Here is a 46,966-nt window from a genome sequence, read left to right as displayed (position 1 = left end):
GCTCTTCCGGTTTCCCTGCTTCGATACGTTTTGCGATAGCTTTCAAAGCACGTTCGCGCCACTCGGTAAACTCTTCCGACCGTTTCTGGTAAGACTCGTTCGCCTTTTCATTCCTGCGGTGATTGAAGTTTGCAGCACCCGTAACAAATGTGCTTGCACACCGGGAACTGGCGGCAAGCATGGCGGAGTAATGCTGTTTGAAGTTCTGAATATATTGCTCGCGTTCACCTTCCGGCATCTTCATCAGATCATAATGAAGTGTCTTTTCGTATGCGACAATGGAGTCTTCGCCGAGTATGTCCGGGTCTTGTGAGGTGTTGCGATACGCATCCTGCGCCTGTTGCCAGTAACATCCCAGATAATCGGGGTAATGGAACCTTACGACTTCCCATTGCGGATAGTTATCTTTAGACACCGGAGTGGCGGCATCATCTTCTCCTATGGTATGCAGGTGGTTGCGGAAGCCTAATCGCTGTCCTCTGTAATTGAACCGGGAAGGCTCGCTTTGCGGGTTATCCACAGGGCGAACGGTTTTAACGCGGTGTGCGTTTTGGGCGGTTAATAAGATAGGTTGATTCATTGTTATGCTTTTTGATTATTTTACGTTATTTTTACTTTGAGCCTTTAATGCTTGTTTTGCTTCCCATGCTTTTTGCATTCTTTGCATTCTCTTTTTTTTGGGCATTTTTTTACATGTCTGACAATAGGCGATAAAGCCCTGTGAGTCATATTCTTCTCTTGTGATAGGTTCACCACAACATTCGCACACATAAGTTACACTCATATTCTTAATAATTATATAGTTAATATTTTCTTTACCACACCATACTATGTTGATTGAGAGCGTATGTATTCCCTTGAAATTCAGATGTTTTTTTTCGGCATCCAAGAACAATGTGATTACCGGCGGGGGCATGGCTTTATCGGCTTGATTTGATGCCTCCAGCTTGATGGAGGTGCCCTGGCATTCGCAGTGGGCACCTCCTGAATATATGGAGGCAGCAACTAAATTTCCCGGTCCCTCACATTATGCCTGCCAGGCATAAGAAAGGATGTGACTGACAATCGGGGTATGTCTTTACTGATTAGATGCATGGTCTTCTGCTGAATCAGGAGACAACAAGCCTGTAGGCTTTGTATCCTGATTTATTAAAGAAGACGATCTGAAATATATTGGCCCGTCACATCGTGCTTACCAAGCAATGAAGATATTTATTATTTCTTCTTACGCCACTCGGCCATCTTCTTCTTGATGTCGATGTTGTTGTCAGCCAGCATCTTCTTCAGGACTGCCAGCAAACGCCATCCTTCACCGTTCGCATACATCATTGCCTTAATCCGGAGGAAATCCAGAGACTGAGTTTTATCCAGACGGTTTTCTCCATCATCGTAAGCTACACACCCATGGAAACGGATAAGGTTTTGCATAGTGAAGTATGCTCCCGAACCCTTGTAGGCGTCTATCCATGCTTTACTTTGCGGAGTATCGAACGCCATCTTGATGCGAAGGTTATTAAAGATTCTGGCGGCATTATAAAGCTGGGCGGCATTCTTCGCTTGTCTGATGCGTGCCATTACCATATCGAGCGGGTAATACAGTTTGATTGCCAAATCCGACACGAAAATATTGCGGCTGCATATACGTTTGTAAGGAATGCCTTTACAATTCCTGACTTTCAAAGCATCCACACGCTCTTTAAGCTGTATTGTATAATCTCTTGCCATCGCCTCCACTACATTGGTATTGAACCACCGGTTACGCTCGATGAAGCTCTCCGGGTCCTTGCTTTCCATCTTCATCTGTGCGTACAACTCGTTCATCAGCATCTTCCACTGGTACTCATAGCCCAGGCGATGTATCATCTCAGTCACACCCAGCGGTTCTTTGGAACGATATGCTGTCTCGGACATCATGTGGAACATCTTGGACATTACCCAACGGCGGAACAGGTGACCGTTCGGAACCGTCCCCTGGGAGATGATTATGTCGAAAAGCGGGTCGTTGTCATTCAGCACGACAAGCTTGCCGCCTTTGTTGGATGCGATACACTCGCCGCCATTCGCTCCCCGCATGGCGAACAGGCAGCTTACATCCACACCTGCATTGCGTAGCGCCTCGATGCGTTCGTCCGCTTTTTCGGGTAGCTTGGCAGGTGCAGTCTTTTTTTCGACGACTGCGGGAAAGATAACTCCCAGGCCCGAGTCTTCACCGATCACTGTTGCCACGGTCGTAAATTCGTTCTTCGCAATAGCGAACTCCGTGCCGCACCCGGGGCACAATACCTTAGTCCCTCTGGTCGCTTTGGTTACTTTCGTTCCTCTGGTCGCTTTCGTTCCTCTTGTTTCTTTTTTCTTACTGTTCATTTGTTAAATTATTGATTGGTTAATTGTTATTGGATTCTATCTTTTCTATCCAGTTTCTTAGTATCACAAGGTCTTTATCCTTACTGCTCTGCCAGAACCATTTGCCCATCGTTTCCGGATTCCATTTGATTCCACCCAATATCTGGCAGAGGACATATAATTCAAGTTCGACTTGAGCCTTGTCACGGCGTTCACCGAAAAGCATGGCGTCGTCGTTCAGGCTCTTTTCGGGCAATGCCATGAAGTACCGCCGTGATTTGCTTTCGCTCCGTTCTGAAGGGACTGAGTGCTTGTAGATGCGGTAGAGTTCTTCCACATTGGCAAGAAACTCGTCCTCGCTGCAACATGGCACGCCCAGTTCACCCTCGTACTTGCCATCTTGTATGATAGGTTTGCCGTTTAGTTTCAGGCTTCGGGAACGGAAATCAATCTTGAAGCTTGTGCCACCTTCGACGGCTTGGATGGCTTTCTGATAGATACACTGACATTGATTGTTGCTGTTATTGTCCATATTTTCTCGGTTGTCAATTTTATTAATTATTACACTCAAGGTCACGGCGCATTACTTTATAATTCTGATGAATACAGGATGTACTGTATCCTGGAACCTCGGTTATAACCAGGTGCCAGGATACAAATGAAATACTGTATGCTGAATCTGATCCCTTGTGCAATACTTGGTTGCGCTACCATACCTCTTCTTTTTTCTGTCTCATTAGGTTGGCACATTACTTTACTGATTTGATATGTCCAGCGTGTATCTGCTGGCCTAAAGGTCATCTCCTGCAATAGCCGGAGATGACGTGGTGGCCGCAATTAAAGGCTGGACTATTAAATGTCCTAATCCTGACTGGCTGCTTTGTGCTAAGTCTTATGTTTCTTAAAATCATTATCATTCAGTCTCATTCAGGACGACACATAACTTTACTGATTCGATATGTCCAGCGTGTAAATACTGGCGGACCACGACAATCGGGAGTCGGTCCCCAGTAGTTTTCAGGCTGGACTATTAAAGCCCTGATCTTGACTGGTTGCTTTGTGCTAAGCTTACTTTTATTTGCGGTTCTCAAAATACCGGCACATTTCTTTATACATCTGATGTTTGCCGTGGCTGGGAAGCCGTAACGGCGCCGGCGGAGTGCTCAGTAGAGAGTTCCGCCGGCGCCAAGGAGGCTTATTGTACACGGCATACTAAATATTATTCCTTGAACCATACTTCTTTTCTTATTTTTTTTCTTCTTTTGTGCTAAGAAGAGAAAGCTCTCATAACAGCGACACATTGCTATACGCTCTTGATATGTCCCGCGTATTCCAGCTCCATAAAGAGTCTGAAGGCGGTGGATTAACGGCCTTCAAGACTCTGCATGAGCTGGATTCCGCACGCGGGATATTAATTGTTGTTCCTTGAGCTTCATTGATGTGTTTCAGTATTATTATTTATTATGATGTCAAGCAAGCGACACAATTCTTTAAATTCTTGATATTTACAGGAATGAACCAGAATTTAACTGAGATCGACCGGGAGCTAAACCGGTTGATCTCGTATGAATTCTGGTATACTAAGCCTGTAACATTAAATGCCTTGCGCCTTCATCATCCACCGTGTGTTCGGTAAGTTCCTATAATGTTCCTATAATGATGCGACCAAAGTATTGTACACGGCCCGTCTTGTCAATATGGCGTTCTGCATACAGCCAAGGGTCAGATAGCCCGGGATGTCCCCCACAGTCTTGCCCCGGTTGGCTTTCACGTTACGCCCCAGCCCCCGGACTATACAACCGTCACTCTTTGTTTTGACGTACCCTAAGCCGCCCACCTTGCGCTTTCCCGTCTGTACCGCTCTCAGGCAGTCCATCACGAACTTGTTTAATTCGTCGAGGTCTTTCCTCACGTTGCATACCGGAAGTATCTGCGTAGCCCAGCTAAACTCCCCGTTACCTTTGTAGAGGTAGCGGTTTACTGCGTTGATGGCTTTTGCCAGCGTTATTCCCGGCTTGCGGATGGTGCGTTTCTCAATCTCTTTTTGAAACGTCTTGATACGGCTGGAGGATAAGGAGATCATGCTACCTTTGATACTGAACCCAAGAAACTTGAACCACTTATCCATAGTCAAATATTCAACCTTCTTCGGGTTTAGCTTCATCGTCTTCTCTTCCAACCGGCTCTGGAGCACGCTCATGGCTTTCCCGTATTCTTTCCCGACAAACAACATGTCGTCCGAATAACGTGTGTAGAAACCATCCATTTGAGACAGTTCTTCGTCAAGGTCATACAGCAATACATCAGCAAGCCAGCTTGCCACAGCGCACCCTTGCTTGAGGGACTGGTATTGACGCAGGAGATTGTTATCCTCATCGAAGTATAAATCACAGTGGTAGTATTTCCGCAGCACGTCAATCAAAGCGGAATGACCATGCTGCGCTTCCACCTTGTCGAACGCTTCGTCTATGTATTGAACAGGCACACTATCGAAATACTTGCTGAGATCAGATTTCCATCCTAAATATCCATCCTTTTCGATAGTCACCATTTTATTACTTACTTCGGTCACGACCTTACCGCATCCGGTCCCTATTTGGTAGGATTTACAGGAGACATGAACCATCTCGGGCATCAGATCGAAAAGCAAGTCATTGGCGATGCTTAATATCACCCGGTCAATAGGTTCATTCACGTAAACCGTGCGGAACTCACCGTTTTCTTTTGGTATCTGGGCGGTGTGGGGAGGTGAAATTTCATACTTACCCTTCCTCATGGCATCAGCAATCGCTATCCGGGTGTTTTCATCGGTCAGCAATATGAGCTGGTCTTTTCGGATGTCCTTACCTACACCTTTCTCTATGGCTTTCGTCCACCGGCCAATATCGAAGAACATCTGTAAAATCTTATCAACCTTATCTATCTTGTCTGGCATAATCCGTAGTGTTGGTTTCTTTTGTAATATCACTCTTGTCTAAGACTATTCTCACTCCATTGACCATCCCCAAATGCCTTAAATACACTTCATCGGGATAAACATGTCTTTCATCGCCGCCGTATATTTTCATGGTATGGGAGCCGTCTATTTGAATATCGGTACGGCCATAACCTGACGGAAACTTTTCACCAACGAACACAAGCCTCTCAATGTGGGTATGCGCATCCGACACACATACAATATGGCATCCGTCTGTTCGGAGAAGGTGCTTATATTCCGGCTTCATCCGTTTCTCTTTGCACTCTTCAAGTTCTGCGGCAATATCAACATTACGACCAAAGTTTCTACCTTTATAAATCGGAAGAGATAATTCATAATATCTTTGGGTATTATTGGTTGATACCAATTTTGCTGTAATTTCTTTCATTTTTATTCTTATTTCAGTTCCACAATCTGATTGGCATTGCCACAAAGAGCACTGCGTAACCATTTTTTATGATTCCAATATCCGCTCAAAACTATTTATCTCTGTCACGATGAAATCCTCACACCCAAAAGCTGCCAGCGATTTGAGCCCGTTCAAAGATTGGCAGTAGAAAAACATGTCGTCATCCTCGCCGGTATCTCCCGAGAGCTGGATTTTTACCTCTTGGCTACCGTCCGTGTCCTTCCACACAATTTCGCAGTTCGCATAATGTGGCTCCTTGCCGTTATTCTTGACGAACTCATCAAACTTCTTCTGCATTTCCACCTGTATCTCGTCCGTGTCGGATATGATGACTCCCGTTTTGCAGTTCTCGCACCAACCGTACAGGAATGATTCGTCGGTGTAATCTTTGAACTCTTTAGTGTTTGGATTTATTGTTGCTTCGCAGGAAACATCCGTGCCGCCGCATCTTGTGCATATTACATTCATACTCTTTTTCTTTGTATTATTTGTTTACAAGTTAATTACCATTGCTATCATCGCTGCCATCAATCCCTTTCAGGTATGATTTAGGCAGAATCCTCACTATACCGATAAGATATTCGATATTTCTATTCCCGTAGTAACCGCTCATGTCAAAGCGGTAGACCGGTGTTTTAGAACGTCCGTTTTTACCATCCAGACGAAAACAGGAAGGCAGCTTCTTTTTATCCTTGAATAAAATACCACAAGCCTCTTGTGCGTCGTAGTTGTAATTTCTCATCAGATAACCAATGTCAGACAATACCTGCAAAACCTCTTTGTTTTCTTTCAGGAAGAGCATTACTTTTTGTGTGCTGTTCCCGTTCTGCCACTCTTTAAGTTTGCAGGGCGTTCCCCTTTGGATAGAAGCGGCACGTTTCAACAGTTCTTCCTTAAAGTCTCCCTCAAAATGATACGTACATTTATACCCGTGTTCATTTACCCTTTCAGCAACATATATATCATGATTGGCCGTATACCGGGTACGTCCAACCTTCCCGCTTCCGGAAATTATGGCAGTGTCTAATATGTTTGCCAGTTGCTTCTTTAAAGACATTTTACTTCTCATGGTCTATTCCTTTCTGCGTTTATCAACAAATTCTTATATCATAGTCCTTGAAATAGTATTCCAGTTCTTTTAACCCTTCCAAGCTATGTAGAACATTCTTTCCGGTCACTGAGATATCTACAGATACACAGTATTCTTTTTGTATTTCAACTTCTGAACTATCGAAAACTTTTTTTACGCAATTGACAATATCAGAGGCGCTTAGTTTGTTTTTTACGATATTAAGTACCATTTGTTTATTTTTTTAAGTTCTGATTTATTCGTTGTCACCCAGCACTCCTTTGCGGACAGACCCATATTTCATGTCATACTGAGGCAGGCGTAACGCAGCCCGGCGGGAGAATAAGGTTTCACCAATCCCGTAACCTCTTTCAGATTTCCTTTCGGCGGCACATTCTCAAAGGGTTTGCATCGAAAACTAAGCCCTGCGCAATATTATCTTCGTGACTGTTTTCAAGATAGAATTAAATTTGAAGAACTTCCAAATAACTGTTATTTGGTTATTTGTTTGCAATCTTACGCAAGCTGCCATATAAGGGATGAGCACCCCGTTTCTTACGACCGGATGCCATCTCCTTCATGACCGCCTTGTAAATATTGTCAAAGTCTTCTTTCTTCAAGCGTGGGAAGAACTCTGCATAGATAGTCTCGAATACACTAAGTTTACCGTCCGGGTTCATAGAGAAGAAACTTATCATTCTCTGTTTAACCTCTGTGCGTTGGTTCCGGGTGCAAGCTTCGGCAGCTTCCTTGATTGCCTTGGAGGGTTTGTTTTGCTTCCGTGTGTTTGGCTCGGCATACCGCTTTTCCGAACGAGGGAGAAAAGCATCGGAGAAAAAATCGGATCTGTAATCCCGACGCTGGGGACGCACTTCCTTATGAGTGTATACTTCACGGCAGTTCTCAACGATATGCTCCACAAGTGTGAGGCATTTCTTCAGATCGGCTATGTTTGTCATTTCGTGGGGAGTGTGCGGGTAATAATAACCGCATGAGATGTTAGCGCATGATATTTCCAGCCCTCTTTGGCGTAACGTCTGGACATCGGTTTGCATCCCGCGTTCTTCCTTATATCCATGCTCCCCGAGGGAAGCATCTTTTATAAACTGGGATGAGCAAAGAGGATTGCCGTAGATGTTGCTGATAAAGTCACTGTTCCCTTTCCGGTCGCATTGGAGCACGAACCGGCAGTCATCGAAGAACTTCATGTCCGCCTGATGACTGCCGATACATCCTTGTTCTTCACCAACAAAGAATACACATTTCAGGTTATCGAATTTCTCTAAGCATTTCAGACATACCCAGATGCCGTTCTTGTCATCAGCCCCGATACCGTTGAACTCACGTTTCCCGCTGTTGAAGCCGATAATGAACTCATCCCTGACAACCAGGACTTCGTAACCTTTTTCCCTCGCCTCATGCACTTCGTCCAGATGGGCGGCAATGCACGGGTAAGTATCAGCGTTGCCTTTGGTGGCATAGATATTACCAGTTTCGTCTACGGTAAAGGTTACGCCGAGGTCTGATAATCTTTGGGAAACGAACGCGATCATGTCTTTTTCCTGATGCGTGCGGGCTGAGATGCCATATAGTTCTTTCAATAATTCCATGATGTATGTATTTTTATTTATTTTTGTTGGTGAGGATTCTTATTTAACTGAACTGTGGGAGACTAAGCCGTAATGAACAATTTGGCAATTTGGAGGTTAAGTTCCAGATGTGCGGACGGTCTGCCTTTCTCGAAGAAACTGGCGGGGTATTTCACGTCGTTGTAGCTCTTGACTTTATCCATCAGCATGTCGCCGAATATGGTTTTTGTGATAAGTCTTTTTCTGCATGTATCACACAAGTATTCACTATCGGTATGCACATCACCGCAGTTTGGGCAGATATACCTGCATTGAGTGGCGACACCGGAAGTATTCTGGCACGTAACTACACATCTTTCTGTAGATTGATTGGATAATTGTACTTTGCCGTCTTCAGTAATATTCACATAACAGAAGGTATCCAGGTAGGGCGTTCCTTTCTTATGCCATTTGGTGGCAGGTACGCAAATATTCAGGTTTTGGTCTATTTTATCGCCAACTTTCATATCTACTCCCTCTATGGGATTTAGCACAGTAAACTGTATTTTGTGGGAGTAATCGTTATGTGTCTTTCTCAGGTTGATGCCGTTTTTCCGGGCATATTGGTATATCAGCTTCATCACAAAAGAGTGAGAATAGTACACCCGGTCTAATACGGACACTTCTTTTTCTTCACCATCAAACTTTCCGACTGCCTTCTTCCAGACAATAGCACGTCCCAGCACATTATTTTCCGAATCTCTGGCAACAAGGATGCTTGCCCCGGCAAAGTTGGAGTAAAAATCTCCCAGTCTGTATACAAGGCTGGGATATCTCATGCAGGAATTATGTAACGTACTGTTGTCACCATATTGGGCGAATGGAACATAGTTGTCGGCAATATAGGCATCAATGAAATCGTTCATCTTGTCGTACATTTTAATTTCCACCTTGCTGCTGACACAGATAGCGTTAGCGAAATATTCTATGTCCTCACCGGAGTATTCAGGCAAGTCCTTGAAATAACAGATGAAAGTGGACGGCTCCAAGTTTGTTCTGTTTTCCTCAAACCACGGAGCACGGGGATTCTGCCTGTCCGGGAAGTTCTCATTGCCCAGGTCTTTGGTACAAGCCGAAAATACGATTTTCATTTTAGTATATTCACCGGCATTGTTTTTAACCCGTTTGGAGTTGAAGTAGTTAGCTGTACCACGGATAACTTCAGTCACATCCTTGTTTTGTCTGAGTACTTCCAGAATGTCTGTTGCAATTACACTACCGTTGATTGATGCGAAATTAAGACGTGCTTTCAGCTCGTCATTTACGATTGTCTTCATACTTGTTTGATTTTAATTATTAATTGGTGATTAGTTATGATTCTTGTTATTTCCTCGCTGTTTATCAGGTGTAGGAATACCCCGCCACCGTTTAGGTGACACAGCATACGATGTTTAGTATTCATTAACATATAACACCGTTTTGAAGCGTTGTGAGAGGTTGTGAGGAATTGCGGGTGGTTAGAATGGTATGTCGTGGTAACCCACCCAATTGCCGTTCTTGTCGTAGTTGAGCGGGAACAGCTTCTTTTGGCACTCAGGGCACATACCCGATATGATTGTCTCACGCTCGGGCATATTCAGATACGGGAAGCAGTTCTGTGCTGGACTACGCCCCCTTACTCGTTTGCTGTAATCTTCTTCACGCACATAGATTACAGTGACCTTGCCACACTGGTGACAAAACCGCTCTACCGGATAATTTCTTTCCATTGCTATATCGTATTAAGTTTTTAATTCGTTGTTGCCACCGTACCCCCGCCAAACGGGAGGATAACACCGGGGCATAGCTCACACCCATTGTGTTAAGTGTGAGCTATGCCAGCCGTGTTATGAAGTGGATGCGGCATCCTCACGACGCCAAGAAGTATATTGAAGTAAATTAGAAGCTAATCACATTGTAAATATATTTCACAAAAACAAGACACAAGAATAACGTCATCGTGTCCTCATGTGGTATATTTCGCTCTTCACCGTGCAGCCGTGTTTGTCCTGGGTGAAGCGGTTTACTTGCAGGAACTTTATCGGTACAAGCTTCACCACGGTACGTCCATCCAGTTCACCGCACGTGGCTGTTACGTCACCGATGCGGTTAAGGGCGTCACACTTTTGGCGTACCGATTCTATGTCTTCCCAGCACAATATTCCGACGTAATCCGCCTGAACATCGACGTGGAACACGTCATAGAACAGGACATTATTCACCCTATACTTCACCGTGTTTACGCCCAGATATTTCTGGCGCGAGTGTATGTTGAATGTATTAGGCTTTGCTTTACACGAACGTTTGACACGTCCAAGCTGGGAGATGTAGTCTCCCACGCAATATGTTTTGTAATCCATGATAGCTTATTATTGTTGTTTGCACACACCGGAGGAATCGAACCTCCGGGCTATGCCGCACCACCGGATAAGAGGTATCCGGTATGTTCACCGTGTGTGGGTAGGTTACATTATGCCACTTCCGCAAGTACCTGAACTTGTTCCGTTTCCGTCTTAGCTTCCACCGTGGTTTTCGCCGTAGGTTTCGCCTTAGTTTTGGTGGTTTTCTTGACTTCCTTAACTTCGGCTACCTTAGCTTCCTTGTTCTCTTTATCAGCATCCACCAAAGCTTTAGAAATCAGCGTATCAATATTTAACAATTTCCATGCGCTTTCAGCCACTTTATAGCAATGCGCTTTCAGTTCCTTGTTTGTTGTGAAATCTTCACGCACCTTTGACTTTGGGGTAAGTCCGACTTTCCCCTCAACCAAGTCCAGATTGTATTCGGCTGTATCAAAGACCTTTTTTCCTGCAAGGTACATAGCGACGTCGAAGCGGTCTAAGTTTCTGAACAAGTTACCGCTTTTCAAGCTCTCATGCGAACATTTCTCAATCTCAAACTTCATTTTCCACGTGTTGAAATACATGGATTTCCAAGCGTTAAGAAGCTCGTCCTTTGTGGGGACAGCTTTTGCCGCAAACAATTCTACTCGTTTGAGCACAATAAACCTGTCGGATTTCTTGTCACGTAAAACTACGTTGGATAACGGCATAGCTTCGATTAATCCCAGGAATTGTACTGTGGTTAATACACTTACATTCTGAGAATCTACGTTGTTATTAACCGTTGAAGTTGGAGCGATTACTGAAAAATTAGACGCTGCTGTTGTTGATGTTGTTGCTTTCATAATAGTACAGTTTTTACTTTGGCGACATTACCAAAGCATATTTGTTCATAAGGAAAGAGTCGAACTTTCCTCATGAATCGTCGTACTATGTACGTTGTATCAGGATAGCGTAAAAATTTGCTTGTTACTCTGCATTTGAAAACTGAAATATATTTTACGTCCGTTTACAGAGTAACGGAAAAACAGACGTATAAAAATACATTCAGCCAAACGAAACGGATTATTCAATAAGCGAACGTTTCGTTTTATGTGAGTGAAATTTAATTCAGCTTACTACGGTTTCAGCCTCACAATGCAAAGTACTTATCTTTGCGGGTGACTTTCTACAAAGTTCTTTATTTGTTCCGTTTCGTTTCCGTTTGCGGATAAAGAACCTTTTCAAGTCGATAGTAAAAATTAGAAAGAACGATTTTTTGCTTTTGCTTTTGTCCTCTCTCGTTTCCGTTTGAGAACACAACAACAAAACGAAATATTTATAGAACAACCAAATAAAAAGAGAAATATTTTCTATCAATATCGAAGGTAAACCCCTTAAAATCAATTCTGTACACCTACGCGCGTAGGCAAAAGGATAAATAACTGTAAATCAATCAGTTATAACAAATGAAAATTTCTTCGATTTTTTTTGTTTTTGCCAATTAGTAGTTTTTGAACGAAAATAAGCTTATAACAAATTGATACATAAAGATATAAATTGATACAATTAATTGTTAATCAGCGATTTAACACTGGTTAATATGAATGATAGTAGTTTCTAAAACAGTGATTTTAAGGTTGTTTTTTAGTTTCTTCTTTCAATCTGATAGTAGTTAATCAATTCAATCCTTACTTTGTGTAAAAGTAAGGATTATAACTACATGATTATCAATGATATAATAAATTTAAAAAGAACGAGGTGGGTGTTTGGGCGACTGCGGATGCCAAACGCGCCCCATGGGGAATTACCCAAGTCCAACTTTAGTAATAATTTTAAGAAGATAGACGGAAAATGAAGTGTTAAACCGTATCAATACTGAAGGGGTGAACAGTAGGTGCCGGAAAATGATACAATCGTTATAGAAAGGCATTTATAGTTTGACAAGAAATAAACTGTCTATCCCAGTACTATCTATTTGAAAGCTAATAATCCGGCTTTTAATTATTGATAGAACTGAAAGTGGGAGTTGAGATACTAAAATACTCTGCCAAAGCGGTGTTGAGTAAGGCGTAAGAGAAGGGAAGCCTTTACAGAAAGAGAAAGTTGTGCTTCTATATATATAAATAGGTGTAAAGCTATCAATTCAATACTACCTGTTACATTGCAAGGAAATGGCTGCGAAGTATTGATAGGCGCGTGAATGTCCCTTTCTCGTAGTGTTTAACCATTTATTAATATTAAGTGGTGTAACTGTTAAACCGAACCTGATTTTTCAAAGAGGGCTGGAAGAGGGAGCTATATTTTTCTTTATTCCTTATTTTCTGTTGTTCAATATATTGCCACTTGTCTATCTATCAATACTCCGCAAATCCGGAGCGCTCTCTTCTATAAGGTTCATTAACATTTGTGACGCAAGAAGCTTGTGTGCGTGTTATCCGGGACATTAATATTGCAAAACTTCCAGATAGCACCTATATAGTTATGGGGGATAAAAAAAAGGAAGACTTACCGCAATGGCAGCCTTCCTTCCGGTTGGTTTTATCAAGCGGTTAATTACGCTTGAATAATTTTGACTTTCTTGCAGCCTTTTTTCTTTCGATGAAGGCTTCGATCATCCCTCTTCTTCTTAGGAAATACTTGATTCCTTTTGGAGTCACATAAACGGTCGGGCCGAACTCTGTGGTTGAACTGGGATAGCGAGTCTCAAGTATCCGCATTTGAGTTGATCTTCTCGTCGGGAAGTTGCGGTCGCTTTCTCCTTTCTTGTGCACGTAGCCGTTTTCACGGAAAAATTCATAGAGCTGGTTTCTGCCGATGTTGCATCCGTTGCTTACCAGAAAATCTGAAAACATGGTAACCGGGATGCTGTCTGAATTGTGGCGAACGGATTTTCCAAACTCAGCGTCCGGGACGAGCTCTTCCACTTTATTTTCCAATTCCTTGATTTTTTTGCTGAACAGCGTTTTTTCTTGTTCGTTTAAGGACACAGTACCTTTCAAAAGAAGTTCCTCAATCTTTTTATTGCACCAGTAAGCAAATTCAGCGGACAGCCATCTTGCAAATTCCATCGCATAGTCGCGATGCATCCAAGTTCCTTGAATACCATTACCTCCATTCATAACTATCAGTAAATCACCCGTAGTGCATTTTTGTACTTGTGTTAAAAACTGCAAATAGTTTTTTGCTTGCTGAGTTCTAAGCCAAAGTGCAGGCTTTTTGTTCTCTCCAAAAGGTTTTGCCATCTCCGTGGCATTGACCATTACATTTTTACCTTCCGTGAGAAATGTAACGTTCGTGTTTTCATACTTGAAAATCACTTCATTTGTAATCATAATGCAATTGGTTTTGATATTATACAAAAGCATCTGCGCTATGGGCGATAATACGCCCACAACTATCAATCAATTAATTTAGCTTTCTGAGCCGGTCGTTTCTACTCTCTTGCCGATGCTGGCGTTCACATAGAAAAACAGTTTCTTGCCGTCGATGTAAGGGGTGTAAACCTCGAACCCGATTTGCTTTGCATACTTGCCAACTCCTGATTTGGTTGCCAGTTTCCCGGTTTCAGACTCGAAATACTCTGCCATTTCCTCATACGTCATTCTTTTTTTCAGTTCCATTTTCTTCTTCTTTATTTAAGTTACTAATAAGGGTTTCTTAGGTATAGGAGTGCGGATTATGGGAAAGTTGATTTTAGGTTGAACTTTATTGGAAATAAACACTAATGCTTTTATTTGCCCGTTACACCTTCTACTATCTCTGAATCCACACCTATTATTATATAGTGCTACCACTTTAGCTTCTTGTTGCAAGTCATCCCTTACATCAGGTTGCTACTAAGTGTTTATCAGGTATAGGAAAACGGGCTGCGGGAAAGTTGATTTATGGGTGAGATTTTATAGTTAATAAATGCTAATGGCAAATTTAACTGTGAGCTCGGGAAAGTCAGAGAAGTTTGCAGTCTTTCTTTTGGGGATGCTATTCTGAATTATTATTTCATCGAAACTTCCAAATAGCACCTATATGGAAGTATCTTATAGAATGGTGAGCCTTTATTTGTGTTGTGTATTCTTCTCTTTTGAGGCACACCGCAAACTTGTGAATGGTGCCAATTTAGAATTATTTATACATTTCCCCTGTTCTTGCTGTCAATACTGCAACAGGCAATTCCATATCAATATCCTATCATTCCAGCTTATCGTCTTAATCTGGATTCCTCTCGTCGCTTTCCCTCGTCGAAGATCAGAGCGAATGATTGGTTGCGGTTGGATGCGTTCAGGCTTCCCCGGTCGATTCCCTGCGTTTTTAGGGGGCGGCGTTTTAAAGGGTGAAACTGATGCTTAGTTGCTCTGGGAATCCTCCTGAATCTTGCTTTTCGGGAGTATTTCTTTCGGGTATTGATAATGAAATCTCATTTAATTCTCTGAAAATAAGCCTTGTATTCTTGCTTTTGCGGATTCTTTTCAATATCTTTGCTTCCACTTCGAGGACATAAGCCTTTATGCCCTTAAATTGTTACATTCTTTATTTAACTATTTTAAAGCTCATATTTCAATTTTATACTCCGGGTGGATAACTTTATCGTTTCATGGATTAAAATTCAACCACAGGCTTTAAAAGCGGAAAATCCGGCATATTAATCTCTATTTATACTTCCTATGCTTTCTACTTACCCTTAAATTCCCTTTTTAGCTTCATATCGGGACTTTCTCCTGTTATACCTGGTGAACGGATGGTTTGGTGTCTTATGGCGCCCCTAACGGTTATCTTCGGGGTACTAGCCGGGATTTTATGCTTCAATACCCTTTGTTGCAGGTATGTGTCATGGCTTCAATCATAAACGTAATCCTTTCAGAACAGGTTGGCATAACCCCAGTAATATGCCAATACTCTAAGAAACCCTTAGTACCCCTTAAAAATCAAACGAAAATGCGCGAAGCGTATTTTCCAAAGAGCGGATTGGGTATTTAAACGAGCTTTAGCGAGTTTAATTACCCAAGTAGCAAAGAGAGACAACACAAAGCCTTTATTTATATTATTATATTTATCACTCCTATCTTCCCTTAATTTCAAACGGGTCAAAAAAGTACCTGAATCGTGAGAGTTAAGAACCTAATTTCCCAGTTAATCTCTTTCTTTTTTTTTCCTCCAATAGAGCATAACAAAGAGTAAAAGGGTTTGGAAGGTAAGGACGATAATAGCAGTTCCTTCCAGTTTAATTCTTGTTTTTTCAACCTTCAGTAATTGAGATTAAGTTCTGGTATTCCAAGTATGCCTGAAAGTACAAGCAAGTAGCCTTGAAGCAACATCATTACCCCTTTAAGAACATCAAAGTACCGATAGGACTCCCTTTTCTCCCCAGCTAAAACTACCAATTCGTCTTTTTGCAAAAAAAGGCGAGAAAGTATCGTCGCACTCCCTGCCTCTCTTATGCACTCATAGTCCGAAAAGCAAAAGGGCGTCCTGCAAGCTTCAACTTAACAGGATGCCCCTTAAAACGAGTCATAATCCCAATAATCACGGTTATGGTTTATGTCCAGGTTTATTTAACCGGCAGATCAGGAAAGGGAAATTTCATCCCGCTATAATGGTTCCCATATTCTTTCAACGCTTCAAGATATTCTGGCTTTACACTTCGTAACGACCGTTTTCTTTTAACAGTAAGCCATTCAAAGAATTCCTTCAACGCATTGTAGTTGCAGGTAGCCCCACAGATCTTAACAAGATTATTATATCCAATGATATTTCGCCTATAAATCGTCCCCTCAATATCTTCCGGTGTTTTTAGTATAAGATGCAGATAGTGCAAATTATTTACATCCCTATCAAAAGCATCCGCTTCCATATTCGTCTTATCCAAGAATGCCTGTTTTGTCCGGAAACTATAAGTGTGATATTTGACCAGGTATTCAATTTCAGAGATATGCATCAACAGACAAATCTCATCAGGTGTCAGCAAGTAGGAGGAACCCGGGTAGAACTTCACGTATGGAGTCTCTAAACGATACACCTTAGAGTAGCCTCTGATTGTGGAAATCTCATAATCGCTCACATCCCGTATCAAACGTCCTTCAGCATTCAGCTTTATCAGGAAGTCCCTGATGCGTTCATAGTGGACAGTCGCAGCACAGACTTTAAGCAACCTCCTGTATGCTATCTTGTTCAGAGTATATGTCACACCTCTTCCATTTATACTTTTAGTAACCTCTAACAGTCCCAGTGCTTCCAATTCATTTATGCATCCGTCGAACTGCCGCACATCCATATTCATCCTGTTCACATACTCATTTTTGGACCAATTGGTATTGTAGTTCCCTCTGCGCAAGAACTCAATATCTGCCATGTGCATCATAAAATAAACGGCCTCGTTGCTCATCAAATAAGCAAATTTGGGATAGCCTTTTATAAAACGTATTGTTTTTTCTGTTGTCATTTTCTTATTGTCATTTAATTGGGTTTGAAATCATGTTATTCATTTTTAGTTACTTAGATTTCCTTTTCTTGCATCTGATTAAGTGCGACTGCCTGATTATTGCCCGTCTGGTAGGAATGCAGCTTCCTTCACTCAACCCCGCATGAAGTAATGTACTTTCCTTTATACCGACAATATTCTCATCCAGCGTATCATAAATAGCGGATATGCTGCCGAAATAATAATCCCGCTTCTCAAAAATCAGATGCACGTGTATGACCTTTATTATCCTCATCTTTTCTTGGTTGAGCAGCTAATTGGAAATATATTTTCGTAAAACTTCCAAATAGCAGCTATTTGGTAATTTCCCCCCTCATTATCTCCTTTACCCTGGCACCACACCATTCACCCGCTTCGGGAGAGAGCCACGCGGCATACGCCACCGCCACTTCCGAATACATCCACGTACCGTTAATGACACCGCCCCGGCGTACGATGACAAGCGATTCCATGCGTATCCTCCTTGTTCCGGAAACCTGCCTGACAAGCTCCTTCGCCTTTTGGGTAGCCAGCCAGCGGCACGGTTGCCAGGCTCTGCCGAAGGTTTTGCCTATTTCACTGACGCATACCAGCACGGTTCTTTCACCGACTACCATCGGAACCCGCGTCCCGTTGAAGTCCAATATCCTTAGTTCAGCCATGGCTCTAATCACAGGATATGGTTCCGTCACTGATAAGTTCGTTCAGCTTTTCCGCGAACCAGTTCGCCAGCTTTTCGTTTGCCCATCTCAGGTATTCCATCGCCACAAAGGCTTCGAGCCATAGTTCTACACTGCCGTCCACTTTGCGCACCTCATGAATGAGCTTGTCCGGCCTGCATCCCATCTGTTTGCAGGTAAGGTCAAGAAATTCCTTCACGCTTCTCTTGTTCATCCATACCTTTGGTTGCACATCCTTTCTTAATGATTCAGCCACCTGTGCCACGTCCAGCATCAGCTTGTTATCTTCGATATCCATTTCAAAACGGACACCGCTGTCTTCTATCAAATTCAGTTTCATATTCTTATATTATATAATGTGTTGATAATAGGATGCCCCGCAGCCCCTGAAAGACCGCAGGGGCATCCTTGTTTATTTCCCGATGATGCCGAACTCTCCGAATATCCTTAAAATCAAGGGTATATTCTTCACATTCAGCCACTCACGGGCTACGTTCCAGGCAAGCGACTTTGAAAAGTCGAAGTTCTCTTCCGTCAGGGTATGGTGGGATAACCGCCCTTCCGTCGGCTTGAGCCCCCGGTCATGCAATTCACACAACCCGTCCTGAAAGAAGACACAGCCTTCCGGAGTCTGCATCACCTGCACCATGGGCACGGGAAACGGTAACTTACCCAGTACCATCCCCACGCCCCATGCCGTCACTGCCAGCTTATCCTTATACCCGGCTTCGATCAGTGCCCAGATGTCCTGCGGCGTACCCAGGCACGGGGCACGCCTGCATTGGTTCCGGCAGGAAGCGCACCGGCAAGCCACAGGTTCACGTCCGGTTATCCGGATGATTTTCTCCGTCGTTGTTTCCGATATATCATTCATAGCCATTTATTTAAGATGTTTCCTGTTCCAAAGCTCGATGATAAACTCCCGTCCGTCCTGTGTCCAGCGGCGTACGCCACCCATCTTGTACGACTTACCCTTGGCATTCGTCCAATAGTACGGTACTTCACACTGGAGTGCGGAGTGGAACCCCGGTACCACCCATTGTCCTTTCTCCTTGCGGATAATCCCCTCATCCTCAAGGAACCGGTTGAGCATACTGGGCGTTACCTGCAACTCATCGGCAATGGTGGTTGTCTTGAACCAGTCACGGTCTTCGATGAAACGGTTGTAGAACTCCACCTTGTGCCGGCTCTCCGCCAGTTGCTTCTGCTGGTTGGCAGCCAGCAACAGGGCTTCCTCAAAGGTCTTTGGAACCGGGAAGTTCTCCGCAGGCGCATCCGATTGCTCACCACGCGGATGATGAGCGGACGGTGCTTCGTGCAGTGAAACGGCGCCATGTGTCATCAGGTCACCGATACGCTCGTTGCACCAGATGGAGAACTCCGGGGATAGCTCCCGGGCGTATTCGACGGCTAACTCTTCCTGCATCCATGTCCCGCCGGCTGTTCCCCGGTTGGTAATCACCTGTTCATCCAGGGAGACTGACTTCCCTTCATTGACAAGTGAGTGGCGGAAGCGTTTCGTGGAAGCCTTATGCAACCATTCCGCCGGCTGTACGTCGAAGCATCTTGCCATGTTGGTGGCATTTATCATCGCCTTGCCGTTCGCTGTTTTGAAGGTTACCGGGTGATCCCCGTAGTTGAACACCACCGGCACCTCTTTCAGAACAGCTTCGATATCACTGTTCAGTCTGCCTGCCCATGTCTCCAGTTCCCCGCAAAGCTTTCTCATCTGCGAGTTTTCCTTCTTCACCAGATGCACGAGCTTGCGTATGTCACGGGGGACGATAGCCCACAGCGGCTTGACGCCCGTCAGGAAGACAATCTTCGTTGCGGACGGGCACAGGTCCATCGCTTCCTTCGTCTCCATCATCACCGGGCGCTTGATAATCTTACACAGGTCATACAGGCACAGCCATACGCGCCCGTCCTCTCTCGCTATTCTGACGGGGCGGTTTCTGAACTCCACCTCGTCGTATTTCAGTTGTTTGTCATTCATTTCCTATTTCCTTTCTTTTTTGGTTTGGGGGAATTTAGTTTATCCGCGATGGCCTGATATTTTTTCGCCATCACTTTACGGCTGTGGTAAGTCCTTTTCTCACCGCACAGCTTGTCATACTCGGCCAGTCTGAGATTATCCCAGTCTTCTTCCTCCAGCTTGACGTTATTGTTTTCGCGTCTGTAATAAAAACCTCCGGCGGAGATATACTTGCCTGAACAGGCGAACGAGACTGACTGTGGTTTGACATACGTCAATTTGGACGCACCCTGCATGGAGCCGACTCTGGATATAAATCTCCCTGTCCCGTCGAAAATCAGCACCCTTTGAGCCGACTTAAACGAGTTATTACCCATTTTCTTTATCTATTAAATTATAGTTGTTCCTTCGATAATCGGTCCTTAGCCATCAGGATTAAGAAGGTATCCGATAGGACGATACCCCTGAGTAACATGTCTGACATGCGCTCCATCATATACACCCCGAAGGCGGAGTCGATGTAAGCGACGAACAGCAGGGCTAAGGCATAATCAATTAATTGGTGCCCGTTCGGGGCGGTGATGAACATATCTTTATCGGAAAGTGAATATGCGTCACGGACGGCATCAATCCAATGTGCGAACGCCATCCTGAAACCTTGTACGGAATGTACGCCGGGGTCGCCTTTGTTCTTGATGTAAAGAAACGCGTCAAAATACTCGCATCCGTCTCCCCGCACCGTAAACAACAGTTCGGGAAATTCCCGGTAGCGAATTTCATACCGGGAAAAGTCTGATTTTACGTTAGTCATAATTGTAAAAATTATTATTTAAAAAATAACATCCTACAAATATATCTCTTTACTTGCTAAAAAAATCATCTTATAAATTGTCTGATTCTGATTACAGAGGTATTTAAAGCGATATTTCCGAACTTTTAAACGTTGTTTTTACAATCAATTTACTGTAAATATAAATTTTCTCTTAAAACATTGATTTACCTGTCGTATTTACAAAATCTACCTATCAATACTCATTTTGTAAAGAAAACTTTCAAAACCATTCTTCCCCTATACCTTGTTAAATAATTCTAAATCTATGCATGTAAACACAGAAGGCTCGTTTAACCGCGAGTTATTGGAAAGCATCTTCCGCACCTCGAAGAAAACCATACAGGAATATGTGCGTGAGATCGAACGCAACAACCGATACAAATCCGTCCGGGGAAACGTGGTACAGGGCACGGTGCTGGATGACCGCAGCCGTTTGATTGACCTTTACGACGCCTGCCTGCAACAGGACGCCCATATCCGCTCGGTGCTTGAGACACTGGAATCACAAATCCTCGGCGACCGCTATATGCTGGCCCGCATGAACGAGAAAGGAAAGTATGTCAAGGACGTGGAAGAGACGCGTAAAATCCAGGGCACCCAGTTTGACAAGATCATCCGGGGCATCGTGGAAGCCAAACTCTACGGCTACACCTTGCTTGAAATCATGCCGGAGGTTGATTCCCGCACGGGAAAGCTGGCGGAGGTGAACATCGTCGAGAGGCGTAACGTGCTTCCGGAGCAACGTACGGTCGTCAAGCGCCAGGGTATCTGGCTCCCGAACTGGAACCTGGACTCCCGAACTTACCGCCGGAATTATATCCTTATCAATTCCGGTGACTTAGGGCTTTTCTCGGCAACTACGCCCCTGATTCTTGCCAAGAAGTTCACCGTGGCGAACTACGTGAATTTCAGCCATACCTACGGGCAGCCCATCATTGTGGGAAAGAGTGTGTCGGAAAGCAACACCGACCGCAAAAGGCTGGCGAATGAGATTGCCAACGCCGCCCAGAACAAGGTCGTCGTTACAGGGTTGGAAGACGAAATCGAAATCAAGGCTTTCACCATGTCCAACTCGGAGAAAATCTACACCAGCCTGATCGAGTTCGTCAATAAAGAGGTAGCCAATCTGATTCTGGGTTCCGAATCCATGGCGGGCGGGATGCAGAGCTATGTCGGTTCCACCAAGGCGCATCAGGATATTTTCCGGGAGCGTATTGAAGTATATCGCCGCTACATCGAAAACATATTTAACGAAGAGGTCTTGCCGCGCCTGGTGGCAATGGGCTATATCAGGGACGGTCTGGAGTTCAAGTACTCCAACCGCATCGAGATGAATAACGAGGACCGCATCAAGCTCTACGGGCTGATTACCGACAAGTATGAAGTGGCTCCGGACGAAATCGAGAAAGAGTTCGGTATCATTGTGGGAAAGCAACTGAACCTACTGGAAATGGATATGGGAATGGACAAGGAGAAGAAAGGCAATACCCACGACAGGCACATCATGTCCGAGGAAGAGTATTATCGCAGGTACGGTCACGGACGAAGCAGCGACGTGGCGTCTTTTCTGATGGGGAGCGACTAAGCGGGAACCCGCTCCCCGACATGGAGAACGTATCCGCCGCCCGAATCGAGTTGAAAGAAGACGGGGCGAAGGAGGAATACCCGCTTATCCTTGCCGTCTTCCGTCGCCTGATGGATTCACTGGAAGACAGCGCCGAATCATGGCATATCATGGAAGAGATCATCATGCTGCGTACCGCTTCCCTTTACTCCCGCGTACTGGAAGGTCTGAAAATGGACTTTGACAGGGCGCTGGAACTATTGAGGAACCATAACGACTTCACCACTTTACAGGGCAAGGAGAAGCGGGACATATTGGTAGCCGCCATCGACAACCTTGTGGAGTTTGCAGCGGCAGAAGAATATGCCATGATGGATGATATTCTCAAATATTCAGAAGATGAAGGCTTTGAGGATTACGAAGGCATCTGTGAAAAGTATAACCTGACGTATGCGGAAACAGAAAACGAACAGGTACTGTTTGCTGCCGGAATAGCCGGATGGTGGATAGACCAGTCTTCCGATGCATTGATTACCTATATGACACAGGGTGACGAACGGGTGCGGGAGAGCCATCAGGTCCTCGAAGGGCTTACTTTCACTAAGAGCAATTTCCCCTCAGACCTTATCCCGCCTATTGACTGGAGATGCCGGTGCTACCTGCTTTCAGACGGCAATGAAGTTTTTGTTTCCGCTTCCCTGAAGACTGACGCTGATTACCGGAAGAAGGTTAATCCGGTCTTTGCGGAAAGCCTGGCAATGAAAGGCAGAATCTTCTCGGAATCTCACCCTTATTTTACTTCCGCCTTCAGAAAGAACCGGAAGGTACAGACAATCATACGAAAACTAAAAAACAAACTCCTATGTCGGAAATAAGCCTTGCAGAATTTTGTGCGCAGTGGGTCCCGGCGCCCGGCAGACAATCCCTGACGAGCCGGCTGGCTTACAACGCCTCGGAGTTCGCCACCACAGCCGGTGCCTTCTCCCGGCGTTTCTTCCGGATGTCCTTCGCACAGGGTGGGTTCTATGCCAGTGGCAACCGTTGGCAGACACGTACCTCCAAATGGGGCAAGAAGTTTACCCACCCCGTTATGATTGACACGGGCAAGCTGAAAGAGAGCATCGAGGGCGTTTTGAAAGACAAAGACCACGGCTCCCTGATGAAGATGCATGAGTTCGGCTTCAAAAGGCAGTATGTTTATGAGATAGAAACCAATGAAGAAAGCTTCGTGGAGAAAGGAAAGAGAGGGCGCAACAGGAAAGGCAAAGGGTATGCGGCCATTCACAACACCGATGAGAAGCTCACCCCTTATACCGTGAACCAATACTCCACCCGCAAGCCCGTCCAACGGCAGTTCATCGGTTTTTCCGACAGGCTGGATGACTATATCCATGAACATTACGTACCTATCATCTTCAAGAAATTCCCATGATAAAAGACAAAGAAACCAAGAAAGACACCACAGAGGTTATTCCCGTCGGAAAAGAGGTTGTTATCCCGGAAGAGGTATCGGAAAACCCTTTTGTGAATATGTACGAAGCGGTACGCCGGACCTTGCTCACCCTGCGTGAGAACCCGGAAAACCCTGTAAGTCCCCCTTACTTCAAAACAATCCGGATGGACAACGGGCAGTTTGAACGGATTATCCGCTCCGACAATATGGAATACGAGACGGCGTTCCCGGCTGTATTCATCCATTTTACCAACGTCCGCTATCTGGTGCAACAGCAACGGCTCGGGGAAGGCAGGGCGACGATGCGTATCAGGTTCATCCTGAACAATCTGAACAACAGTGATGACGGGATGGAGTGCGAGCCTTTCCGTATCTTCCAGCGTATCAATGTGGCTATTCAGGACGCTAAAAGTTACGAGCCTGCCCTGAACGAACGCTGCAACCTTCTATATTTCGACATGCCGACCACCTCGAATATGCTGCAAGCTTACTGGGTGGATTACGAGGTATGGTTCAGGGAGTCTTCCGCCTGGAAATACCGCAAATGGGTGGAGAGGTACGTGGTCATGCCACCATTCACCAACCACGATGACGCGCCGAAGCACGATGAAGAGAACCACGGTAACCACAAGACACCTGGCTACGGCGAGGTTTCCGGCTTTACAGGTGCCGGTGAAAGGTTGGAAAACAGATAATAAACTCTTTGTGCCTAATACTCCTATACTTGGAAAAAGCCTAAACTAAACCGACCTTAACCTGAACTATGAATATCAACGACCTTCAACTTGTTACCGGAGAAGCCAGGCCCGGCGAGGCGGCATCCATCCGGTTCTTCGGCAAGGTGACCGCCCAGTCCACGGCGCGGTTCAATGAAGAGTTCGAGTACCTCGAAACGGTCATCCGCCCGTCGCTTATCAGAGTGCTGATTAACAGCGAGGGCGGCTCCGTTTTGCACGGTATGACAACTTATGCCACCATTCAGAACTCCACCATAGACACCGAGTGTGTCATCGAGGGCATGGCGGCGAGCATGGGCTCGGTACTCTGGGCAGCCGGAAAACGCTCCCTGATGCGTGACTATTCTATTCTTATGATTCACAATCCGTTCTTGCCGTCAGCGGAAGAAGGAGAAGCCTCGGAGCTTGTCAAGGCGTTCACCCGGCAGATTGAAACGATTTACCGCAAACGTTTTTCCCTTACTGCCGAACAAGTGCAAAGTATCATGGCGGGGGAAACCGGGAAGGACGGTACCTACTTTGATGCATCACTGGCAGTCAGTGCCGGTATCATACCGGAAAAGAACATCCTGCACACCAGCCCCCAGCTCTGTGAGAAAGTAAAGAACAGCATTTCGGGGCTGGAAGACGCAGGGGATATCCAGAACGTAATGAGCAAAATAACCGCAGAAGCCGGTAACCATCCTACTCCTGCACAACAGAACATTAACCTGAATACTATGAACGAAGAAAGAACCATTCCTTTTGAACTGGGTGCGGTGGCGGCAAGCCTGGGCATCAAGGACAAATTCGAGGTAACGGATGTCATGTCGCGTATCTCCGCGCTGATGAACGTGGAAGCGTCCCTTACCGAGGCCAACCGTAAACTGACGGACGCGCAGACAGTGATTGCCGGCAAGGACGCCAGCATCGGCAACCTGCAAAAGGACCTGGCCGAGACGGTAGCCAAACTGAGCGTATTTGAAAAGAAAGAAGCCGATGAAAAGAAAGCGCGTATCGACAAGCTTGTCGAAGATGCCGTCACAGCGGGCAAGATTGAAAAAGAGAACAAGGAGCAATGGGTGGAAATGGCGGGCTCCAATTACGAACTGGCCGAAAAGACACTGGCATCCATCCCCGCCCGTGAGAAGATCACCCATGAGATTGCCACCGATCCGGACAATGTGCAGGCGGCTAAGACGGCAGCCAAGACAGCGGAAGAGAAGATGGCGGAAAAAGTGAACGCCGTTGTCGGTGAGAGCTTCGAGTTCAAGAAGATGTCCTGACAACCCATTATCCCATTAACCTAAACCTTAAAACTATAAAACATGGCAGAAGCAGCTAATACGGTTTCCTTTCTCCAGAACGGCTACAACGGTGAAGTACTCGAAGACTTGCTCACCTATACCGCGCAGGGAAACGATACCTTTAAAGAGGGGCTGATACACATCAAGAGCGGTATCCAGCACAAATACACCTTGCCCAGCATCCGTCTGGGCGATATCATCCAGGACAATGTTCCCACCCCCACCAGCAGTCACGGTGCCAAGGGCGAAAACGGGGAGAATGAGTACGAATTTACAGAGCGCTACCTGATTCCGCAGGATTTCATGGTGTATCTCGAATTTAACCCTCGCGACTACGAGAAGTATTGGAAATTCGCACAACCCGAAGGTAACCTCGTCTTCCGTGAGCTCGACCCGAAGATTCAGGCCACGATGCTGCGCCTACTGATTGACAAAAAGAATGAGTACATCGGTAACGCTATCTGGACAAGTGCCAAAGGCGGTTCAGCGGCAGCGGGGATTACCTGTCCGGCAGATTCCATCATCATCGGCAGGAACAAGGAGAAGTACTTTGACGGAGTGGTCAAGCGCATCATCGACAACATCAACGCCACCGACAAGGAAACCATCGCGGGCGGTCAGTGTGTGCTTGCGGGCAATACCGAACTTCCGGACGGGGCAGCCGTGGAAAAAGCGCTCTACGGTATGTGGAAGAAATGTCCCAAGCAGATCCGCAAGAAGGCCGGACTTACATTTGTAATGAATTTCGAACAGTGGGATGCATACGACCAGTATGTCAGTGACAAGATGGTGAAGTACTCCGAAAATACGGAAATCAACCGTTACCGCTTCAAGGGAAAACGCATCCTTCCGCTGGTAGGCATCCCCGAGCATACAATTGTCCTGGGAGAGTTCACTACCGGCATGGACTCGAACTTGTGGATGGGTGTGGATTACGCGAACGACACGGAAGTGTTGAAAGTGGACCGCCTGCAAAGCAACTCGGAGCTGTTCTTCTTCCAGATGCGTATGAAAATGGACGTGAACATCGTACGTCCCGCAGAGATTGTAGTACACACCGCTTACAAGAAGACGCCTACAGCCTGACAACCTTACTCTTAACTCTATGGCAGGGGAATAGGAATGACCTGTTCCCCTTTTTTAAAACCTTAAACCTTACCCTTGACTATGGCAAAACAAATCAAACCGGAAGGAGAACTTACCACCGTACAGGAACCGGAAGTAACCAAGCCGGAAACCGTAACCAAAAACGAACCCAAAACCGAACCCAAACCGGAGGCATACGTACTTTCCGTATTGCAGGCGTTTCCGAATTATGAGCAACTGTATGTAGACAAACAGGGCGGCGTCTATGCCCCGGACACACCGGAGCACCTGCGTGAAATGGCCACCCTCTACAAGAATCCTTATTTCATCCAACCTTAACCCTTAAATCTGAACATCCATGTTAGGAAACGTATATATCAAGGACACGGACGGCAATATCCCTTACACGGGGGCAACCGGCAACGAGAAAGTTACGGGGTTGCTGTTTGACGTGTCCCTGCAACCGGAACTCTTTACTGCCGGCTACGGGAAGAATAACGAGAACAACGTCAAACTCAACGACGTGCTTTATGTCACTAGCCGTAAATCGGCCATTAAAGATTTCGGTATCATCCAGCGGGTGAAGGCTACCGAAGACGAAGAGAACAACGTGAACTTCTTCCACGGCATCCCGTACTACCATATCTCCGAGTTCTTCCGTTTGTCGGGCAACATCGACGGCAACGGCAGGCTGTATGTGATGTTCGCCGACTGTTCCGCCGGCTGGGACGCGGTGGATATCATGCAGCGTGCGGCAGGCGGTACTATCAACCAGCTCGGCATCTGGACGGAACAGCCGCAATGGAAGCTTAACGGCGCCGAGGAAAAGTATAACCTGAACCTCGTCAAAGGTATCAATGACAAGGCGGTGGCTTTGGCAGAACAGAACCAGCCGCTTTCCGTCATCCTGGCAGCCAACTGTTCCAACACGGGTGCCGATACGGCGGAAGGTCTGAAAGTGGACCTGAATAAAATCCCGACCGCTATCTGTGAATCCAGCCGTACATCGGTCGTATTCGGGCAGGCACATTCAGAACCAGTGTCCACCATGCAGAAATGCAATAAGAACCATACGCCCGTAGGAGTTCTCGGTGCGGCACTCGGCTGTTTGGCACGCGCCAACGTACATGAGTCAATTGCCTGGGTGAAGCAGTTCAACCTGTTCAGTGACGACTTCCAGGCCATTGAGCTGGGCTTCGGTGACATCAACCAGACGGCGCAGGAAGAGTTCATCAGTACGAACCTGTATGAATCACTATCCCCCACACTGCTGGATGACCTGGACGAGAAAGGATACATCTTCCCGATCAAGTATGCCGGGCTGGAGAACGGGATTTACCTCTCCAAAGACCAGACCTGCTCCACGGGTGATTACCGGACGATTGCCCGGAACCGTACCATCAACAAGTCCCGCCGTGCCGTACGCGCCGCCTTGCTGCCTTATGTGAACGCTCCCTTGATGGTGAATCCGGCAACCGGACTGCTTGCACCTTCCAAGATTACCGCCTTCAGGACATTGATTTCCGACGTGCTTGCCAAGATGCAGACGGCACAGGAGATTTCCGGTTATGCGGTGACGATTGACGCCAACCAGAACGTGCTTCTCAATGACACGCTGCGTATCGGCTATGTGCTGGTTCCTGTGGGCGTGGCTACTAAAATCTATGTGGAAGAAGGCTTGTCCCTGACAACGAAATAACCTAACCTGAAAAACAAATACTATGGCAATAATCAATAACGTAGCCTATTCCTGGAGCATGATTACGCTCGCTTCCACCGCCCTTGGAATTGACGAGGGAAGCACGACACTCGAAGGTGTTTCCGGTATCAAGTGGAATAAAAAGAGGAAAATCGAATCAAACTACGGCATGGGCGGGCGGCCCGTGTCCCGTGGTTTCGGGAACCTTACCTATACGGCATCCATAACGATGGACTATGCCACCCAGCAGATGCTGCGCTCGACTTACGGCAGCTTGATGGACATCGGGGAATTCGACCTTATCATTTCCTTTGCCAACCCGATGGCATCGGATGACTGGACGACAACCACCGTAACACTGAAAGGCTGTATCTTTTCCGAGGATGCGATGGAGAGCCAGCAGGACGATACCAACATCACACACGAATATGACCTGAACCCTTTCGATATCGTTATCGGTTCGTGAAGTGTACTCTAACAGTATAATTAACCGCATCATTCAGGTGCGGTTTTATTTTTTCATAGGGCTTACCTTATGCATTTATACTTTATATGTAATCCCCTTCAATAAATTAAGTCTTAAGAAATATCTTAGTATACCCTAAAACGGATAAAAGAAATTTATTTATTTTATCTTGGACCCATTTGATAAATGATAAAAGACCTACTCCCAATAATCCGAAGATTAAGGACATGGCATTGAGAAATTCTGCATATTTTTCCCAGAAGAAAAACATAAGTATGATAATCACAGAAAGAATTAGAATGTAAATGACCTTACTTATTGCTTTTACTCTCTTTTGAAACAATGTGATAAAATCTCTCATGTTGGCAATTTCTTTATTATCCGGAAGACCTTTGGATATGATAATAATATCCATTGCCTTCATTGATAGACAAACCAAAAAATCATTCCGAGAAGAAAATAAATTTATATTATTTGAGATTCTACTATATAGGTCATCAAAATGTTCTACAGAAATAGCGAAATTTAAGAAATCTTGAAACACTATTACGATCTCATACAGATTGTCGTTACTTTGGAAATTATCATCTAAGATATTGGAAAATGTTTTATTAATACTTAGATGTTCTGCTTTTTTTGTAGTTCTCGCGCCTATTGCTTCTTTTATCCAGGTTCTATCTATTTTGTAACGGACGATGCCTAAAGTTAGTATGAATATCAAAAAGTCATCGTTTATCCATAAACTTTCACTCGATGGTTTTTTCCTCGAAAAATCATTGTAGAGTTCTTTAAAGTTCTGCTCATTATTATTTGAAAGAGAATTGATCAAACCAATGTAGGTAGCATCTACGCCTACTATATTATCAACGCAATGCTTGCCATTAAGCAAATCGAAAAACAATCTTATTTTCGGAATCTGCTGTATCTTATTCAGATATGAAACCCTGTTTTCTACAGAAACCATTTCTTTTGTTTTAGTTTGAAGTTTAGAATATCAGGCTGCCAACCGTTAACTTTGCGTAATCGTCCAAGCAAATTGGCAATTAAATCAGAATATAACATTGTCGCTGGAAGCTCTTTAGGAAGAAAACTTCTCCAAGACAAATATGTAAATGAAAATATTTGTTGAGAGATATACTGAATGTCAGTAAAAAGCATATCATTTAGTGCTGATTTGTCGAAATTCCCCTGCGGTGTTCTTATTTTGATTAATATAGGACTGCTTGCCCCATGTCGGTCTGTTTTTATCTCATTTGCACCTAACATTTGCACCAAACAAGAAGTTGAATCGAGAATAATATTCGCACCTCTTAATGGAGTGAATTCGCCTATCTTTTTATTTCCTTTTATAACTCCAGATTGAGAGGCTTCATATAATTTATATGGATGCTTCTTGCTTATGGTAACAAAAGCAAATTGAATTTTAAATTCAGGAAAAGAGTCCATGAGCTTACATATCACTTCAAATTCTATATTTTTTATTGGCTTGAAAATATGAAATATTAGCCTTATAGTATCATTATTCTTCCATCCCTGCAATTCTTGGAGATGCGTAAATGCGTCTTTTAAAGTTTTCAACAACTCATTAAAATATTCAGAATATGGAACATCTTTAGCTTTATTAGATAACAAATATTGCCCATCGCTTGAAAAGAATGTTGTTATTCCAACAACCCTGTTTTTTTCAGACCCTTTGAAGCTGTTATTTCGAATAATACTGTTTCCGATTCCGATAATTAATTCTCTATCAATGGAACGAGTAGAAGGTAAAACCCAAGGTGTGCCACCAAGTTTAGCATATATTTGTAATCCTATTGTATTTAATAAAGCATCGTTTGAATAACGCACTTTACTTTCTACGATAAACTGGAAAGGTATCTCAAGTGTAAGTAATTTAGCTTTGAGCCTATAATATGGATTCTCCTCAATTTTCATTTTTTTGAATGATTCGGGGATTTCCATAATTACCAAATCCGGTTTTGTATTCAATTGAGAAATAATATTATTATAACCAGTAAAATCGCAATTTAAAATATCAAATACCTCATAGGTTACATTATTTAAATCATATTTTTTCTGTATCCCTTTTTTAAACCATTGGGAATTGGGATCTCCATTTATTAGTTTTGCCAAAAATTCGGTAAAACTTCCTCTGTTTCTTTTTGCACATATACCAACAATATGAGGACTTTTACAGTCAAATGTGATTGCATCCCAAGGCCCAAAATTATTTAGTCCTACATCTGCATTTCTATTTTCTACTTTTGTGGCTGCATGGTCGAATATGAAAGGTGGGTTCTTTAATGTAAAACTACTTTCGGAATTAAATGGAGTTGATTCTACAGTGTAATAAAACCCGTCTGAATTTTTATAAGTTACCGTAGTTTTATCTTTATCATTATACGAAGAAATCAGTTGCGCTATTCTATTAATCTCTATTCTTTCAGTCCTATTATTAAGTCTACTCTGTTCATTAAATTTTACCTTATTGATTATAGTTTCACTTTGAGATTCACCCAATAAATGTGTAAGATAACTTTTTATGTTATAGTTCGTTTTTCTTAAAGTCAATTCATTCAAAGGAACTAAAATATCTCCCTCATTGGTTGAAACAATGGCGTTATCATTTTGCAGTTCTTTTATTTCACCAATAAATTCTTCATTTGCGGCCAAAACATCTTTTGATTCAGGCATTTCTTCTATTTTTAACACTTCAAGCCCAAGCAACTCAAGCCCTTCCTTATGTAAATCAGCACATTTTTTTGATAATCCCCAATGATAAGACGTATTTATTATAAAACCATATTGTTGCTGTTGATTTATATCAAACATCCGTAGCTGAATACTTATCTGCTTCCTATATGACAGAATATTTTGCATTGCATCTGGTAAATATGGATATACTAAATCATCAGAATTTACCCGTGAGAAAAAATTGAATGGATAGAAACTTGTTGGTTTTATATCTGGAAATCTATCTTTAAACACCCTGAAAAATATATGCTTAATAAGGCTACTTGTCACTCTCTCTGAAGAATTAATCTTTAATGTAACGGTTTCTCCCAATTCTATATTCGCATCAGAATTATTTGATATGTATATATAATCACCGTCCCTAAAGAAGGAATGTGATTTGTTATATTTATGTCTTAACTCTTTAAGAGTTTCATCAGAGTATTTTGTTCTTGATATTTGAAATTCTTCAAAATCAATATTAATAGGGTAGAAATTCAGCTCCATATTTTACAAAAATGTTTTTTGCAAAAATAGGAAATAATTGGCTGTTAACAGCAAATTCTATGATAAAAATGTCTATACTGTTATTATATATAATAGCAGATCTCAAATAGTTAAATAGTAGGACGATACAAAATCTTTTTATCACGAAAATGGGAGAGTAACTCTCATTATCCACCTATTCTCATAGTTTCCTCCTTTCTGACAATAAGAAGGCTACATAAGCCTTGTCGTAACTGGATGAGATATCCTTTCTTTGTCCAGTGGGTAAGGTTATTCCGGTCAAAATCGGATTGCCATGCATATATCTGATAGATATTGAAGCGTGTCAAATCAAATAGTTGTTCCTTGAATTCCCCAAAATCATCTTTTTATTACTATTGTGCAGCAAATATGATGCATTTTGGAAACGAATCAGAATATTGGGATATTTTTTCTATCCATGTCCAACCGATAAAACATCTATCTGCATTTTTTCTTTCATCGAAAATTTGCCGCTCCCATATTTTGCCCAGTCGAAAATACTATCATTCTTCATTGTGTTGTAGTATTCAAAGGATTCTTGTAATCAGCTTATCAAACCTATCCTTTGCCTGATTGTCTTTAACCGAAAAGACGCGGAAGTTCTTGGGAGTTGCAGTATGGAGGGGGAGCCGGTACATCCGCAAGTCAATTCACCCGAATTCAAACCTATTCCCCTATACTTGGAAAAGAACATTAACCAATTTACAACCAACTTTTATTATGGAAGACAAATCACTCACGCTCGAACTGGAAGCGCAGATCAAGGAAACAGCCGGCAAGCTCAAAGCGGAAAAGAAACTGAGAAAAATCTACCCGCTGGTCGTGTTCGGTGATACCGCCTGCGGGGAAAAAGAGGTATACGTGGCCTATATGTCGGAACCCACCTTTCCCCAATTCTCCAAGTTTATGGTCGCCTCCCGCAAGGACGAGGTAATGGCGATGAAAACGCTTGCCAAGGACTGTTTCGTCGATGGCGACAAGGAACTGGTAGACAATGAAAGCCTGTTCCTGTTCGGCCTGATGGGGCAGCTCACGGAAATCATCTCCACCCGCCAGAGCACGCTGGTAAATTTATAACCCGCTGGGAAGTACGTGACGACCACCGTATCCGGCAACGGCTGATTTATGTACGTCACTACTTTCCCGGCGTGAACCTGGAAGCCATTGATGACGAAGAATTTGCCATGCTCTCGGAAGAAGCCCTCTGGCTTCATAACCAGATGATGATAACCAAAGCCGCCAATGCCGCACTATCCGTTTAACCGACTTTTCATTCTTTACTGACTTTTCATTCTTTCATTTCCTTTGTTTTTCCCTGCCGTCACACAAGCGGCAGGGTTTTTCTTTTTTAATCATACGCTATCCTTTTCACCTATTCTTACCCGAACCTAACCTTGCATCCGTATTATGACCCAAATCAAAGATTACCAGGTAAATTACAGCATTAACGTCACCGCTACCGAAGGCGTGCAGGAAGTCGAGAAATTCGCCAAGGCGATGAAACAGCTCAGTGACGCCCGCAGCAATTTCATGCCGGCTGTCAATAGCGTCAATGACATGATGCAGCACATCGACAAAGTGTTCCGCCCCAAGGGCAGGAAGCGGGAATATACCTATAAGTTCGACATCGACACCAGTAAGAGCGAGAAGAAGCTGGGAAGCATCAAGGCGTTACTGACGGATATCAAGGAGCTCACAACCGGTATCAACGTGGTCATCAACGCCGGGCAGAAGCTCGACACCAACACCATCCGCTCACAGGCAAAGGCACTGGTGGGCAAGAAAGAACTGGAAGCGCAGAAGAGAAGCATCCGCAAGACCGCCTCACAGTCCCTGAAGACGGTCAATGAGAAACAGCGGGAGGTTACCGGTGTGATCGGCAAGATCAACTCCGCCCTTACCAGCCTGGAAGCCGGACGTGAAATCAATATCAGGACCGATGCGGCCAAAAACCGTCTGACGGAAATACTCGGCCTTCTCAGGCAGATTAAGACGGCATCCAATATCAATATGCCCTTCCAGATGGGTAGCGGCAAAGGAACATCTCCCGCCACTATACCCGCCAGCGCATTCCAGACCGGCTCCATCCTGACGGACAAGGTATGGCAGCGGCAGCAGAAACAGGTTGCCAAAGCCAGTGAGGCCCGCACGAGGCGGGAGATAGAAGCCCGGCAGGAGGCGGAATACCGACAGAACATACAGAAGAAGAAGGATGCTTTCAGGCGTACAAACGAGTGGCTGGAACGCAGGGCAAAAATTCAAGAATACTACGAACGAGCGAAGGTGGAACGTATCCTGCGGCAGGGAAGGGAAGAGGAACGCCGGCAAAAGCAGGAGGCTGCCGGGGCCGCCCGCCTGCAACGGGAACAGGAGCGCGAGCAGAAACGAAATGCCGCCGCTTCCGTACGGAATATCCAGAGGCAGGCCGCCGCAGGTGAAAGCGCCTATGGTGGCAAACGGCGTGCGGCCATCAACCGCCTCCAGTACTCCCGCCGTCCGTCCATCCGCAGCCTGCCACTGGTGAACATGTTCAATGCCTACATGGCATACGGGTTCATCAAGTCCGAACTTTCCTCCGCCGTGGATTACAGCAATATCATGGAGTCCGCCCGCAGTATCCTCAAAGTAGCGGACAGCGACCTCTCCACGTTCGAGACACGCTTCCAGCAAATGTCTTATAACGTGCGGAAAATCGGCGTGGATACCAAGTTCACCGCCGTGGAGATCGCTTCGGCAGCCAAATTCCTCGCCATGGCGGGAATGAACATCGCCACCATCAACGCCTCCATGCGGCCCATCAGCAACCTGGCGCTCATAGGTGACAACGATGTGGGGCTAATCGCCGACTTGACAACGAACATCATGTCCGGCTATAATATCCATAGCGGCAGCATGGGCACCGTGGCGGATATTATCACCTCCACCATCTCCCGTGCGAACGTGAACGTGGTCGAGATCGCGGAAAGCTTCAAGATGGCTGCCGGATACCTGAAGCTCTCCGGCGTGGACTTTTCCGAAGCGTCGGCGGCTATCGGTATCTTAGGCAATGCGGGCATGAAAGGCACGATGGCGGGAACCGCCCTGCGTGCGATGTCCACCCGCTTCGCCAAGCCTACCAAACAGGCGGAAGCCACGCTGGACAGGCTCGGTGTCAAGTTTACCCGGTTCACGGAGATAGCGGGCAAGAAAGTGGAGAAGCTCCGTCCGCTGGCGGAGATTTTCAAGGACCTTCACGATGCCGGGGCGAGTCTGGAAGATATGATTTCCATTTTCAGTAAAATCGGCGGCAACGCGGCGATGCAATTCGTGGTGAACTACGACAAGCTCCGGGTGCTCACCACTCAGAACCGTGCTTCACACGGCATATCCGACGAGCTGGCGCTTGTCAAGCAGAATACGACCAAGGGGCTATGGGCACAGGTGACATCCACCCTGACGGAAAGCTTCATGCAGGCGTATGAAGTCGTGGAACCCGTTATCAAAAGCATATTGAAGGACTTCCTGAGTAAGTTCAAGGCTCCGGAGTTTGCACGGGGCATCGCCTCTATCGGGCGGGCACTGTTGGATGTCTGTTCCGTGCTGGCTAACCTGGGTACATGGATGGCCCGCAACTTCCACTGGATAGAACCGCTATTGTTCACCGGTTTTGTCGCTACGAAGATATTCAAACTGGCGGGTGCGGTAACGAACCTGGGTGTGGCAATCGGCTGTATCGGCAAACAGTCCGTCATGTCTTCCACGCTCCAGCTTATCGCTTCCCTGACAGGTGGCGGTGGTGGTGTCAAGGCCTTGTCCTTTGCCGGCAAGCGCAGCATTGTCACCGCCCTGCGCGGGGCGGGAATCACAGGTAAAGGGGCCATGATGCAGGCACTTGCCTCTACCGGCATGGCAGGGATGGGCAGACTGACCGCACGCAGCGCCTTTACCTCCCTTTTCGCCAACCAGGTAGTTACCGGAACAGGCATCACGGGAGCCGCCGCCTCGTTGTCCGCCATGGGCGCAGGTGCGGTGGCCGCTACCGCGGGCATTGCCGCACTGGTCGGCGCGTTGGGATGGGTGGCGTATAAAACATGGCAGGTGAAGAAAGCCAAGGATGCCGTACTGGAAGAAGTCAATTCCAATGAGAAATACCGCTATCCTTCCATAGATGCCCTGCACAAGTCACTCCGGGATACTTATCTCCAGGCATTGAAGACCAAGGAGGCGGTGGCGAACGTGACGGAAGGCAAGACGCTGGAAGAGGAATCCGGGCAGAAGATCGGTGCGTTCACCGGTGAATGGTGGAGGGCGCTGCTCTCCGGCATGGCAGCCGCCCAGACACACTCGGCGCCCGATTATACGTATGACGACGCCTACCAGAAGAACGCGAAGGACGCTATCCACATCATTGCCCGCAAGAGCGGGCAGCAGCAGATCATTTCCGCTTACGCGGAGTTGGGCAAGCTCTCCAGCGCTCCGGAAGTAAGCGCATTTATAAAGAACATCGACCACAATTACAGGTATAACACCAAACTGTTGGACAAAAGCCTGTACACGGTAAGAAACGGGCAGGTGGTTTACAATCCCGGCATGGACAAGATTACCGCCCGCCAGGCCGCGCAGACCCCGCATTTTGCGGGCTACCAGAACACCGAGGTCGTGCGTTCCATCCGTGTCGGTGCGGAAAGTTACCTGGATGCCCTCCGGTCACAACCGGGTGCCATGCGCAGACTGCGGGAGAGCGGGTTCAGCTTTACCGAGCTCGGCAAGGAAGGGTTCTATATGAAGGACGGGAAATGGCAACAGAAAGAAGCCGGAAAAGACGCGACAGAGGAAGAGGTCAGCGACCTGTTAGCCGCCAAGGGGCGTGTACGGGGCAGGCTTATCGAAATGATGAAGACACTCCGGAAGAAATACGGCGGTAACGAGCAGATAGCGGAGAACATCATCCGGAAAGCAGGGTTCGACACGTCGCTCTATTCCAATGAACCGGGGTATAATGACAATCCCCTGGATACCCTGCGGGTAACTACCGACGGGGCGGATGATGGGATGGCCGGAGGAAATTACAGTGGGACAGGCAAGCTCTCATCTGCCGCACCCAAACAGGTCATCGTGCAAATAACCAATCTCTTGAGCGTGGGAACCATCGACCTGATGAAGTCCCCTGAAGGACAGCAGGGGGAGATAAAAGACCTGAAAGAACAACTGGCGCAAGCACTGATCGACGTGGTGCATGACTTCGACGCGTCGTGGAATGCATAATTATTCATAAATCAAAAAAACTAACTAATAATGAGCAGACTCATCAATATCGGTGTAAGCACCCTGCTAAGCGGCGGCATCATCGGCAGCGGCAGCGCGGAGAACTATGTCAGTGACGCCGCCCGCCGTACTCTGGGTATGGGCTTGTCGCAGTTTGCCGACGGGCAGGTGCAATACTTCAGCAAAGACAGGCAGATACTTAAACGGGCGCTGGTCCAGACCACTTCGCAGCTTGCCTACGGGATGCTGCGCTCTTATCCCAGGTACCTGAAATACTGGGAGCAGAAAGAGAGGGACAAGTACCTGCAAACCATGTCGCAGAGCAGCATCGCCAACAAGACGGGGCAATACTACCAGCTTATCAGCGAGCAGCAGGCGGTCGCCAAAAAGAAGAACTATTCGGATACAGTTGCCGGCAACATCGTTCCGGACTATCTGGAGCTTTCCGTCAGTGCCGAGGGGATGTATTTTGATGCCGGGACAAATAAAATCGAAACCAACTCCAAATACGGGCTGGTCACGTTTGCCGACCTACAGCCGCAGGTGCAGGTCAGCAGCAAGAATAACATCGTCCTGACTACCGTACAGGGACGGGATTATACCCGGAAGGAATTTATTTCCGGAGGTGACCTGGAAATAAATATCAGCGGCAAGATTACAAGCAAATACCCCGACGTGTACCCGGAAGCCGAAGTCAGCAAGTTCCTGAAACTGATGCAGTATAAGGGTGTGATCGAGTGCGACAATACCGTCCTGCGCCAGTTCAGAATCGAAAAGCTGATTGTGCTCAATTACTCCTTCCCGGCAAGCGACTGCCGCAATATCCAGCCTTATACGCTTTCCTGCGTGGCGGTGGAGCCTTCCGAAGCGGTGGAACTGAAACTGGCATCAGAAGAGAAGGTGGACACTGCCATCAAGCATACCAACAAGTGGATTAAACTGGTTCAGTTCGGAACCAAAGTCGTAGATCCTTCCTCACTCTTAACACTTACCAAACAATGGCTGTAAATACACTGGACGTACTATGCTGTAAAATAACCATCGGGGATGCGGACCCGGCTAACCCGATGGCGATTCAGGACCCGGTTGTACTGACCGAGGTACAGGAGATAGAGATCGTGGAAACCTATAAGAAGCTGACAGGAACCGCCAAGGTGATACTCCCCAAAGGGACGGTTTACCAAAGCACCATCATCGGCAATGCCACGTTGGAGGGCAACGATGCCTCACGCATCACCACGGAAGTGATGGAAGACGGAGTAATCATTGAAAAGAGAAGTTCACAGGCGGCTGTGGGAAAGGACACCTTTCACACCGGGCAGAGAATCAACATCAAGCTGGGCTACAACGGCATCCTGAAGAATATGTTTGACGGCTATGTCACCGCTTATAATTCCGACAGCCTGTTCGAACTCCGGTGCGAGAACATGGCATATAAGCTTAAACTCAAACAGACTCCCAAGTTCGAGACGCCGCTATCCACCAAGGTGAATGATGTATTGGGAGACAAATACAACCTGCTTAAAGATACGGGCTTTCAGATACACAGCGAAACCAAACGGTTTGACATCAATATCGGCAAGGTCAAGATTACGGATAACTTCACGGTCGCCGACGTGCTCAACGACTGGAGCAAATACAAGGTGTATTGCTTTTTGAAGTATGATGAGAACTCGCCCGATGCGATGCCCCGGATTGCCATAGGGCGTCCCTACTCATCGTCAAAGGCGCAACAGTCCTTTCCGGGAAGTGATAATACGATACCTTATAAGATATACTTCAATTACCATGTGGCGGAAAGCAACCTAAAAGTCCTGAAGGTGGACCCGAAGTTCCTCGCCGTTACCGCCAAGGCATTGGGAGCGGACGAGAAGTTCTTTGAAGTGACGGTACGCCTGAACCCCGACTATGATGCGGGCAAAGCCGGAAGCAAGGAGTTCCAGACCATCAATGCCACACAGATCAGCAAAAAGACACACAAAGTAACCGGTAATACGACGGCATCGGGAGCGGCTACCAAAACAAAGGTGGATTTGAGTACCTATACGGTAGTGCCTTATATGTCGCCGAACATGCGGATAGATTCGGATAAACTGGTGGAGGAAGCCATTGAATATTTCAGAAGCTATAACCTGAACGGGATAACCGGAAGCGTGACAATCTTCGGTGACTTCGGGCTGCCTTCCGCCGTTCAGGTGGAACTGATAGACGACCTGAACCCGAGCAAGAACGGGGTATATATCGTGGAAGAGGTAAAAACGATTTTCGGAACCAAGGGGTACAGGCAGGTTATAAAGTTGCCTTATAAAGTAAAAAAGTAAACAGAAAAATACAAAACAATGGAAAACACAAGTAACGGCAGCCGGCAAGTGATAGCCGAGGCCATACGGAAAATAGCATTAGGACGGAGTGTGGAACGTATCGACATGGCTCCCGGAGGAACAAGCGGCATCGGTACGGCGCGTATGATACATGGCTATGTCGCCAAAGTACATGACAATTCGGGTGACAGTGAATACGAAGAGTATGCCGGAACCATTGATGTGGGAGAGTTTCCGGACGAAACGGCATCTTCCGAACCGGTCATCCACAAAGGTGTATTGCTTGCCGGGCTTAAAGACAACTCCGGCGGGTTTCTGATAATCCCTACCTTGTTCTCGGACGTAACCATTGTAACGGATGCGGCGACTAAATATGCCTATGTGCTGAACTACTCCCACGCTAAAGTTATCCAACTCAGTTCCCATGACGAAACGGTTATCGGTGTGACTCAGACGGAAGAACTGGACGCGGGAAGCAATGACTCTCCCGATTATGACGAGCTGGAGAAGACGGGAAATGAAAGCTCCACCCGGTACACGGCGGAAAAGATAACCAGCATCGTAAAGAACAAGGATGGCAAGGAAGTTATACAGACTTTGGAACCGGAACTAATCAGTACAAAGGTAGACAAATCCGAAGTAACCCAGACAACCGGTAAGGTACAACAGAAAGTGGGAAGTACGACCGTTACCCTTGCCGACAAGAAGGTGGCACTCGGTGATGAGAACGCAACGGAACCGTTGGTATTGGGAAACCAGCTTGCACAGTTGATGCTGGAGTTCCTGACCGAGTGCAGCAAGATAACGACCCCTACACTGATGGGAACCATGCCCGCCGTCAATGTGCCGAATTTCGCTTCACTCATTTCCAAGATACAGAATTTTCTCTCTAAAACCTCCTATACCCAATGACAGAACTTTTACCCGGCATCGGGGAACTGGACAAGGACAGTCTTTGTCATGCCATCTATTCCCAGCTTTACCATAACTTTTTCAATGCGCAGGACGCCGGAACCATCACCGAAGGCGACCAGACTTCCATCCGTTTGCGCAACACGGCTTATAACTTTGCCAGTGCCATCGCCTCGGGCGTATCCGGTGAAGGCGGTGGAGAAAGTGGCGGTGTCCTTTTGGCTTTCCTGAAGAAAACAGGTGGCGATATGAGTGGGCTGTTACGGGCTAACAATGGCTTTGAAGCCGGCATAGCCAATGAACGCATCCTACATATATATAAGGTAGAACAAGAACGGGGTATCACCATTTCCGGCAACCTGAAAATCGGTGGAAATCTGTTTCTGAACGGTAAACAGGTGCTCCGTTATAATGCTGATACCCATACCGCAACATTGGAAAGCACACGGGTTGATTTCGGAAATTCCCTTCTGCACGCATCCGGTGAGCTTCTTATCGGAGAGGATAAAGAAACGGGCATCTACCTGACACCGGCACTGTTGCAGGTAGGTGGCAGGAATGTGTATCATGCGGGCAATGCCAACCGCACAGATGCTTCATGGAGTATGCTGGACGCCTTGGTTTCCGGCAAGCTTCAGGTAACGAGTACTGCGGATATACAAGGCGTCCTGACAGCAGAACAAGGGGTAAATCTGGGTGCAGCCGGCAAGACGGTACTTTCCATCCATTCCGATACGGCTGACCTTAGCGGCTACCTTTCCTTTTCCCAAGGGCATGGTATCAAAATCAGCGGTTCTCCCGTTCTTATCCGGCTGGATGAGAAAGATATCCAGCTTGCGGCAGCGGGCGGGGATTTATTGTTGGGTAGTGAAGATACGGTTAAAATCCGTTTGCAATCGGGTTTGTGGGATATTGACGGAGATACGATGTTAATCAGCAAGTACGGTGCCGCCTGCTTTCCCGGTTCACTTACCGTCAGGCATAACTACGGGGATGACCTGCTCACATCCTACCACAAGGATAAACAGGATGAAGGGATTGTCATTCATAAACGGTTGCGCTGGGGAAACTCTTCGGGTGCTTACCTGTATGGCAAAGACGATGCGCTTCATTTCGCTTCAAGGGTTTACCGCACAGACAGTGAGAACGGTCAGATGACCTCTTACCCTTATGAGACTGCCTTCTCGTTTGTCCCTTCCACCAGCCTTTACAAACGGCAGGACCGGCACTCCGACACCTTCTTTCTGGCTACGGATGCCGACTTCTTCGGCTTGGGTAAACCGCTCGAAGCATCCGGACATATCGGCATTGACGGTTCATTCACCCGGCTGGCGGACAAGACGCTATTCTTCAGCACAGAGAGTTATCTGCTTTCCGTAGCGAACGGCATCCGGCATTATGGGGATGCGTACTTCATGGGCGGTATCAGCAGTGAGTTTTTCTCTTCGGGTTTTGCGGGCTCCGGCTGGGCCATCCTGAAGAACAAGGCTACGGGCAGCATACAGGCTACCTTTGACGAGGTGGTCGTCCGCAGGAAAATGCGCGTCTATGAACTGGAAGTCCAGAAAAACAGCGCAACGAACGGCTCCCTATGGGTAACGGACAGTTGCAGCGGTGATACGGTCATACCACTTTAATTTAACCTTAAACGATGTCTCTACTTAATTACAACCGATATAAGATATGTATTTCTCCCAAGTCCGCCAAAAGGCAGGGACTCCGTACGGGCGATGTGGTAAGGCGGCAGTATTTCGACGGAAAGAATGTCGTCTACTCCCTGATGGCCGTACTGGAAACAGGCATTGACAGGATAACCACATTGGAAGGGGAAGAACAGGAATCTCCCTACTTTATAGGGGCGTTACTGGATGGTGATGTACCCCAAAACGGTCAGATACTCGACTTTGTACGAATAACCAATCTTTTCGATGAAGACCGCAGCGGTGCCATGTACCTGACCGCATCCGACAGCCAGTCCCCTTACATGGATGTGATTGACGGCATGGCGCAGGAGAAGTCCCTGTGTTATCCCCGGGGTGACAATGGCTGCCGGTATACGCTCATGACCGGAGGAAGACTTTCCGGAGAATACCTGCCATACAAGGACGGTTGCAGCCGGGTGTTCAGCATCCTTTGTACCGGAATCCCGTTACAAGGTAAATGCGGACTGGAGCAAACGATTGGCAAAGGACTGGAGAATCCGGAAAGGATTCTCATTTCTTATAAGATACGCGCTTCCAGGGATTTTCCGTCACTTCCCTTCTCCTTAGGATATGCCGACGGTACTGAAACAGACGGAAGCGGAACGGTAGTGGTATCAACCCTCTGGCAGTACAAGCTTGCCGTCATTACCATAGACTATCTTCCCGAATACGAACGGAGTTTCAGGTTGGATTTATCCGACTTGGAACCGGGCGACCGGTGCGAAATAGCCGAACTGAACATCATCCGGCTTTCGGACATAGCCACCTTCGCAGACTCAACGAAGGCACGTGTGGGTAAAGTTCAGGGAATTATCGACCCGACCTTCGGACGATTGGAAGGTTACGGGGCTTACTTCCAACGACTTTATGCGACACGGGATATAAACATAGCCGGCACCTTGACAGCCGGTGACGAGACAGGTTTTGCCAGTACCTTCTATGTTGGTCGCATCCATAAGAATTGCCTGATAAACTCGTTGTACGGCAACTTCCTGAATCCGGTGGAAAGGGCTATCGGTGAACAACCGCCTGCCGGTATCGGGGATGTCTTTCTGATTCCTGCTGACGGTGTTATGTTGGTTGCCCAAACACAAAGCTGGGCGGAGACACATCAGGGAGAGAATTATTGCTTCTCCTTTTGGGCAAAAGGGGTATCCGGTACTTTGACTGTTTCCCAAAACGGACACCCGCTACAGGAGATAAAAATAGAGAATCAGTGGAAACGTTATCACATCCCCTTTGTCATCCGCTATGAAGAACCGGAGGATTTGCTGATAGAAATTACGACGGATACCACCGGAGTCCTGTTCTGCTGCGCCCAACTTGAAAAAGGGGAACGGGCAACGCTCTACCAGGCAACAGACGGCAAGCTGGCGGATACGGACGAGTACGGGGCGTGGTTTGCAAGGGGCGGCATCGGCGGCACGATACAGAACCCGCTCCTTAAACTCAATGCGGACGGCTCCATCTCTGCCGGTGACGGTTCATTCGTTATCCATCCCGACGGTACGGGCTACTTTGCGGAAGGACGGTTCAAGTGGACAAAGGATACCATCACTTTACAGGACGTCACTATCCGTTGGGAAGACTTTGACGATCAGGCAAAAGAAAACCTGCTTACCAAATATGTGACGATCACCGGGACGAACCTCTTCCATTACGCGGACGCCCTTCAGGAAGATGCCTGCGAACCAGCGGAAATCACTCTCTTTGCCACCGAATATAACTTCACAGCGACGGCAAGGAGATGGCAGTATATGGGAAGTGAAGGGAACTGGAAGGACATACCGGGAACTAATTCGGACTATCTTAAATTACTACCTGTTTCACATTTTTGGGAAGACAGGGATGTATTGACCCTTAGATACATCGCTACGCTGGATGAATCCGAGTATTTTGAAACCTACACCATTTCTAAACAATACGATGGTGCTGACAACTATTCCGTCTATATCGCTTCTGCCAATGGGAACGTATTCCGCAACGGTATCATTTCAACCACCTTGTCCGCCCGCGTACTCAAAGGTGGCGAGGACATTACGGAACTGATACCGGAAAAGAACTTCCTATGGATACGTGTCAGCGACAATGTTGCGGACGACGCCTGCTGGAACACTGTTACCCATACGGGGAGGACACTGGAGATAACCGGTGAGGACGTCTATCGCAAGGCGGTATTTGACTGTGAAGTAATTATTTCAACCCAATAACTTAAACTTAAATCAACTATGGCTATTAAAGTAGCAAGAGGGCAGGTCACCATCATCGACCAGAATGACGCCGTCTCCCTCCAGGCGTTTGTCGGTTCCAACCAACCCCTCACACAAGTTTATAACAAGGACACGGGCGTTTTTGCCCCGAACTGGAAAGCATCCCCGTATCTGGTACTGACACCTTCCTTATTTGTCAGCGGCAAAGGCGCTACCGACCAGATTACAACCGTAGGAAATGCGGCGGTCCTGACTCCCGGTGTAAAATCCGGTTCCGCCAAATGGTACAAGAATGGTACGGCAATAACAACAGGCGCGGACGGATGTACGATTGGGGCGGCGTCCGCTAAGTATGCGCTGACCGTCAAGACGAACCACATGAGTGTGAGTGTCCCGCAAGTACGCTACTCGTTTGAGGCTGTTTACATAGACGCCAACGGGCTGGAGATTCCCTTCCGCTCGGATATCCAGTTCACGCAGCACCTGAACGCGGGCGCGACCATCGTGGCAGTGGCTTATGCGCCTGACGGTGTGGTTTTTCGCAATGATGAGGTGACCGCCCTGAAAGCGCATTGCGATCTGTGGCGCGGGGCGACCATCGACAATACGAACATCACCTATGCCTGGGGCATCAAGGATTCCTCCGTGTTCGCGCCGACCACACTTACCGCAGCGGCGGCATCCGGAGCCACCACGATAACGGTTGCCAATATCGCCAATATGGAAGCGGGCGGAAAGATAACGGTCGGCTCGGCGCAATACACTATTTCTGCCGTGAACGCCAGTACCAAAGTGGTGACGCTGACCACCGCATTGAGCGCCGCAGCCGCTTCGGGAGCGTCCGTTTCCTGCCCGTATTACAACTCTATGCTGGGTGTGAGCTGGTCCTGCCTGACATCAGCAAACCCTAAAGGCGTTACAGCCGGATGGACGACCAATGAGATTACGATCACGGCGGATGCGGTACTGAACTTCGAGACATTCAAGTGCGCCATCAAGGACACGGACACTTCCGCAGGCAACGCTTCGGCCAATAAGGTGGTCTGTGATATCATTTCCTTTTCTGACATGTCAGACCCCATCACGGTACATATCGTCAGCCAGAAAGGATTCACCATCAAGAACAACCTCAACGACGTGGATGCCAAAGCCATTCTGTACCGGGGAGGCGACGAGTTGGACAGCGCCGGGACATCTTATATTTATACCTGGAAACTCTGGAATGCGGCGGGCACAACGGTCGTCAGGACCTATACCGGAAAGTCCGTAACAGTGTCCAAAGCGGATGTGACGGGAAGAGGTGTTCTTATGTGTGAAATTTCCAAATAGGTGCTATATGGAAGTTTGATGTTTTTTTAAGGCGGTGTCATACCGCCTTTTCCCGTTTATTCCCTATTCTATTAGACTAAACCTTAACCAATGGAAAAACAACTGATCGCACGGGGACAGGCAACCATCCTCGTGCAAAAAGACTCCTACACGATTCACCAGTCCGTAGGTGAATATATTTTTCCGGCAAGTAATAACGGCGTCCTTTCACAGGCGGTCACTTTCAGTTCCACCATCAAGGTGACGCTGGGTGACGACAACCTGACGAACTTTACGATTGGTGCCGTTACCAAACCTGCCGGGTTCTCCGCCATCACCGTGAACAACACGAACAAGACGGTTACCTACTCGGTTGCCGCTGGTACGACTACCATGGCGGACAGCGGGCTGGTGACGATTCCTGTAACGATTGCCGGACAGACATATACTATTACCTTCTCTTATGCCAAGGCGAAAACCGGCGCGGCAGGCGTTGATTCCAATATGCTGGACTGGGTGAAGGACTGGAACAGTGCCAAAACGGTGATCGGCTCCCAGTCGGTCATCACTCCCAAACTGTTTGCCGGAACCAAAAATATAAACGGGACGATAACGGGTATTGCTATCGGCAAGTTCCCGCTAAGTACCGTAAACGCTTCCGGAGCGGTTGCCACGGAGACAATCAACGGTATCTACGGGTTCAAGGACGGATACAAGACATTCGCCATTGATACCACAGGCAGCGTGGTGTTGGGTAAGGGCAACCAGTTCATCCGTTACAATCCGGCGAACGGGAAGATAGAGTTCGGATCGGAAGTGACGCTGAACTGGGTGAATGCCATCAACACCGCCAAGACCGAAGCAATCAATTCCGCAGCATCCACTGCACAGGCGAAAGCGGATGCCGCGAAGAACGCCGCCATTGCCGCTGCTGCCGCCGATGCCACAGGTAAAGTGGGCGCTATCCGGATAGCCGGACGTAACTATATCCGTAACAGTAATTTTACCGCTGCACTGACAGGCGTAATAGCGGAAGGAACAAGCATATC

General features: G+C 46.5%; 43 protein-coding genes and 1 pseudogene (1 of these 44 running past the window's edge). 18 read left to right on the top strand and 26 right to left on the bottom strand.

Translation table 11 applies throughout. From position 1 onward, the window contains the following. From QZ135_RS06840 to QZ135_RS06730, 23 genes and pseudogenes are all read right to left on the bottom strand, one after another. Positions 1–580 (bottom strand): annotated as a pseudogene (locus tag QZ135_RS06840) (hypothetical protein); the annotation flags it as partial. A 15-nt stretch (positions 581–595) separates the two neighbouring features. Next, positions 596–889 carry a hypothetical protein gene (locus QZ135_RS06835; RefSeq protein ID WP_294607085.1) on the bottom strand — a complete coding sequence of 98 codons (294 nt, stop codon included), beginning with the start codon at positions 887–889 and terminating at the stop codon, positions 596–598. A 326-nt stretch (positions 890–1,215) separates the two neighbouring features. Continuing rightward, the gene (locus tag QZ135_RS06830; RefSeq protein WP_294607083.1) at positions 1,216–2,364 is read right to left on the bottom strand and encodes a ubiquitin carboxyl-hydrolase; all 1,149 of its coding nucleotides are present in this window, start codon (positions 2,362–2,364) and stop codon (positions 1,216–1,218) included. Positions 2,365–2,383: 19 nt separating this feature from the next. Then, positions 2,384–2,875, bottom strand: coding sequence for a hypothetical protein (locus QZ135_RS06825; protein ID WP_294607081.1), 492 nt, complete (start codon positions 2,873–2,875; stop codon positions 2,384–2,386). A gap of 1,119 nt (positions 2,876–3,994) precedes the next feature. Then, on the bottom strand, positions 3,995–5,278 hold the full coding sequence (locus tag QZ135_RS06820) for an RNA-directed DNA polymerase (protein ID WP_294607079.1): 1,284 nt from the start codon (positions 5,276–5,278) through the stop codon (positions 3,995–3,997). Beyond that, a complete protein-coding gene (locus tag QZ135_RS06815) occupies positions 5,259–5,708 on the bottom strand; it encodes a hypothetical protein (RefSeq protein ID WP_294607077.1) in 450 nt (149 codons plus the stop codon). Before QZ135_RS06815 ends, QZ135_RS06820 begins: the two co-directional genes overlap by 20 nt. A 66-nt stretch (positions 5,709–5,774) precedes the next feature. Then, a complete protein-coding gene (locus QZ135_RS06810; RefSeq protein WP_294607075.1) occupies positions 5,775–6,197 on the bottom strand; it encodes a hypothetical protein in 423 nt (140 codons plus the stop codon). A gap of 31 nt (positions 6,198–6,228) precedes the next feature. Then, the gene (locus tag QZ135_RS06805; RefSeq protein ID WP_294607073.1) at positions 6,229–6,798 is read right to left on the bottom strand and encodes a hypothetical protein; all 570 of its coding nucleotides are present in this window, start codon (positions 6,796–6,798) and stop codon (positions 6,229–6,231) included. A 500-nt stretch (positions 6,799–7,298) separates the two neighbouring features. Beyond that, entirely contained in the window at positions 7,299–8,408 is a 1,110-nt protein-coding gene (locus QZ135_RS06800) for a hypothetical protein (RefSeq protein ID WP_294607071.1), read from the bottom strand. Between the two features lie 62 nt (positions 8,409–8,470). Next, positions 8,471–9,703 carry a hypothetical protein gene (locus QZ135_RS06795; RefSeq protein WP_294607070.1) on the bottom strand — a complete coding sequence of 411 codons (1,233 nt, stop codon included), beginning with the start codon at positions 9,701–9,703 and terminating at the stop codon, positions 8,471–8,473. Positions 9,704–9,883: 180 nt separating this feature from the next. Continuing rightward, complete coding sequence (locus QZ135_RS06790; protein ID WP_294607068.1) at positions 9,884–10,135, bottom strand: hypothetical protein; 252 nt, start codon at positions 10,133–10,135, stop codon at positions 9,884–9,886. Between the two features lie 225 nt (positions 10,136–10,360). Next, positions 10,361–10,765 carry a hypothetical protein gene (locus QZ135_RS06785; protein ID WP_294607067.1) on the bottom strand — a complete coding sequence of 135 codons (405 nt, stop codon included), beginning with the start codon at positions 10,763–10,765 and terminating at the stop codon, positions 10,361–10,363. A gap of 110 nt (positions 10,766–10,875) precedes the next feature. Then, positions 10,876–11,592: a hypothetical protein gene (locus QZ135_RS06780; protein ID WP_294607065.1), complete on the bottom strand. Its 717-nt coding sequence runs from the start codon at positions 11,590–11,592 to the stop codon at positions 10,876–10,878. A 1,686-nt stretch (positions 11,593–13,278) separates the two neighbouring features. Then, complete coding sequence (locus QZ135_RS06775) at positions 13,279–14,061, bottom strand: KilA-N domain-containing protein (protein ID WP_294607064.1); 783 nt, start codon at positions 14,059–14,061, stop codon at positions 13,279–13,281. A gap of 78 nt (positions 14,062–14,139) precedes the next feature. Next, entirely contained in the window at positions 14,140–14,349 is a 210-nt protein-coding gene (locus QZ135_RS06770; RefSeq protein ID WP_294607062.1) for a hypothetical protein, read from the bottom strand. A 1,922-nt stretch (positions 14,350–16,271) separates the two neighbouring features. Then, entirely contained in the window at positions 16,272–17,162 is an 891-nt protein-coding gene (locus tag QZ135_RS06765; protein WP_294607060.1) for a hypothetical protein, read from the bottom strand. 49 nt (positions 17,163–17,211) lie between these two features. After that, positions 17,212–17,430 (bottom strand): hypothetical protein, encoded by a 219-nt coding sequence (locus tag QZ135_RS06760; RefSeq protein WP_294607089.1) that lies wholly within the window; start codon positions 17,428–17,430, stop codon positions 17,212–17,214. Positions 17,431–17,494: 64 nt separating this feature from the next. Beyond that, on the bottom strand, positions 17,495–17,842 hold the full coding sequence (locus tag QZ135_RS06755; protein ID WP_294607058.1) for a KilA-N domain-containing protein: 348 nt from the start codon (positions 17,840–17,842) through the stop codon (positions 17,495–17,497). A gap of 4 nt (positions 17,843–17,846) precedes the next feature. Next, positions 17,847–18,200 carry a hypothetical protein gene (locus QZ135_RS06750; RefSeq protein ID WP_294607056.1) on the bottom strand — a complete coding sequence of 118 codons (354 nt, stop codon included), beginning with the start codon at positions 18,198–18,200 and terminating at the stop codon, positions 17,847–17,849. A gap of 72 nt (positions 18,201–18,272) precedes the next feature. Beyond that, complete coding sequence (locus tag QZ135_RS06745; RefSeq protein ID WP_294607054.1) at positions 18,273–18,734, bottom strand: hypothetical protein; 462 nt, start codon at positions 18,732–18,734, stop codon at positions 18,273–18,275. 6 nt (positions 18,735–18,740) lie between these two features. Beyond that, complete coding sequence (locus tag QZ135_RS06740) at positions 18,741–19,856, bottom strand: KilA-N domain-containing protein (RefSeq protein WP_294607053.1); 1,116 nt, start codon at positions 19,854–19,856, stop codon at positions 18,741–18,743. Next, the gene (locus QZ135_RS06735; RefSeq protein WP_294607050.1) at positions 19,853–20,212 is read right to left on the bottom strand and encodes a hypothetical protein; all 360 of its coding nucleotides are present in this window, start codon (positions 20,210–20,212) and stop codon (positions 19,853–19,855) included. The genes QZ135_RS06740 and QZ135_RS06735 overlap by 4 nt, the downstream gene beginning before the upstream one ends. A gap of 17 nt (positions 20,213–20,229) precedes the next feature. After that, positions 20,230–20,646 (bottom strand): hypothetical protein, encoded by a 417-nt coding sequence (locus tag QZ135_RS06730; protein ID WP_294607048.1) that lies wholly within the window; start codon positions 20,644–20,646, stop codon positions 20,230–20,232. 286 nt (positions 20,647–20,932) lie between these two features. Here QZ135_RS06730 and QZ135_RS06725 point away from each other — a divergent pair, with 286 nt between their 5' ends. The 9 genes from QZ135_RS06725 to QZ135_RS06685 all read left to right on the top strand — a co-directional run bounded on the left by QZ135_RS06725 (position 20,933) and on the right by QZ135_RS06685 (position 28,958). Next, positions 20,933–22,252 (top strand): DUF935 family protein, encoded by a 1,320-nt coding sequence (locus tag QZ135_RS06725; protein WP_308757819.1) that lies wholly within the window; start codon positions 20,933–20,935, stop codon positions 22,250–22,252. A 20-nt stretch (positions 22,253–22,272) separates the two neighbouring features. Then, complete coding sequence (locus tag QZ135_RS06720) at positions 22,273–23,106, top strand: phage minor head protein (protein ID WP_294607044.1); 834 nt, start codon at positions 22,273–22,275, stop codon at positions 23,104–23,106. Then, on the top strand, positions 23,094–23,663 hold the full coding sequence (locus QZ135_RS06715) for a hypothetical protein (RefSeq protein ID WP_294607043.1): 570 nt from the start codon (positions 23,094–23,096) through the stop codon (positions 23,661–23,663). Before QZ135_RS06720 ends, QZ135_RS06715 begins: the two co-directional genes overlap by 13 nt. Next, a complete protein-coding gene (locus QZ135_RS06710) occupies positions 23,660–24,379 on the top strand; it encodes a hypothetical protein (protein WP_294607041.1) in 720 nt (239 codons plus the stop codon). The genes QZ135_RS06715 and QZ135_RS06710 overlap by 4 nt, the downstream gene beginning before the upstream one ends. 68 nt (positions 24,380–24,447) lie before the next feature. Continuing rightward, positions 24,448–25,686 carry a Clp protease ClpP gene (locus tag QZ135_RS06705; RefSeq protein ID WP_294607040.1) on the top strand — a complete coding sequence of 413 codons (1,239 nt, stop codon included), beginning with the start codon at positions 24,448–24,450 and terminating at the stop codon, positions 25,684–25,686. Between the two features lie 42 nt (positions 25,687–25,728). After that, positions 25,729–26,793, top strand: coding sequence for a hypothetical protein (locus QZ135_RS06700; protein WP_294607038.1), 1,065 nt, complete (start codon positions 25,729–25,731; stop codon positions 26,791–26,793). 81 nt (positions 26,794–26,874) lie between these two features. Beyond that, positions 26,875–27,132: a hypothetical protein gene (locus QZ135_RS06695; protein ID WP_294607036.1), complete on the top strand. Its 258-nt coding sequence runs from the start codon at positions 26,875–26,877 to the stop codon at positions 27,130–27,132. A gap of 19 nt (positions 27,133–27,151) precedes the next feature. Next, a complete protein-coding gene (locus QZ135_RS06690) occupies positions 27,152–28,492 on the top strand; it encodes a DUF2586 family protein (protein ID WP_294607034.1) in 1,341 nt (446 codons plus the stop codon). A 22-nt stretch (positions 28,493–28,514) separates the two neighbouring features. Further along, on the top strand, positions 28,515–28,958 hold the full coding sequence (locus QZ135_RS06685) for a hypothetical protein (protein WP_287645948.1): 444 nt from the start codon (positions 28,515–28,517) through the stop codon (positions 28,956–28,958). 106 nt (positions 28,959–29,064) lie between these two features. Here the strand turns inward: QZ135_RS06685 and QZ135_RS06680 are convergent, their stop codons facing one another. Both QZ135_RS06680 and QZ135_RS06675 read right to left on the bottom strand, forming a co-directional pair. After that, positions 29,065–29,922 carry a hypothetical protein gene (locus QZ135_RS06680; protein ID WP_294607031.1) on the bottom strand — a complete coding sequence of 286 codons (858 nt, stop codon included), beginning with the start codon at positions 29,920–29,922 and terminating at the stop codon, positions 29,065–29,067. Beyond that, positions 29,910–32,198 (bottom strand): Piwi domain-containing protein, encoded by a 2,289-nt coding sequence (locus QZ135_RS06675; RefSeq protein WP_294607029.1) that lies wholly within the window; start codon positions 32,196–32,198, stop codon positions 29,910–29,912. Before QZ135_RS06675 ends, QZ135_RS06680 begins: the two co-directional genes overlap by 13 nt. Before the next feature lie 741 nt (positions 32,199–32,939). On the opposite strand from QZ135_RS06675, the gene QZ135_RS06670 reads away from it, so the two are divergent. The 7 genes from QZ135_RS06670 (at position 32,940) to QZ135_RS06640 (ending at position 44,609) form a co-directional block, all read left to right on the top strand. Further along, on the top strand, positions 32,940–33,296 hold the full coding sequence (locus QZ135_RS06670) for a hypothetical protein (RefSeq protein ID WP_294607027.1): 357 nt from the start codon (positions 32,940–32,942) through the stop codon (positions 33,294–33,296). Between the two features lie 330 nt (positions 33,297–33,626). Continuing rightward, a complete protein-coding gene (locus tag QZ135_RS06665) occupies positions 33,627–37,463 on the top strand; it encodes a phage tail tape measure protein (RefSeq protein ID WP_294607025.1) in 3,837 nt (1,278 codons plus the stop codon). A gap of 30 nt (positions 37,464–37,493) precedes the next feature. After that, positions 37,494–38,471, top strand: coding sequence for a DUF6046 domain-containing protein (locus QZ135_RS06660; RefSeq protein ID WP_294607023.1), 978 nt, complete (start codon positions 37,494–37,496; stop codon positions 38,469–38,471). Then, entirely contained in the window at positions 38,462–39,784 is a 1,323-nt protein-coding gene (locus QZ135_RS06655) for a hypothetical protein (RefSeq protein ID WP_294607021.1), read from the top strand. The genes QZ135_RS06660 and QZ135_RS06655 overlap by 10 nt, the downstream gene beginning before the upstream one ends. 18 nt (positions 39,785–39,802) lie before the next feature. Next, a complete protein-coding gene (locus tag QZ135_RS06650; protein ID WP_294607020.1) occupies positions 39,803–40,696 on the top strand; it encodes a hypothetical protein in 894 nt (297 codons plus the stop codon). Further along, on the top strand, positions 40,693–42,333 hold the full coding sequence (locus tag QZ135_RS06645; RefSeq protein WP_294607018.1) for a hypothetical protein: 1,641 nt from the start codon (positions 40,693–40,695) through the stop codon (positions 42,331–42,333). Before QZ135_RS06650 ends, QZ135_RS06645 begins: the two co-directional genes overlap by 4 nt. A 14-nt stretch (positions 42,334–42,347) precedes the next feature. Beyond that, positions 42,348–44,609 carry a hypothetical protein gene (locus QZ135_RS06640; RefSeq protein ID WP_294607016.1) on the top strand — a complete coding sequence of 754 codons (2,262 nt, stop codon included), beginning with the start codon at positions 42,348–42,350 and terminating at the stop codon, positions 44,607–44,609. A gap of 189 nt (positions 44,610–44,798) precedes the next feature. On the opposite strand, the gene QZ135_RS06635 is transcribed toward QZ135_RS06640, so the two are convergent. Next, positions 44,799–45,008, bottom strand: a complete 210-nt coding sequence (locus tag QZ135_RS06635; protein ID WP_294607014.1) for a hypothetical protein — start codon at positions 45,006–45,008, stop codon at positions 44,799–44,801. Between the two features lie 246 nt (positions 45,009–45,254). Between QZ135_RS06635 and QZ135_RS06630 the strand changes: the two genes are divergently transcribed. Both QZ135_RS06630 and QZ135_RS06625 read left to right on the top strand, forming a co-directional pair. Next, positions 45,255–45,938, top strand: a complete 684-nt coding sequence (locus QZ135_RS06630; RefSeq protein ID WP_294607012.1) for a hypothetical protein — start codon at positions 45,255–45,257, stop codon at positions 45,936–45,938. Positions 45,939–46,028: 90 nt separating this feature from the next. After that, positions 46,029–46,966: the beginning of an interleukin-like EMT inducer domain-containing protein gene (locus tag QZ135_RS06625; RefSeq protein WP_294607010.1), read on the top strand. It continues 4,519 nt past the right edge of the window; the window shows 938 of its 5,457 coding nt (coding positions 1–938); the start codon lies at positions 46,029–46,031; its stop codon lies off the right edge, out of view.

Source organism: uncultured Bacteroides sp. (assembly GCF_905207245.1).
In the GTDB taxonomy this organism is placed as follows: domain Bacteria; phylum Bacteroidota; class Bacteroidia; order Bacteroidales; family Bacteroidaceae; genus Bacteroides.
The sequence above is the reverse complement of the archived record's forward strand: the minus strand, read 5'-3'. Positions and strand labels throughout refer to the sequence as shown.

What these genes read in the sequence shown, in the direction of transcription:
- QZ135_RS06695 (WP_294607036.1), top strand. Translation starts at nt 26,875, where the DNA reads ATGGCAAAACAAATCAAACCGGAAGGAGAACTTACCACCGTACAGGAA.
- QZ135_RS06755 (WP_294607058.1), bottom strand. Translation starts at nt 17,842, where the DNA reads ATGGCTGAACTAAGGATATTGGACTTCAACGGGACGCGGGTTCCGATG.
- QZ135_RS06745 (WP_294607054.1), bottom strand. Translation starts at nt 18,734, where the DNA reads ATGAATGATATATCGGAAACAACGACGGAGAAAATCATCCGGATAACC.
- QZ135_RS06680 (WP_294607031.1), bottom strand. Translation starts at nt 29,922, where the DNA reads ATGGTTTCTGTAGAAAACAGGGTTTCATATCTGAATAAGATACAGCAG.
- QZ135_RS06795 (WP_294607070.1), bottom strand. Translation starts at nt 9,703, where the DNA reads ATGAAGACAATCGTAAATGACGAGCTGAAAGCACGTCTTAATTTCGCA.
- QZ135_RS06800 (WP_294607071.1), bottom strand. Translation starts at nt 8,408, where the DNA reads ATGGAATTATTGAAAGAACTATATGGCATCTCAGCCCGCACGCATCAG.
- QZ135_RS06720 (WP_294607044.1), top strand. Translation starts at nt 22,273, where the DNA reads ATGGAGAACGTATCCGCCGCCCGAATCGAGTTGAAAGAAGACGGGGCG.
- QZ135_RS06730 (WP_294607048.1), bottom strand. Translation starts at nt 20,646, where the DNA reads ATGACTAACGTAAAATCAGACTTTTCCCGGTATGAAATTCGCTACCGG.
- QZ135_RS06650 (WP_294607020.1), top strand. Translation starts at nt 39,803, where the DNA reads ATGGAAAACACAAGTAACGGCAGCCGGCAAGTGATAGCCGAGGCCATA.
- QZ135_RS06715 (WP_294607043.1), top strand. Translation starts at nt 23,094, where the DNA reads ATGTCGGAAATAAGCCTTGCAGAATTTTGTGCGCAGTGGGTCCCGGCG.
- QZ135_RS06810 (WP_294607075.1), bottom strand. Translation starts at nt 6,197, where the DNA reads ATGAATGTAATATGCACAAGATGCGGCGGCACGGATGTTTCCTGCGAA.
- QZ135_RS06700 (WP_294607038.1), top strand. Translation starts at nt 25,729, where the DNA reads ATGGCAGAAGCAGCTAATACGGTTTCCTTTCTCCAGAACGGCTACAAC.
- QZ135_RS06770 (WP_294607062.1), bottom strand. Translation starts at nt 14,349, where the DNA reads ATGGAACTGAAAAAAAGAATGACGTATGAGGAAATGGCAGAGTATTTC.
- QZ135_RS06705 (WP_294607040.1), top strand. Translation starts at nt 24,448, where the DNA reads ATGAATATCAACGACCTTCAACTTGTTACCGGAGAAGCCAGGCCCGGC.
- QZ135_RS06825 (WP_294607081.1), bottom strand. Translation starts at nt 2,875, where the DNA reads ATGGACAATAACAGCAACAATCAATGTCAGTGTATCTATCAGAAAGCC.
- QZ135_RS06670 (WP_294607027.1), top strand. Translation starts at nt 32,940, where the DNA reads ATGGAAGACAAATCACTCACGCTCGAACTGGAAGCGCAGATCAAGGAA.
- QZ135_RS06815 (WP_294607077.1), bottom strand. Translation starts at nt 5,708, where the DNA reads ATGAAAGAAATTACAGCAAAATTGGTATCAACCAATAATACCCAAAGA.
- QZ135_RS06655 (WP_294607021.1), top strand. Translation starts at nt 38,462, where the DNA reads ATGGCTGTAAATACACTGGACGTACTATGCTGTAAAATAACCATCGGG.
- QZ135_RS06660 (WP_294607023.1), top strand. Translation starts at nt 37,494, where the DNA reads ATGAGCAGACTCATCAATATCGGTGTAAGCACCCTGCTAAGCGGCGGC.
- QZ135_RS06725 (WP_308757819.1), top strand. Translation starts at nt 20,933, where the DNA reads ATGCATGTAAACACAGAAGGCTCGTTTAACCGCGAGTTATTGGAAAGC.
- QZ135_RS06690 (WP_294607034.1), top strand. Translation starts at nt 27,152, where the DNA reads ATGTTAGGAAACGTATATATCAAGGACACGGACGGCAATATCCCTTAC.
- QZ135_RS06765 (WP_294607060.1), bottom strand. Translation starts at nt 17,162, where the DNA reads ATGACAACAGAAAAAACAATACGTTTTATAAAAGGCTATCCCAAATTT.
- QZ135_RS06775 (WP_294607064.1), bottom strand. Translation starts at nt 14,061, where the DNA reads ATGATTACAAATGAAGTGATTTTCAAGTATGAAAACACGAACGTTACA.
- QZ135_RS06675 (WP_294607029.1), bottom strand. Translation starts at nt 32,198, where the DNA reads ATGGAGCTGAATTTCTACCCTATTAATATTGATTTTGAAGAATTTCAA.
- QZ135_RS06780 (WP_294607065.1), bottom strand. Translation starts at nt 11,592, where the DNA reads ATGAAAGCAACAACATCAACAACAGCAGCGTCTAATTTTTCAGTAATC.
- QZ135_RS06685 (WP_287645948.1), top strand. Translation starts at nt 28,515, where the DNA reads ATGGCAATAATCAATAACGTAGCCTATTCCTGGAGCATGATTACGCTC.
- QZ135_RS06790 (WP_294607068.1), bottom strand. Translation starts at nt 10,135, where the DNA reads ATGGAAAGAAATTATCCGGTAGAGCGGTTTTGTCACCAGTGTGGCAAG.
- QZ135_RS06735 (WP_294607050.1), bottom strand. Translation starts at nt 20,212, where the DNA reads ATGGGTAATAACTCGTTTAAGTCGGCTCAAAGGGTGCTGATTTTCGAC.
- QZ135_RS06820 (WP_294607079.1), bottom strand. Translation starts at nt 5,278, where the DNA reads ATGCCAGACAAGATAGATAAGGTTGATAAGATTTTACAGATGTTCTTC.
- QZ135_RS06710 (WP_294607041.1), top strand. Translation starts at nt 23,660, where the DNA reads ATGATAAAAGACAAAGAAACCAAGAAAGACACCACAGAGGTTATTCCC.
- QZ135_RS06830 (WP_294607083.1), bottom strand. Translation starts at nt 2,364, where the DNA reads ATGAACAGTAAGAAAAAAGAAACAAGAGGAACGAAAGCGACCAGAGGA.
- QZ135_RS06805 (WP_294607073.1), bottom strand. Translation starts at nt 6,798, where the DNA reads ATGAGAAGTAAAATGTCTTTAAAGAAGCAACTGGCAAACATATTAGAC.
- QZ135_RS06750 (WP_294607056.1), bottom strand. Translation starts at nt 18,200, where the DNA reads ATGAAACTGAATTTGATAGAAGACAGCGGTGTCCGTTTTGAAATGGAT.
- QZ135_RS06640 (WP_294607016.1), top strand. Translation starts at nt 42,348, where the DNA reads ATGTCTCTACTTAATTACAACCGATATAAGATATGTATTTCTCCCAAG.
- QZ135_RS06740 (WP_294607053.1), bottom strand. Translation starts at nt 19,856, where the DNA reads ATGAATGACAAACAACTGAAATACGACGAGGTGGAGTTCAGAAACCGC.
- QZ135_RS06785 (WP_294607067.1), bottom strand. Translation starts at nt 10,765, where the DNA reads ATGGATTACAAAACATATTGCGTGGGAGACTACATCTCCCAGCTTGGA.
- QZ135_RS06665 (WP_294607025.1), top strand. Translation starts at nt 33,627, where the DNA reads ATGACCCAAATCAAAGATTACCAGGTAAATTACAGCATTAACGTCACC.
- QZ135_RS06645 (WP_294607018.1), top strand. Translation starts at nt 40,693, where the DNA reads ATGACAGAACTTTTACCCGGCATCGGGGAACTGGACAAGGACAGTCTT.